Below are 57,671 nucleotides of genomic sequence, written 5' to 3'. Positions count from 1 at the left end.
TACAGGAATCATCACTGCATATACTCTGTCATCCGGTATAGTACCAGATCGCGCCCATTTGTTATAGGCTATCAACTCCGTTTCATCAACCGATACTTCCTTCGCAAGATCTGCCAGTGTCTTTTTACTTTGATTCTGATAGGACAACACCTGTATTTGTCCTTGTCCTTTTATTAATTCCTCGAAGGCCACCTTATGTGCAAGAAATTTCTTAACGTACCAATATGTTTTGCTGGTGATCTCGGTATTCTTCTCACCACTCTTGCTCTCTTTCTCACTGCGCAATACAGCTCCTGCTCCCATCTGATATGCTTGCAATGCAAATAGCCAATTGTTAAAGTAGCCATTGTTTTTCTTGATATAGCGGGCAGCAGCTCGTGATGAAGATACGATGTTCATGCGTTCATCAATCTCTCTATCTACACGAAGTCCCATCTCCAATGCTGTAAAATCTTTGAACTGCCAGAAGCCAACAGCTTTGGACACTGAGACAGCATCTGCAATCAACGCGCTCTCCTGAAGTACGAGATACTTGAAATCATCCGGTACATTTTCTTCTTCAAAAATTTTCTCGATGATCGGGAAGTATGTTTTTGCACGTTCAACTTTTATGTTGTGATGACGTGGTGATGCTGTTAATGCATCTACATCTTTCTGGATTTCCCTGCGGGCATCATCGCGGATCGTAAGCGTCATGTCCGCAAATTGCATCTTGTGCGGAACCTGAGGTGTCTGCGCTGCTACGGTAAACTGTACCGCAAAAAATAGCGCGAAGATTGATCTCATCATTTTAAAAATTTATTAAGAGGGGTTGTAAAAGTTTTACAAAGATACCTTTCTCATCAACATAATACCATCTCTTATCGGCAGAAGTACATTTTCTATCCGCGGATCATCTTGTATTTTTTTATTGAACTCCAGAATGGCACGTGTGTCCTTATCTGGTTTCTTATCCAGCACCTTGCCACTCCACAAAACATTATCTGCAAGAATAAAACCACCAGCGCTCACTTTGCTGATCACCAAATCGAAGTAAAAACTATAGCGCTCTTTATCTGCATCAATAAATACCAGGTCGAATGTCTCATTCAAGGTTGGTATAATCGTAGCAGCATCTCCTATTTTATACTCTATTTTCTTTCCCAGATCTGTCGAATCAAAGTATCCGCGGACGCGTTCTTCCAGTTCTTCATTTATATCCAGCGTGATCAATTTACCATCTTGCGGTAAACCTTCTGCCAGGCACAACGCTGAGTAACCGGTATAAGTACCGATCTCCAATATCGTCTTCGGCTTGATCATATAGCTCAGCATGGACAACACCTTACCCTGCAAATGTCCTGACAACATGCGCGGCATCATTACCTTCGCATGTGTATCACGATCTATCTTTTTTAAAAGCTCGCTTTCGCGGGATGTGTGTAGCTCCGCATACTGCTGGATGGATTCGTTTAGTATATCCATAATGTTTTCGTTGGAAAAGTTGGGAAGTGTGAAAGGCTGAAAAGTCCGGAAGACCGAAAGTCAGAAAGTTGGGAAGTTGGGAAGTCTGAAAGTCCGGAAGGTAAAGAGCCTTCTCTGTCCTCCGTCCTCCAGACTTTCGGTCTTATTAACTTCACTATACTCTTTACGTCTTTCTGACTTTACGGTCTTTCTGACTTTCGGTCTTATTACCTTGCTATATTCTTTACGTCTTTCTGACTTTACCGTCTTCCCGACTTTCGGTCTTATTACTTTACTATATTTATTCTTTACTGTCTTCCTGACTTTACCGTCTTCCCGACTTTATGACTCCCTAACTTTTTATACTTTCTTCTTTCCATTTGCCTTCCCTTTCTCACTCTCAGGAATCATCGTGAGGAAACTTAGTTTCTTTTCATCAAATATATCCTGCGCTACATCTTGAAGTTTCAAGGCGTCTGTGGCATCGATCATATTGAAGATCTCTTCGAGTTTCGGCACTCGATTGTAGAGTAACACGCTTCGTGCCATCATTAACATCAGGCTCAGATTATTTTCTTCTGACATTGCCAGTTGCCCTTTGATCTGCTCCTTCGCGGCTGCAAGTTGCGCTTTCGATAAAGGTTTGTCACAGAACCTGTTCATCTCCTTCTTCACCAAATTTATACACTTGTCCAATTGCTTGGGTTCCGTTCCAAAGAAAACAGCAAACATACCGGTGTCTGAGTACGGAATGTAGTGAGCATCTACAGAGTATACCAATCCATACCGCTCACGAAGTGATAGATTCAATCTTGAGTTCATGCCCGGACCGCCCAGTATATTTACCAGCAAATATAGGGGTACACGGTTACCGTTATGAACCGGATAGGCTTCACTTCCTATAGCACATTTCGCTTGTTTTACGGTTCGCTCCAATACCTGGTATGCAGGTTTATAGGATGAGAACTTTCTGCGTTTACCGTTAAGCTGATGTGTCTTGAAGTTTTCCAAATACTTTTTCGCAAGACGTTCTACATCATCCAGCGCTATATCTCCAACACATGAAAAGACAATCCGCTTTGTATTAATGTGTTCTTTAAAGAATGAAACGAAGTCTTTCTTTTGAAACGTATTGATCGTCTCTGCACGTCCGAGTATATTCATTCCCATCGGATGATTTTTAAACACCACCGATTCAAATTCATCCTGAAGCGATTCATCGGGACTATCCAGGTACATGGCCATCTCTTCCAGAATCACACCGCGTTCTTTTTCAAGTTCCTTCTCGGGAAATATAGAATGGAATGTTATATCGCTTAGCAGATCTATAGCGCGTTCAAAATACTCTTTGCGAACAGAAGCATAGAAAGCTATTTTTTCTTTATCTGTATAGGCGTTCAACTCACCTCCTACAGAATCGAGACTACTTATTATGTCGAGCGTTTTTCTTTTGCGTGTCCCCTTAAAAGCCATATGCTCCCAGAAGTGAGCAATGCCCTGGTTGGTGATTGATTCATCCCTGCTTCCAATATCCAACACCAATCCGCAGTGCACAATGGCCGAAGTTGTTACCCGCTGATGTACCACCCGCAGGCCGTTTGATAAGGTAAAAATTGTACAATCTCTCATAGTTTGTGCGAAGTTAAATCTTTTAGGATCAGGCTAATGTTGTCGATCCTTCCAGTCCGAGATAATAACACAAATTTCACCGCGAAATTTCCCGGTATGTCAACATGACGTAACTTCCTGAAAATAAGGATAATTAAACTTCCACCGCTATCCTTGTTTGCTCAGCGATTTAAGTTTCATGCCACTTTTACCTTTCCTGTCTGATTTTTCGTCCCATCTGCGGACGAATTCGATCGTCTTCGGTCGTGTGTTTTTGAGGTGCCCGTGTTTTTGATAAAATTCATCATAAATTAACTGGCATATTGATTGTAAACTTTTCAGACATTATGGAAACACATAGAGTAAAAACCTGCTTCACCATTACCTTCACGGATGAGCAGTATACCCGTGCCAAGTACTATGTAGAAGATATGAAGCGTCACCCGAACCGGATTTTCTGGAAGGGCAAGGAGGGTAAAACGGATGATGAATTAATCATTGAACAGATTGCACACCGTATTCTATCCGGCTTCTATAACGATGATCCGCTTACAGCAGGAAGACACATTATGCGTATGGACAGTACTGCCACGCGATAGCTATAGCATTAGCCGTTATCTGTTAATCGTAATCTGAACTGGCCATGGGTTAGTGACCTTTTCTGTTTTTGCGATTAACAATAACGATTGGTTTTACCATGTACTGCGGGATACGCTTTGAGGAAGGTTTACTACAAACCTATACCGTCCTAAAGTATATACCTCCGGGATATATACTCCGTAAGAAAACTAAATTCTGTCGAGTATTTTTTTGATCAAGGCATCTATAACCTTGTTAGGGTCTTTGGAGAATTTATTTTTAACGCGGTTTGCTATAATGGCGTTCACACTTAATACTTCATGTCCCAATAAACGAGCCATTCCATAATAGCCGGCAGTTTCCATTTCAAAATTGGTAAGCCAGAAATCGCTGCTCTTGTTGTGATAGTAATTTAGTTCTTCGAGTAAAGCAGGATATTTAATAGAGGTACGCAGGGCACGTCCTTGTGGTGCATAAAACCCCGGAGTCGTAACCGTGTTGCCGACAATCATGCCTTCACCAAACTGTTCGCGCAACATCTCTGAGCCTTTAATAACGTAGGGCACGATTGGCAACTTCGCTTTTTTATAAAGATCGTTTGCTATCTCTTCTTCAAACTCATTCATCTCCAAATTATAGAACGACATCAGGTTATCGAGGCCGACAGCATAATCGGTTACGAGATGAGAATCTAACGGTACATCATCCTGCAATGCCCCTGAAGTGCCAATGCGAATGATTTTTAATTTTTTCTTTTTGCTTTTAAGCTCGCGGGTTTTGAGGTCTATATTTACCAGCGCATCTAATTCAGTAAGCAAGATCTCGATGTTATCGGTACCCATCCCCGTGCTTATCACTGTGATGCGCTTACCCTTATAGGTTCCCACTTGCGTGATATACTCACGCTTGTTCATTTCAAACTCTATATCATCAAAATGTTCGCTTACGCGATAAACGCGGCCGGGATCACCAACCGTGATGATAATATCCGATAAATGTTTTGGTAATAAATTAAGATGGTATACACTACCATCCTTGTTCAGGATCAGATCTGTTTCTGAAATTTTAGGCATAGTGCCAGAAGTGTCGCCACCCGTTAACAAAAGTTATTCAACAAACTAACTATTCACTTTCTGAGCCGGATTGCCAAACACCGTTTCACCAGCCTTTACTGGAGCAATCACTACTGAACCTGCCCCCACCCGCGCGCCTTTGCCAATGGTTATTCCCGATACAACGGTAACACCTGAACCTATAAAAACTTCATCTTCAATTTCCGAGCCTGCGCTGATAATGCTTCCTGCACCGATCTGCACAAAATCTCCAAGCTTGGCTTCCGTGCCAATGATGGCTCCTGCATGAACCAGGCAATGATTACCAATACTTACTCCGGCACCGATTTTCACGCCCTGGTCTATAAAATTTCCATGGCCCAAATCGGAAGAAGAAGCAACGATCGAGGACGGATGCACCGCATTCACCGGCTGAATATGTCTTTCCTCCTGAAGCATTTTAACCAAGTTCTTACGAAGCTTGTTATCATCTTCAGCAACAAACGCCTCACATTTCTTTCCAATGAGTTTCAAAAATCCATCGTCATCAGTACTGCCGAGTACAGTTACATTATCAATCTCTGTATTGTGAAGCTTTTTATCGTCATCCAAAAAACAATACACAACATTTCCGTTGGCATCAAAAATTTCTTTTGCTGCGCGACCAAGATGATTCGCTCCAAAAATGATTACCGGATTTTCCATACACAGTTTAAAACAAGATCAGCAAAGGTAAATTTCAAGTAACTACTGTACAACTATCAGTGTAATCTTTGTATAAACAGTTTTAGTCTGTCGATGATAGGATTGTTGCACGCAATCAGCAAAAAGAAGAATGACTGAAACCCTACCTTGTAGCGCGACAGTGTTCCAAAATTTGGAGTAGACAATGACAGGAATATGCAAAGCAACGCAATGTATACGATGGTCGTAAAAACAAGCAATCGATTTTGCGCGTGGATCAATCTTTTAAATCGCGTAAGCGCAGCTATAGTAAGAACCAGTAAAACTAAATTCTCCAACGCTACAAGCCACTGAGAAGCGGTGTGAGCTTCCCATACAAAGGGTCTGAATAAACCCGATAACAATGCGTTGGGTGAATGGTATAAAATGCTCGAAGCCTCTGGCTGCAAATCGGTATACTCGATTTGATCTTCCGGAGATGAAAGCCGCGAGAGCATCTGATAATTTTCTACAATGACATGCAGGAAACGTTCGGGATAAAAATTAGGATGTACCTGACTCGCTATATATAAAGGTGCTATAAAAATGATACTCCAGGTTAACACTGCTATATACCAACGCTTCATCGCTATGCGCGGAAGTATTACGAGCTTCATTAACAATGTGGTTGCCGCTACAGGGAGTAATACCGCGAGGTAGTAATATTTCAGATTCCACAAAATCCATAATGCCAACGGTATAGTGAGCCATTGTATGATGGATACCTTTTCTTTTTGGAAGATGCGTAGAAATATAGCAGCCAGGAAATATAGCGTTGCCATCGCGAGGCTCTCCTTAATCAACCCTGAACACCAAAAGACAGCCGATGGTAAAAAAAGGAACGCTAAAATTGCGGGTACTACAATGGAAGTATGAAGCTTAACGATTTGCTTTACCAGATACCACGCTGATAAAAAAGCAAGGAACGACAAGTGAAGCGATACTATCCAATAGTTATCACCGCCAAGTAGGCAAAATATACTCGTCACCTTGCTCATATATAGGGCACGTGGTCGTTGAAAATTCAACTCATGCCATATCGGATATTCACGATTTCCTTTCCATAAGAACTCGACATACGACCCAACGTTATCACGCGCCATGGACGAGAGTTTTACTCCATCTTCATAATAGCTGAACGTATCACCCACGGTATAATAGTATTGATACAACAACCCGAGTGCTATACCACACAACAGTTTAAAAACAAAAGCAGGCCAGAAGGCTTTCCTGATGGAAGAATTTTCAGATCGCCATAGCATAAAAGCGATTGTGAATAATACTAAAATATTGGCGACTGCTATAATCGTCATTTACGAATCGGTTTAAGTAATGATGCTCCGATATTGCAATCTAAACATCTGCGCTTAGAACAAAAATTAGTATACAATTCAATTAAACCTTGCGAGTCAAAAGCCATTTTTGATTTTATCCCAACCGTTGCCCACCGCCTGGTTATGAAGTTGAACTCTGATGGAACCTGCTGGAGAATCATGATAGCCCGTTCTAAATACAACGAGTCGTCTTTTAATTTTCCATAGGCAACTAGCAACGGTGCTACTGTATTTACAATGATATTGTCGATGCTCATTTCACCGAGCACCGCTATCGCTTCACGTGAAGTTTTCCCGAGCAGGTAATGATGAAGCCAGTAATCGGATTGCTTTACTGAGAAAAGTAATTTCAATTCTTCATAGGTAACAGCCTCTAATATTTTACTGACTATATTCTTTTGATGCAGCAAAAGTCCTGCAAACTGCGCTAACCGAATGGTGGGAAAATTAGCAGGACGAAGACGAAGAAATTTCCATTGCGCCAAGTTCAATTTCGAGGAACCTAGTGAGTATTTATGACTCAACAACGCATACTCTCTTTTTAACAAGCGGATATACTCGTCATCAACTTTTTTATCGTCCAGGAAACCGGCTTGTCCGAATATCAAGGCCTCCACACATTCACTTTTATCAGCATGCTTCAACACGGTTTTATAGGGCAAGCCTTGTGCGAGCTGCAAAAAGGGATCAGCATTTATTTTGAAACCAAAGTTCTTCGCCAACAATTGATAGCAGGTCTCTTCCCAATTATTATGGTTACGTTTCAACAATGCAAAAACATCTTTTGATTTTCGTTCAAGCCGCTCGGTTAACATTTTATCGAGCGTTGAAAATATAGTTAACTCAGAGACTTTACTAAAAGATGTAGCGCACGGAATTTCTTCCGGATTATTAGCAAGCGTTTTATAGCGTAGCAGCAGATCATCTTCCACTCTGTTTTTTAATTCCAATGTTGGTAAAACAGAACCGTCCTTTCGTGTTACAGGTTTATCGTTATTCCACACCACATGCAAAGCCACGGTGTCATATGCGGCATCGTGATCATGCCGATGATCAATCCAGCCGGAAGCATTGATGTGTATCTCTGCACTGCCGCTCCATTCTACAGCGCCAATTTTAATTCGTATATCCTGAAAATCAGGACCGGCATGTGTATTCCGGTAACCGGCATGAAATATACTCACCGGTTCGCCATCGCTCGTTCGTAAATCTTGCTTATTGAAATATTGAAACTGCCACAGGTAGTGAAGAAAAGATTCAGACATCGGTATAACATTTAGCTAACGAGATGTCGAGTTACAATTTTGCACTATAGCAGTCAATCACCCAATTGGAAGAAAATCCGCTTGATCTAAATGTGTCGTTGTAGTGTAAACTACGTAAATGCATGCAGATAAATCTCCATACTCTGTTGTACTTTCGCTGCTTCTTCACTGGCACGTTTACTGAAATCTTTTTCAGCAGATGCATAGATAATGGCACGGGCAGAATTTACCAGCAAGCCGCAGTGATCGTTCATCCCGAATTTCGAAACCATTTCAAGATCACCACCTTGCGCCCCTATACCGGGTACAAGAAAAAAATGATCAGGCGCTAATGCGCGGATGCTTTGCATCTTCTCCGCTTGCGTTGCTCCAACCACATACATCAGTTGATCGGGTGTTGACCACTGCTGTGATTTGCGGATCACCTCTTCGTATAGTTTTCTACCATTCGATTCAAACAATTGAAAATCGCTGCTTCCGGGATTGGAAGTATGGGCCAGCAGTATTACCCATTTGTTTTTAAAATCAAGAAATGGCTTTACGGAATCTTCTCCCATATAGGGGGCAACAGTAATGGAATCGAAATTCATCTGCTCGAAAAATGCTCTTGCATAGAGCGATGATGTGTTGCCGATATCACCACGCTTGGCATCCGCTATCGTGAAAATATCTTTCGGTATATATTCGAGCGTTTTCTGTAAGCTCTCCCATCCTTTCGGGCCAAGTGCTTCATAGAATGCTATATTGGGTTTATAGGCAACGGTATATTTATGAGTAGCATCGATGATCTGTTTATTAAACTCAAAAACAGGATCGGCTGCTGACAATAAATGCTTGGGAATTTTCTGCAGATCAGTGTCGAGACCAACGCAGAGATACGACTTCTTTTTTTTGATTTGCTCAAAGAGTTGTGATCTATTCATGGAATTCCGTTAAGCGTGTTGTAAATGGTGACGCAAATGTAGCGAGCCTAAAACAAAAGAAGCAACCTATCGGCTGCTTCTCTGCTATATATCTTATTAAATCGTATTAGCGTAAATCTACTACCTCAACGCCCGGGTATTTTTTCAGGTCGAAGGCGAAGAAGCTATCGTCTATTTTCACATTCGGGTTGAACTTGCTGATGGTATACTTGTATTTGTTTCCACCTTTATCAAACATCGTCCAGCTTTGAATGCTTTTATCCTTTTTGTTGATGAACATTTTGATCTTGAAATACTGAGCATCTTTTTTTTCAGGCACCAGGTCGATCTCTTCGCAGAGTACACCACCTTCGGTTTTATCCTGAAGGTATAAATACTTGAATCCTTTTTTATAAATGTCGTAGATCTTGGAAGGATTAACATCTTCAGAACCCGGATCGTAATTATCAATGTTCACCTCTTTAGCTTCGGGTAGATAGGTCCACACCGTTGAACCATTGTTTATAACTTCCTGCTCCGGAAGAGCCAAGCGAAATTTATCACCCTTTACCGTGATCTTGCCTTTAAATTCCTCGTTCACTTTTTCAACATCATTGGTCAGTACATACGAGATGCTTGCTTCAAAAGCGGGTATCGCCTTATATTTTTTGCTCATGGCATCCAGAGACTGAAGAGCTTTTGGATCGTATTGCGCCGATACAGAGATCGCTAAAATCATCGCGCAGAGGGCTAAAATCGAGTTTTTCATTCCTTAATAACTTAAAAATGTCCGCAAAGTTAAAATTGATTGTGTTTTTCTTTCAATGCGGTCAATAATTGTTCCAAACTATACTCGTCTTTAATCAAAACTTCACGAGCCTTACTACCTTCAAAAGAACCTACAATACCGGCAGCTTCCAATTGATCGATCAGTCGTCCTGCCCGGTTATACCCAAGTTTCAGCTTTCGCTGGATCAGAGAAGTACTTCCTTGCTGGTGCATCACAATTAATCGTGCAGCATCTTCGAAGAGCGCATCGCGGTCTGAAAGATCTACATCGCCAGGACCGCCTTCATCATCTCCTTCATATTCCGGAAGCATATAGGCTGAATCATATCCACGTTGTGAACCTATAAATTCTACAACTCTTTCAATCTCTGGAGTATCAACAAAAGGACATTGGATCCGGATAACATCGGAGCCGGTAGACAACAACATGTCACCCTGGCCAACAAGTTGATCAGCACCTCCTGAATCAAGGATCGTGCGCGAGTCAACTTTCGATGTAACTCTGAAAGATAAACGTGCCGGGAAGTTTGCCTTGATTACACCGGTAATAACGTTTACCGAGGGACGCTGCGTGGCTACCACCAAATGTATACCGATAGCACGGGCAAGCTGCGCAAGGCGAGCAATCGGAGTTTCTACTTCTTTGCCGGCCGTCATCATCAAATCGGCCAACTCGTCAATCACCAATACTATATATGGCAGAAAGCGGTGGCCCTCTTTCGGATTAAGTTTACGCGCTACAAATTTAGCGTTGTACTCTTTCAGGTTTCGTGCACCGGCATCTTTCAGGATCTCGTACCGGTTTTCCATTTCTATACATAGCGAGTTCAGCGTATGCACTACCTTCTTGGTATCGGTAATGATAGCCTCTTCGGCATTGGGAAGCTTTGCCAGATAATGTCTTTCAATTTTACTGAAGAGCGACATCTCCACTTTTTTAGGATCGACCAACACAAACTTGAGTTGTGACGGGTGACGCTTATATAATAGAGAAGCGAGAATAACATTCAACCCTACAGATTTACCTTGACCAGTCGCACCGGCAACCAGCAAGTGAGGCATCTTGGCAAGATCGATCACCAATACTTCGTTTGAGATAGTTTTACCCATCGCCACCGGAAGCTCCTTATCAGTTTTAGAAAATGCTGCTGAGGCAAACACGGAACGGATACTTACCATCTCGCGATTCTTGTTAGGTACTTCTATACCGATAGTACCTTTACCAGGAATTGGAGCAATGATACGTATACCCAGTGCTGATAAACTCAGCGCGATATCGTCTTCCAGATTTTTAATACGCGAGATCTTGATACCCGCATCCGGCACAATTTCGTATAGGGTAACCGTGGGACCGATTGTAGCTTTGATACTCTGTATACCAATCTTAAAGTTGACAAGCGTAGCAACGATCTTGTCTTTATTTTGATTGAGTTCTTCCTGGCTCACACCAGCTTTACCGGTATCATATTCGTTCAGTAGCTCAAGCGTTGGAAATTTAAAACTGCCAAGATCAAGTGTAGGATCGTATACACCTTGTTCTGCTACAAGCTTCTCCGCGAGTTCATCTGTCTCAAGCGTTTCCTCAATGATAAATTCAGGCTCTTGCTTTACTTCTTTTACAGGCTCTGTTATTTCTACTTCGAGCTTTAATTCTTTTACAGGCTTCACTGGCTCGACAGGAGGTTTCACCAGTACAACAGGTTCAGCCGCTTTCTCTTTCTTCTTATCCGGCCAATGATCTTTTTCATCTGTATATTCTGAAACCACTGGTTCCTCTGCAACCTTCTCTTCATCATCATCCAAAATTGCATCGTTGCCCATAGGCTTCGGATCCTTCGGCATAAAAAGAGGGATAGCCGTTACGTTGAAATAAAAAATGATGAAGACAAAAAGTGATAAGATTAAAATGAGGAATGTTCCCCACCCAAACATGCTTTCACTTAACTCTGCCAGTTGCAAACCAAAGCCTCCTCCAAGGAAACTCCACTCACTCACACCTTCGTTGATGAAGATCATATAGCCGAGCAACAGACAAAGCCATGCTCCGGCAAAAATGGAGAAGATCGAATATGAGAAAATCCGAAGCAGCTCTTTATTGAATACAATTTTAAAACCTACTATAAAAAGGAATGGAGGAATGAAGAAAGCAGAAATACCAAACCAGCGATTGATAAAATAATCGGAGATGACCGCGCCATAATATCCCAGCCAGTTTCGAATTTCTTTGCCAGATTCAATAATCGATGTACTCTCCTGTGGATGTACTACATCAAAATCTGATTTCCATGTAAAGAGGAATGAAAACAGCGCGAGAAATAAATACACCCCAGCTATCATTAAAAAGAATCCGATAGCAAGTTTAAAGCGCGGATCTTTTAAAAATGAAAGATCAAGTTTTGGTTTAGAGGCAGCCTTACCCTTCTTCTCCTTCTCGGGCTTCTTAAATGTATTTGACTTATATGTGTTCTGTGCCATGCTTGATTCCCGCAAAACTAAAGAAAAACCCTGAAAGTGAGGTATGAATAACGTGTTCAAAAAAACGAAATTGCCTTTGTGTTAAAACCTGACTCGTTCTACCACGTACTTGATCCTGCTAAATTTTATTAACTTTCTAAGTTGTGAGACCCCACGCGACTTTTATTGTCCTATTTTGTTTACTGACTTCGCTAGCGAAAGGTCAGTACTATCATTTTGAAACGATCACCGAGCAACATGGATTGTCTGACAATCGTGTTACTTGTTTTCTGAAAGACCGAACGGGCTTTATGTGGATCGGTACTGCCAACGGGCTAAACCGTTACGATGGCTTTCAGTTTAGAATTTACAGGCCTGGCAATAAACAGTTCAACATCTCGCATGAACACATTAACGATATTGAGCAAGACAAGTCAGGACGACTTTGGATCGCTACCTGGAATGGACTGAATGTATTAGATGTTGAAAAAGATAGCCTCTATATTTTCTCTTCCGATGATAAAGCCAATCGGCAGAAGAACGATAAACTCAGCAGCGCGCTGATCTGGGATATATATGCCGATGTACAAAGCAGGATCTGGATAGCACCCGACTCCCGCGATCTCTGTTACTATGATCTCGTTACGCGCGCCTTCATTTATTTTCCGTGGAGAACGTTTGTACAAAAAACATTGCCGACAAGGCCGACAAGTGCCTATACTGCAATTCAAAAAATTAGTCCGAAGTCTGCTGATGAACTGTGGCTCGGCACAACGGCCGGGCTCTTCAGCTTTAACACGCGGAAATATACTTTCGAATATCATGGTGGTGATGATCCTGCAGACTTTGTCTCCATCCGCACGAGCGCTGACCAGAAAAAGGTTTTCTTTGGACAGGAAAAATTATACGTCTTTCATACCGACAGCAGCGCTTTACATGAAGTTGCACCTCGCAGTATAACTCCGTTTACTTTAAATCATCATGAGATTTTTATTATACCTACACTAAAAGGATTGTGGATACTTGATCCGGAAACAGAACAAGCCGCTCCGCTTCTTGTAGATGATGTAAACCCATTCAGTATACATCACGAAAATGTTACCGATGTATATCAACAAGGAGGCATCACCTGGATTGGCACATCGCGAGGTATACGAATTCATGATCAACACACCAATCTATTTCCATTTACACCGGTGTTTACAGATGCCAGCACATCACTCTCCGGAAACTGTTATCATATTCTTGACAGTGAAAAAGATGGCAAATACTATATCAGCTCCTATACTCTCAACAAGCTTATTGTCATCGATAAAAAAAATGGAAGTATACAGGAGATCACTTCGCTCGATGGAAAACCATTACTGAAATGTGCCTATACCTTTGAAGACTCTCAGCAACGACTGTGGGTATTAACCAGCAGGAATATATTTATCTCCGATACAACGCATCAGCACTTCAAAGCTTTTCCGTATCCGGAACGGGAAGATAATTATCTGTTTAACGAGATGATCGAAGATGAGCTTGGGAATTTCTGGTTTGCTTCTATGCGCTATGGCGTTTTTCATTTCGACTCGGAAACAGAAGTATGGAAACTTTTCACCGAAAGGGAAGATGGATTCTTTGCTTCACGTCCTACGTCATTACTCTCCGATCCGAAGCATCACACGGTGTGGATTGGCGACTACGGCTTCGGTATATTTCAGTATGACCTGAAGCAAAACAAATTCAAATATACCGGTACAGATATGAGTGATCCATATAGTTTGCACTCATCGCTGGTGAATGATCTTACGCTAGATAAAAATGGAGATGTATGGATCGCCACTACTTCCGGCGGTGTGAGTAAATATTCATACAACGCACGTACCGGGAAAAACTTCGCCACCTATTCCATCGAAAACGGATTACCTGAAAGTACTATTCAATCCATCGAAGTAGATGTCCATGGAAATCTCTGGCTTGTGTCGTTCAAAGGACTTACGTGCATCAACCCGAATGGAAAAATTATACATCACTACGACAAGACTTCAGGATTACCTTTTTCAAATTTAAGTACAGCCATTACACGCAACAGTAAAGGCGAGTTAATGACGGGCGCTGGAAATGGTTTTATAAAATTTCATCCGGATAGTCTCGTACATCATTCCGATACATTTCCGGTGGTAATTACCCTTGCGCAAATAAGCGATAGTGTTATCACGTCTTTGAAGGAATCCGTATTCCCCTATCAACAAAATGAGTTGATGATTGAATTCGCTGCGCTGACCTTTACGTTACCCAACCAAGTAAAGTATTTTTACAAGCTCGATGGTTTTGATAACGACTGGATCGATGCTGGCAATAAACATACTGCACACTATATAAACCTAAGCGATGGTCACTATACATTTCAGGTAAGAGCGATCGATCAGACGGGGAAACCATCTTCGAATATTGCATCCATTGAATTTACAATCACACCTCCATTTTGGAAACAGTGGTGGTTCTTAACGATCGTGATTGGTATCGCAGCCTATGCCATGTATTCCGGAATCATTTCGCTTCAACGCACTTTCACAGCTCAAAAAATATTGAATCAATTCGCTACATCTCTCTATAACAAAAACACGGTGAAAGATGTATTCTGGACCGTGGCTTTGAATTGTGTTGACCTGCTCAAGTTTGAAGATTGCGTGGTATACCTCATGATTCCCGAAGCACAAATCCTCGTGCAAAAAGCGGCAGCGGGTCCAAAGAGTCACGAGCCATTTCGCATTATGAACCCGATCGAAATCCCGGTAGGAAAAGGTATAGTAGGTACAGTGGCAAAAACCGGCAAGTCAGAAATCATTCCTGATACTTCGAGGGACAGGAGATATATAATTGACGATCAATCACGCTTGTCAGAACTTACCGTGCCCATTGTAGTAGAAGGAAAAGTGTTTGGTATAATTGATTCAGAACACAGTCAAAAGAATTTTTACAACCGCTGGCATTTACAAATGGTGGAAGAGATTGCCGCTATATGCAGTGCCAAGATCAGCCGGTATTTTGTGGAGGAACAAATTCGCAGTAAAGTAGCGCGCGACTTGCACGATGATATGGGCTCAACATTGTCGAGTATCAAAATCATGAGCAACATTGCTTTGGAGAAACGCGAAACAGAAGCGTCACAAGGATACTTGAAATCAATACGTCAGAATGCAGCCCTCATGCAGGAAAGTATGAGCGACATCGTGTGGGCCATCAATCCTGAAAATGATTCACTTGAAAAAGTAATCATCCGCATGAAAGAGTTTACAGCCGAAATTCTCGAACCGCTGGACATACATTATGAATTTATTGAAGACGGAGATTTTGCAACGGCACGGCTAGACTTGCATGTGCGGAAAGATTTTTACCTGATTTTTAAAGAGGCTATTAACAATACCGCGAAGTATAGCGGTTGCCGGAGATTGATCGTTCACCTGACGCGTTTTACACAAGGAATACGTTTGCGGATTAGTGATGACGGCACTGGCTTTGACATTTCTAAGATTTCATCTGGCAATGGATTAAAAAATATGCGTTACCGCGCAGAATCTATTCATGCTGTATTACAGATAGAATCGGTACCACATGAAGGCACCAGCATTATTTTAAGAATCCCGCTCACATAAACAGGGTATCTGACAAAACAACTCTCGTAGTATATTGCACACCAGTGTCTACCCGACTTCTACTATATGAGGATAATAAGCAGCTTCGCGAAAGTGTTGGCGCACTGATTTCTTTTTCGGAAGATTTTATACTCACCGGAAGTTTTGGCGAAGTACTATCGGTGGAGGAACAAGTAAAAACGCTTCAACCTGAAGTCATTTTAATGGACATTGACTTACCAGGAATGAATGGCATTGAAGCTGTAAAAAAGATCCGGGCTTTCAACTCATCTATATATATATTGATGCTCACGGTGTTTGACGACAACAAACACGTACTCGATGCCATCTGTGCGGGAGCTTCCGGATATTTATTAAAGAAATATCTTCCTGAAAAGTTAATTGAATCTATTCATGAAGTAATGAACGGTGGTGCACCCATGAGCCCCGGCATTGCACGATTGGTTGTGGCACAATTGCAACAACTACCGGCCGACCAGGCTAATAAATATCAACTCACTGCACGTGAGAAGGAAATTCTTGCAAGCCTGTCCAAAGGCAATAGCTACAAACTCATTGCAGCTCATTTTTCGATCAGCATCGATACTGTGCGCACACACATTAAGCACATCTACGAAAAACTCCAGGTGAGAAGTCAGACAGAAGCTGTCTCAAAAGCGATCAACGAAAAATTAGTGTAGAGACCGTGTTAAAGCACGCTTACTAAATTCACATTCCAACACAAGTACTGTAACCCCAAGGCTCACATTTTCGTGTGATGCACTCGATAGGTTCCATACATTACCTTCGTGCATTGGTTTATAAAAGTTATGCGTACTGAAAGACCCTCTCTATATCTTAATTAGTGCAATGCTGAAATATACTTTGCCTAATTAAGACTTCAGTACGTATGCTAAAAGATATATAGTTGTTGCGTTGGCTTTAGCAACAGTTGGTTGGCGTCCTGTTCGGGAAAATATTCCGGACGGTATCTTTAGGATGTGCATCGTGGCCGGTGGTTGGAACCTTGTTAAGGTATATATTTTGATGGCGTTGAAAATTACACCATCGATCAGCGTCAATAGTAGTTTGACCTGATAAGAAACCTCTCCAACCACCGACACCACATCAACATTCTATCGCAATTGCATTAGTTCTATAAAGACAAAAGAAAAAGTAGGCTTTAATCAATTTCTGTTTATAGTTTTCAAGGTGAATAAAAGCGACAGTAGTGTGTCGCTTTTTTACTATGCGGCATTTCGGACTTTAGAGTACCTTCCCGCAAACCACCTTGCTCACATGAAAAATAACGTTGACCTGCTAAAGAATAGAAGTTCCAACAACCGGCAGCATTGCATTGAATTTCTGGAGGCATTTGAAGCGCATGATATAGATGCCATGCTTGATCGTTGTACACACGATGCAACCGTTCAGTTTATTCCTTTAGGGAAATCATTTGCTGGCAATGTCCATTCCCTTGGGCGTATATTCTGGAGTGCATTCCTTGAAAGCTTCTCCAACCTGAAGATCATCTTTCATCACACCAATTGGGTAGAAGAAGATGCAGACCGAATCACTATGCTTATCACCCTTCATGCGTTACATACCTATACCTTTGCAGGAATTAAAAGTGAAGGACGTGAGTTAAACTGCAAACACCTGGTGATCTTTCAACTGAATGAAAACAGTAAGATTACAAATATAGAGGTGAGCTGGAATCACCGTGAAATGAAAGCACAGCTTACCGATCGTCATTAAAGACCGTTCATAAGATTTATTTTAAAAGCATCCATTCGATACGTGATTCTCCTGATATTGCAAGTTGAATCAACTCACGTTTATGAAAAGTCTATACTATTGGATGGCATTTTTCTGTGCGCTCAGCATAGCAGGCTGCAACCATGAAAAAGAAACCAGTCACTATCCAAACGTTCAACCTCAAAAAGCAGAAAAAAAAACTTTTGAAATAGTATCCCGTCACGGCCACAAACGTGTTGACGATTACTATTGGATGAAGAACCGTGAAGACTCTGCTGTGATACAATATCTAAAAGCTGAGAATGCATATGTCGACACGATGCTTAGCCATACAAAACCATTGCAGGAAAAACTTTTCAATGAGATGAAAGGGCGCATCAAAGAAAAAGATGAGTCAGTTCCCTACAAACTTGATGACTACTATTACTATACCCGCTATGAAGAAGGATACGAGTATCCTGTATTTTGTCGTAAAAAAAGTTCGCTCGATGCAGCCGAAGAAATCATCGCCAATGGTAATGAACTAAGCAAAGGCCATAACTTTTTTGATATTGATATAGAAGTTAGTCCCGATCACAATCTTACCAGCATTATTGTAGATACAGTAGGGCGCAGATTTTATACCATTACCATCAAGGATCTTAAAACAGATAAAGTATATACTGACAAGATCGGAGGGACGGAAGGAGAGGCAGTGTGGTTTAACGACAATAAAACCATCCTATACGTAAAGGCGGATCCAAAAACGCTTATCGGCAACAAAGTATATAGACATACCCTGGGAACAAATCCTTCCAGTGATGAACTGATCTACACCGAAAAGGATTCTACATTAGAATGCTTTATCTATAAATCAAAATCTGAGAAGTATATATTTATTACCAGTGGGAGAACGGATGCCCAGGCCGTTCAGTTTATACCTGCTGATCAACCAAAGTCCAAACCCGGAATTATAGAACCACTACAAGCTAATATAAAGTATTCTGTAGACCATGCCGGTGATAGATTCTATATACTTACAAACCTGGATGCACCGAATTACCGGATTGTTGAAACACCAGTAACAAAACCTGGTAAAGCGAATTGGAAAGATCTCATCCCTCACAATGAAAAAGCATTCATTGAGGACATGGAATTGTTCAAAGACAATCTTTTGCTGCAGGAAACTGTAGAGGGGCTGACTAAAATTCGGATCATTCGCTGGAGCGACAAATCAGAACAAAGTATTGAATTTGAAGAAGCCGCATACGATGCCTCACTCTCGGCTAACCCCGAATTCAATACGAGCATCATTCGCTATAATTACCAGTCGCTTACAACTCCCAGCTCCGTGTATGACTATGATGCGAACACGCGTGAGAAAAAACTTTTAAAGCAACAGGAGGTATTGGGAGGTTTCGATCGGAATAACTACCAGGCAGAACGGGTTATGGCAAAAGCCAGTGATGGTGCGTTGGTCCCTATATCTATAGTATATAGAAAAGATTTATTCAAGAAAGATGGAACAAATCCGGGACTCCAATATGCCTATGGATCGTATGGTTATTCTACGGTGCCGTTTTTCAGCTCTTCGCGCTTAAGCCTCCTCGACCGTGGATTTGTATATACCATCGCGCACATTCGTGGCGGACAGGAAATGGGAGGTAAATGGTACGAAGACGGCAAGATGCTGAAAAAGAAAAATACATTTACCGATTTTATAGATTGCTCTGAATACCTGGTACAGAATAAATATATAGCGAAAGATAAACTCTTTGCGAACGGAGGAAGTGCAGGTGGGTTACTGATGGGAGCCATTACAAACATACGCCCTGATCTATATAAAGGTGTAATCGCAGAAGTGCCGTTTGTAGATGTGATCACCACCATGATGGATGAAACTATACCATTAACAACCTTCGAGTGGAAAGAGTGGGGCAACCCAAATGTAAAAGAGGAGTATGATTATATGCTCTCCTACTCTCCATACGATAACGTTGAGAAAAAGAATTATCCGAATCTTTTAGTTACCACGGGTCTGCACGATAGTCAGGTGCAATATTGGGAGCCAGCGAAGTGGGTAGCTAAACTTCGCGAATTTAAAACCGATAAGAACCTGCTCCTTTTCAAAACGAATATGAGTGCTGGTCATGGCGGCTCGTACGGGAGATTTCAGGCGTTGAAAGATGAAGCACTGGTAGATGCTTTCATGCTCGACCTCGCAGGCATTCAAGAGTAGAGTAAACCTACTATAATTACCATCAGCCAAAATAAGGCGCAAAGATTCACATCGTAACTGTGATGTCTTTGCGCCTTTACTTTTTAAGTATAAATCATTCGGCTAGGCCGTCATAGAGCAAAGCGATTGTATTGTTCAGATAGCCTTACAATCCATACTATATACTATTCAATACCGGGAAGCATTCACCACTATATCTGCATTCTTCCATGCTTTAGAGAATCGCTTGGCGGTAGCGATTACTTCGGCTTTCTTGCCAAGCTTTTGCTGACTCATTTGTAAGCCTATAAGCGACCATCCATTCTCGCGATTGCTCTTCAAATCAATCAGATATACTTGTTCTGCTTCTGCAAATTGACCGGCATCAAACAATGCCGCCCCTAAAAAATGACGTGCAGGAATTTTCCAGTCAGGTGGCTCCATATACCGGAGATCGTCTTCTGCTTTCACAGCTTCGCGTAATGCATCCAACCCTGCTTCCAATTTATTTTGTTTCAGGAAAATTTCACCACGTAAAATATGTAGCGGTACTTTCACTATTGCAGATACCGGATTAAAAGAAAAGTATACGGATTGCAGCGTGTCCATTTTCGTCAAAGAATCAAGCTTCGATAATTCTACTGTTGCCTGATTCGTATTTCCTGCACGAACAAAGGCTATACCTCTGGAAAATCGCCAGATGAGCTGCGTATAGATTTGATTTTTATCCGGAGCCGGTAACGAAAGTATATCCGTCCATTTTCCGAATCGTACATAAGCAAGCATCGGCTCAACGCCAAAGTACTGACCAAAAACAGGGTTTGTGGCCACGACTATATTTCCTTTATAGGCAAGCTTCAGTGCATTTTGAATAGCTAGGTTACTGCGGCCTTCCATATAGGAGCTAAACGTTATAAAGTCTATATTATGAGGATAGTAGCCCATACGATACATCCCTTGATTCGCGGACGCGGAAAGATATTCCTCATCAACTTTAACGGCCTTTACGTTCATCTCGATCGAGCGCGCGTATTGACCAGTGCGGATATAAATATGCGAAGGCATGTGTAACAAATGACCGGCTCCCGGCATCGCTGTCTCTAAGAACTGCGCACTCGGCAAAGCGATCTCCGGAGTGGGAGATGCTTCTACAAGATGTATATATAGGTGATGAGCTCCCGGGTGTTTGGGAAACTTACGCATTACATTTTCTAATATACCTTTCGCTTCTGCTATAGAAGGCTTCGATGAACCATCTTTATTCCAGTAATCCCACGGCATTGTGTTCATAATAGCATCTGCACAAAGCGTTTGTGCCTCCGCATCGTCCGGATACTTTTTAGACAAGCGAAGCATGGCATCTGCATAGGCCCTGTTCAAGGAATCGCGATTATCATAAGCCTTACCGTTATAGCGTGCTGCTATAGCATCAATAAAATCTTTTTCAACCTGAGATATAGGCGTTGTACGCGCCTTTGCTTTTTGCACTGCTTCAAATGCGATCCGCTCACGGTCTTTCGGATTTACATCGTTCAGATTAGGACCGTACGCTAATGCAAGACCCCAATATGCCATCGCGAAATCAGGATCAAGTCGTATTGCTTCGCGAAAAGAGTGAATCGCTTCCCAGTGATTGAAACCGTATATCAGCCGCAGGCCCTGTTCAAAAAACTCTTGTGCCTGAAGTGATTTTGTGGTGACCGGATAATGGAGATCTCCAAGTCCCGGTAGCAATGTCGCCTTGGTATATATAGTATCGAGACCGTCAAATGAAAAAGAACCGCACATGGTTATTCTTGTCTCAGCGGGCCGGGTATACATAATCTTATCAGGTCCTTCTGATTCTTTCCATGACCACAAAATGGTTACGGCGAGAAGCAGTATAACAATTACTTTTCGGGAAAGGGTATTTTTCATGACGGGGGTTTTACAGGATTTGATTTACTTATCACGCTTACGATAAAAGTTACGAAATGTTGAGACATGAACCTTAATGGAGACAACTTATTCTAAAGAGAATTAAAGCGGCAGGTTACAGAATTCATTTATACTGTCGAAATTCATATCTCCAGGCATAATAATTTAACGTATTTGTTTCCAGGATTTCTCCATCAACATAAAAACAAAAAAGTATGAAACGAAAATTTAGTACCTACCTGTTTCTTGGCATGTTGCTTTCTGCAGTATGTGCCTGTGATGACGATGATGAGGAAACACGCTCCGTGCAAGGTCGCTGGCAGGGAACACTACTGGAAGTAAAACTGGAAGCGTTTGGCGTTACGGTAAGAAGTGAAGAAGATGATACATTCGATGCTGTTATTGAATTTAAGAGCGGAGGCGAGGTGACTATCGAGGACGAAGGACAATCTGCTACAGGCACCTGGAAACAGAGTGGTAACACCATAACCATTACCGCAGACTTTTCCATTGAAGGTATTGATCTTTCAGGTGATTACACTATAGAAGAAATATCCGAAACTAAACTCGAACTATATACCGAGCGCAACGGAACGTATGAAGATCCTGACAGTGGCACGGAAATAGAAGGTACTATAAAGGCTACACTATATTTCAACGCTTTGCCCTGATCTTCGCCTGCTCATATTGCAGCACTTCCTTATTGATTTGCTTGGCCAGCGAAGGCCCTTCATATATAAAGCCGGTATATACCTGAACAAGGTCTGCACCGGCTTTTAATTTATCTATAGCATCTTCTGCAGACATTATTCCGCCAACTCCTATAATCGGAAAATTCTTTCCGAGTTTATCGCGCAGGTATGCAATTACCTGGGTAGATCGTTGTGTAAGAGGCTTACCGCTCAAGCCACCATTTCCTATAGCTGCAATATCTTCCTGGCTTGTAATCAAGTCGCTTCTGTCTATCGTTGTATTGGTAGCAATCACGCCATCGGTTTTTGTTTCCTTTAGTATAGCAACAATATCATCCAGCTGTGAAGGCGAAAGATCAGGAGCTATCTTTAATAAAACCGGTTTATACTTTTCTTTTTGCTTGCTGAGTTCAATTACATGGCTCAACAATTTTAGCAATGGCTCTTTCTCCTGCAATTCACGCAGGCTAGGTGTATTGGGAGAACTTACGTTGATCACAAAATAATCTACATACGGATATAGCGCTTCAAAGCAAGAAGCGTAATCTTCCAAAGCTTGTTCGTTGGGCGTTACCTTATTTTTACCAATGTTACCGCCTACCAGTATAGATGATTTTCTGGACTGTAGACGATTAACAGCATTGAGTGCTCCCTGGTTATTAAAACCCATTCTGTTAATAAGCGCCTGATCTTGTGGAAGGCGAAATAGCCTGGGTTTATCATTTCCCGGCTGAGGTTTGGGGGTTAACGTACCGATCTCGGTAAATCCAAACCCCAGGCAACTCATTTCATCAATAAGTCTGGCGTCCTTATCAAAACCGGCAGCAAGGCCTACAGGATTTTTAAATCTTAATCCAAAAATTACACGTTCCAGTTGCGGATCTTCAAAACCAAACAAAGCATGGAGCAAAGCCTTACCCCCTGGTATTCTTCCTATTATGCGGAGAGTTGTAAAAACGAGGTGGTGAATTTTTTCCGGATCGACGAGAAAAAGTAGCGGGCGGACAAACAATTTGTACATAAAGACAAAGATATACAGTTAGGCAAGGATAATAACTACTGGCGGAATTCACCTATTGTTAATGTTAAAAAATAGTATGTTCGCGGCCTAAATAAACTTTTAGCTTATCTATGAAAAAACTTTTAGTTATTGCGTCAATCACATTCTTTGCCCTTACGTTCGCAAACAATGTGCAGGCACAGGAAGCCGTTAAGAACCGTTTAGGTTTCTTTTTGGCAGCAGCATCAGGCGACATTGATGAAGTAGGAATTGGCGGAATCGGTGAATTTAAAGTAGCAAAGAAAGTAACGATTTCTCCTCAGTTCATCCTTTATTTCCCTGAAGATCGCGGACCATACGATGTTAACTTCCTTGAAGTAAACGTGAATGCTAACTATTATTTTTACAACAAAGACATCTTTGAGTTCTATGGCTTTGGTGGATTAAACTTTACGCGTTGGCATACTGATTGGGATGACAACAGAGTCAATGACAACAGCGATGTTGAAATCGGTTTAAACGTTGGTGGTGGTATCAACTTTGAAGTAAACAAAAGTTTCGTACCCTTTTCTGAAATTCGTGCAACCATTGGTGACTTTGACCAAATCGTAATCTCTGCTGGTTTAAAATTCAACCTGCGCTAATACGCTATATACTTATACTAAAAATGCCTGGCTTCGCAGTCAGGCATTTTTTATGGTTCGTTATTAACTTTCTTCTTACGCTTCGGAAATTTCTTAAGCGCTTTATATACCGAGCTATCAATCAGTTTGGTGTCACTGGAATCAATCAAAATGGTGCCACTGGTTTTCCAAAGCTCTTTGCTTGAACGCAGATCACTTACTTGAATTTCAAGTAAGCTCTCTCTAAAATCACGTGACCACGAGCGCGATTGATCAACATCCGCTGCAGTAGATGCAGGAGTCTCGCCTAACGGACCCAGATTTTCAGAATTGGTAAGTTTGAATGATCCCGTAACATAACTTACAATAAGCTGTGCTGACGAGTCATCCACAAAACGATATCCCTTTGCTTCAAACTCTGTAACAATAGCAGTCTTCATTTTTTTAAAGAGTTCATCTTCGCTTATCTTCCGCTCGTCTTTCGGTGTTATTAACTCACCTCTTGCGACCGTAAAAGTCTCGAACACGGAAACGTCAACATTCGGGGCCTTCACAATCTTGAAAGATTGCGCCATGATTGAAAGGCTACAGAATAATAAAACAGTGGATATAGTATATTTTTTCATTTGTATATAATTACGAGCATTCAACAACACATTGCCAGTCTAACGTTACGAATACTCAGGCGTGAAGGTAACACCAAACCTTGTTACCTACTAACGCTCTACTGTAATTTACAAAATTCATGAACGTGGATGAAACTCCTGGATCACCTGACGTAAATAGTCTCTATCAAGGTGAGTATATATTTCAGTGGTGGTAATCGATTCATGGCCCAACATTTCCTGAACGGCACGCAGATCTGCACCACCTTCTATCAGGTGTGTTGCAAATGAATGTCGGAACGTATGAGGGCTGATTGTTTTGTTTAGCGCAATACTGGATGCCAGGCGCTTGATGATGGTGAAGATCATCACGCGGGTGAGCTTTTTACCATTACGATTCAGAAACACAAAAATCTCTGAATCTTTCTGCGGCGGCTTATGCGGATGTTTACCGCGAATTTCATCAATATAAATTTTAAGGAACTTCATGGCATCACGTCCAATGGGCACCAGACGTTCCTTATTTCCTTTACCCACTATGCGGAGAAAACCTATATCAAAATAAACATTGTTCATTTTAAGATCCGTGAGTTCACTCACGCGCAAACCGGAACTGTACAACACCTCCAGCATAGCACGGTTGCGTCCTCCCTCTGCAGAAGACATATCAATGGCATTGAAAAGTTTTTCAATCTCCGGATAACTCAACGTATCCGGTAACTTACGTCCTAATTTAGGTCCTTCAATTAATGCTGTAGGATCTTTATCGATCAACTCTTCAAACAACATATACTTATAGAATGCTTTAATACCGGAAAGTATTCGCGCCTGGCTATAGGCACTCATTCCTAGTTCGTTGATATACTCCAGAAATCCCTGCAACACTTTGGTCGTAACCTGGAGTGGTGAGCGCTGCGGATCTTTCATGGCAATGAATTGCTGCAGCATCTGTACATCATGAATGTAAGCTTCCACCGAGTTAGCAGCCAGCGAGCGTTCTATCTTCAGGTAATTACTAAAATGACGAACCTGCATTTCCCAATTCATACTCAATATTAAGAGAAAGAAGTTTTTATTTTTCAATCATGCCTTTAACTTTCGCTAATATCACAACTGAAATGAAATTACAGATCATCAATGGCCCGAATTTAAATTTGCTCGGCAAGCGTGAACCTACTGTCTATGGCAATATCTCTTTCGATGATTTTTTTGAAACATTGAAGAAGCGCTTTCCCGCTTGCGAACTTCATTACTATCAATCGAACGTAGAAGGCGAGATCATTAACAAGCTGCACGAGACCGGTTTTAATTTCGATGGAATCATCATCAATGCAGGAGCGTATACACATACTTCTATAGCGATTCACGATGCTATTGGTGCGATTAAAACTCCGACTGTAGAAGTTCATATTTCGAATGTATATGCGCGCGAAGAATTCCGCCACAAAAGTCTCATCACTTCTAAATGTGTAGGCATGATGACGGGCTTTGGTATGGAGGGATATGCGCTCGCAATTGAGTATTTCAAATCAGTACATGCGAAAAGTTAATTTGCGTTAGAGCAATATATACTTGTAATTACACGCGTGTAAAACGAATTATTTCAGAACCAGGAAACATAAGCTGATCTGAACCAGCCATAGGTTCTAGGAAATATACTTTAGTTGAAGGACGTTGCCCATGTTGCAGCAAACTTGCATGGCATAATTTATTAGCTTTGATCCATTAAGCATAAACAAAAAACACCATGATCTCTTTTTATCCAGGCCCCTCCCGTGTGTATGATGAGATACCAAAATATGTAAAAGATGCTTTTGCATTGGGCATCATGAGCATCAATCATCGCAGTGATGATTTCGTAAAGATGTCTGAACAGACTATAAAATTGCTAAAGCAAAAACTAAACATCCCTAAGAATTATACTGTATTCTTTACTTCGTCAGCTACGGAGTGCTGGGAGATCATTGCTCAATCTATAGTAACGGATAAGAGTTATCATTTATATAATGGTTCGTTTGGGCAAAAATGGTTTGACTATACCAAAAGAATCCGACCGTTTGCAGAACCGTTACCTTTTAATGTGAATGAAAAGCTGGATGCCAAGAAACTGATCTTTGATCTGAAAGAAGGTATTATCTGCATCACTCAAAATGAAACATCAAACGGCACGCAGGTAACGAACGCCACTATAAGGGCAATCAAAAAAAACAATCCCTCCTACCTGGTAGCAATTGACGCTACATCATCTATGGCAGGAATTGATCTTGACTTCAAGGCTGCGGACATATGGCTGGCATCGGTGCAAAAATGTTTTGGACTTCCTGCCGGTTTAGGAATCATGGTTTGTTCACCACAAACTATAGAGCGCGTAAAAACTGTAAACGAAAAAAATCACTACAACAGTCTTCCGTTCATGATAGAGATGATGGACAAATGGCAGACTCCTTTTACGCCAAACGTGCTCGGTATTTATTTACTGATGCGCGTGCTCGAGAATATGGACTCCATAAAAACCACACATGACATAACCTTAAATCGGTACACTAACTGGGTCAATTTTTTAAAACAACGAAAAACCATACAACACTTTGTTACTGAAGAAGGGGTTCAATCGCATACTGTTATCCCGGTAACGGCCGATGAAAATACAGTGAGTGCTATTAAGAAGAGCGCGAAGAAAGAAGGTATTTTATTGGGAGAAGGATATGGCACCTTTAAGCCCGTAACCTTCCGGATTGCTAATTTTCCGGCATTAAAAGACAAAGAGATCAAGACGTTAATGAAGTTCCTAGAGAAGTATTAGATGTATGGCGCAAACGTTAGTTGGAAACATAACAAAACAGATATATGTCTTACATTAAAAAAAATAATATATTCACTGCATAATATTTGTTGAAAAACTATTGACCTTTGCAATCACGATACGTTAACATGGCCGGAATCTCACGACAACTTATGCGAATAGTGCTTATAGCGTTGCTATTCCAATTTCTGTCACCGGCCTTTTTTACAGTGGTGACGCAAAATGGAAGTATGAATGAAGACAACCACGGTGTTGTAGTTCATGCACATCACAGCTCTATCGTAATTCCACAGTTATTAAAAGAAAAGGACGAAACAGAAGAGTATAAAGCTGATGTCCTTGACCTCGTTGACTTTTTCCCGCTCATTGATTTTACAGATCACTCTTTCGTTCTTACTCAACTGCACGAAAGCAAACTCACACCATTCTCGTTTGGTGATCGAATAGACCACCAGCCTCCGCTGTTTACGCTCTACAGCGTTTTCCTGATTTGATTTTTTTCCACTACAGGCCGACATTCTTGTCCCTGCAACGCTCATGCTATACGGCATCGCTGCGTAATTCCATTTAGTTTATTTTCTGATACAGCCGACCTGATCAATTCTCCCCAACTATAGTTTGGCCGGGTCGGTTTCGTCAGAGATCTCAACTCTCTCAATTAGTATTTCTTTTTATGAACAGAACAATAGGCTCGCCCCATTATCTGACCGTGAAGAATCCTGAAACAGTTTCATTAATTGAAATTCCGGTTTTATTCTATAGCCACTTCTACATGATCGTATCAGAGCTTCTCGAAGAGAAGAGTAATCAATGTTCGAAGTATATAGCTTATCCGGATGGGGATGGATTAAAATTCATCTGCTATATAAACGATATCAATACTGGTGAAATAAAGATCCTGAGTCATGAACTCATGGATGGAGATAAAAAGCAACTGCTATCGCTCTCTAAAGATTTTCACTCGATGTATTCATTCGAATCTGAGATCGCTAAAAACTTTGGAATTGACTTTTTATATCTGACATCCCTTCCTACCCAACGCTTATAATTTAAAACATGAAAACCTTAAATATTCCAAAAGATGGCCTCGCTGGCTTAAAAGAAAACTGGAAAGCTGACACGCTCTCCGGGTTTCTGGTATTTTTATTAGCACTTCCTTTAAGTCTTGGTATAGCCAAGGCCAGCGGCTTCGATGCTGCCATGGGTGTGCTCACCGCGATGATTGGCGGTTTAGTAGTAAGTATATTTCAAGGTGGCAGGCTCACCATTAAAGGCCCTGCTGCCGGCTTGATCACCGTATGTGCTGGAGCTGTTGCCGATTTAGGCGGACTGGGTATACCTGGCGTATCTGCAACACAACTGGCGTGTGGTGCTGTCGTTGTAATGTCGTTGATACAGGTACTATTCGGATTTTTGAAATTCGGATCCCTCAGCGATTTCTTTCCACACTCCGCTGTACACGGTATGCTGGCTGCTATTGGCGTTCTTATTTTCGCGAAACAGTTTCCCGTGTTACTGGGTGTTGACTCTGCACTTACCAAAGGCTTGAGCCCTATACAATTATATACTCACATACCGGTATTCATTGCGAATGCAAATTGGCATATAGCACTGGTAGGTCTGTTAAGTTTAGTGATCATCTTCGGATTGCCTGCGCTTGGTGGTGTATTCAAGAAAGTACCTGCTCCGATGCTGGTGTTATTGATCATGATCCCTACAGCTTTAGTCTTGAACTTCAAAGGCCTGTATAAAGGTTCACTCGTTTCAGTTGGTGACTTCTGGAAGAACGTAACATTCAGCGCAAGTTTTGCAGCCATCAACACATTCATTTTTTGGAAATATGTGTTCATGTTCTTGTTTGTGAACAGCCTTGAGTCTTTGTTAACGGTTAAAGCTATAGATGGTCTTGATCCATGGAAACGTAAATCAGACTATAATAAAGACCTGAAAGCTTTAGCACTTGGAAATGGAATCGCTGGTTTATTAGGAGGACTTCCGATGATCTCTGAAGTTGCGCGCAGTTCAGCGAACGTTAACAACGGTGGGCGTACACGCTGGTCGAACTTCTTCCACGGATTGTTCTTGTTCGTATCGATGCTGCTGCTTATACCAGTAATAGAAATGATTCCGAATGCGGCACTGGCTGCTATGCTGATTGCCGTTGCTTATCGTCTTGCATCACCCAAAGAATTTATAGGTACCTATAAAATCGGTCCTGAGCAGTTTGTGATCTTCGTGGTTACCATTATCGTAACGGTATCAGAAGATTTGTTACTTGGTGTTGCTGCCGGTATACTTACTAAATTTATCTTCCACATTATTAACGGTGCACCGATTTCAAGTTTGTTCAAAGCCGATTATGTGCTTCATGAAACAAATGATGAATATACTATAAACGTAAAGGGCGCTGCTACATTTTCAAATTTCCTAGGATATAAAAAACTCTTCGGACATTTTAAACCAGGAAAACTCATCACGTTTAATTTTTCAAATGCAAAACTGGTGGATCACTCTTTCATGGAGCAGCTGCACCATTTCGAAGAAGACTACCATCAGAGTGGTGGCAAAGTTGTGTGGACCGGTCTTGAGCAATTCAGTCCGTTCTCGAATCACCCGCTGGCGGGCCGCAAAATGTCAAAAGATTCTGCTACTAAAATTGAGATCAGACTTACACCGCGTCAAATTTCTCTTCGTGAGCTGGCCGATAAAAATGATTTGAACTTCTATCCTCAGAAAGTTCGCAATGCTGCGAAGTATAAAGATTTTCCAATTCAAAAAGGCAACCGTATTGTATACGAAGAAAACGTATTGGTAAAATATAGCGACCATGCAAAAATCGAAATCGCTGATATTATACTTAGCGAAGGTGCACGTCAGGAACAAAGCGATATACACATCAGCGTACTGCATGTATCTGACCTGGAGTTTACTATTCCTGATTTTGCATTAGAGCCAGAAGGGCTTTGGACTAAATTATCTGAACTGACATTCGGAAAAGATATAGACTTCAAGGATCACCCACTCTTCTCAAAGAAGTATTACCTGCGTGGCAATAACGAATCGGCAGTACGTGAATTCTTTAGTGAAAGTACGCTGGCTTATCTGGAGAACCAGGAAGAGATCCACATTGAATCACATCGTAATAAATTGTTGGTATATAAAAAACGCGAAGAACTCACTCCGGAAGAAGTGAAAGGTGCCATCGAATTTGTAGAAGGCTTCGTAGATATACTCAATAAACATCAGGTGCAACACGCATCTATATGAAGAGCCTAATGTCTTACAGATCGTTACTTTGGGAAGAGAAGACACTAATCATGGCATGCCATGAGAATGTAGAGGGTGCAAAGAGGAAATGGAATAATAATGTTTTTTTGATCAGCTCTCCCGGTAACGTTCTGCAAGGGCATAGCGACCTGCAGCTTCGAAGCTTAAAGCACTACCTGGAAGAGAAAGGCTGTAAACAAATTGTGATCGTTGGAAGCAATCATCCGGATGCGATCAAAAAGATACAGGAAGAAACTTCAGCCCCACCGTTGGCTGAAGATCTTTCCTTCAATTTGCGCCGTTTCTCTATAAACAACTTTGAAGTGAACAGAGCATTCTTTGAAAAAGCATTGCTTGAACTCAACGTAATTCAACAGTGTAATTTGTTGCTTGCATATGATTTCATTCGTGAGCGTGTATACCGAAAACAACTCCGGGTTGTCGGTATATTAAAGGCAGCAAAAGGAACAGAAGCTTTACAGGTATTTTACAATGGAGTTTCGTATAACCACATTGTTTCATTTAATTAATCCACGAGCGGGACATATACCTGCTAAAATAAAAATAATTTTGAGCGTGACTTCAGTATCTGTTTGCATCTAAATACAGCGGCAATACGTGGATAAAAAAAGCTCATGATAAACCCTAAAATCCCAGCATGAAAAAAATAGTATTTGCTATCCTGACAGGGATGGCCTTACCGGTTTTTGTTGTCTCGGCACAAACACAGACGCAGCCTGAGATTCAGGCTACGACAGAAGCGCAGCCTAAACCAAAGTCCAATACAATTGAGGAATTGAAATTAAAGTTGAACGAAGACGGAAGTCATTATTTAAAGTGGACTTTTCTAAATCAAGTGTGGCTTCGTTACAACGATAGCAACCCGGGTACAACCGTATTAGGAGATGCTGCCAAGCAGACCTTTGATATTGGATTGAGAAGAACGCGTATACAATTTTATGGTCAGTTAACGGATCACGTTTTCTTCTATACTCAATTCGGACAAAACAATTTCAACTTCCTTTCCGGACAAAATGCTACGAATAGTGGCAACCGTAAATTCCAGGTATTTTTTCACGATGCTTTAGGAGAATATAAAGTATGGAAAGATAACGACAAGCTAAAATTAGGTGGAGGTTTAACAATCGCCAACGGACTTTCAAGATTCAGTCAGCCAAGTATAGGAAGTATCATGACGTTGGACGTTCCTGTATTTGCTCAGGCCACTGTAGACCAAACGGATGAATTTTCACGCAAGCTAAGTGTATATGCACGTGGTCAGGTTGGCAAATTTGATTACCGTGTTGTGTTGAGTGATCCATTTCCTGTAACCAGCAATGGAGCTGCAGCACCTGCTATAGGTCCTAATGCAACCTTTGCTCAAACCGGACATCACAAGCAATATCAAGGTTTCTTCATGTGGAATTTCTTTGATAAAGAAACCAACACTACGCCTTACATGACGGGTACATATTTAGGCAAGAAGAAAATTTTCAACCTGGAAGCAGGCTTCATAACACAGAAGAATGCGATGTGGACTTCGAATGATGGAGGTATCACTACCGATTATCAGAATATGAAATTGTGGTCTGCAGCATTGTTCTATGATGCTCCGCTCAATACGGAAAAAGGAACTGCACTTTCTGCTTATGCTGGATACTATAACCTCGATTATGGCACCAACTATCTTCGCTTCAATGGTATAATGAACCCAGCCAACGGTGTCACCGGGTCACAGTATATATCCGGAACTCAAGGTAACGCATTCCCGATGTTTGGTACTGGCCAGGTATTATATACACAAATTGGATACTTACTGAAGAAAGATCTTTTAGGGGAAGGCAACGGAACGTTGATGCCCTACGCTTCTTTGATGAGTGCTGACTTCGATCGACTTGATGATAACATGAATGTATGGGACGTGGGGGTTAACTGGTTTATCAAAGGTCACTCAAGCAAAATCACGCTTGATTATCAGAACAGACCAACGTATGAAAACCAGAGCGGTGATTATGTAAAAACCGGAAACAAAGGACAGGTGTTACTTCAATACCAGATATTTTTCTAATAGATTTTTAATTAAAAACACTTGGGTAATACTACCGTTACCCGGTTCTTCCAATAGGTTTAGATTAGGTTAGGTAGGTAAATGCCGGGCGAACGTCCGGCATTTTGTTTTTATACCGCTACATAATGATGTGTTTTTGCAACCAGCCCTACCGTTGCATCCGTATGCATGCAAAAATCAAAATTCTAACCATGTCTAAAAAAGCTTTAATCTTACTTTTATTATGTACCTGTATAACGCTGGCGCATGCCCAGACATTTATACCCAAGGCAGGACTTACCATTACCACATTGGATGCCGATGACTTTGTGAAGGAAATGGATAACAACGTTAAATCACAAACCGGGTTCGTCATTGGTGTAGCATATACTATACCGGTGGGAACCGTTGGAAAAGGAATTTTCTCTGTGCAACCAGAGCTGTCGTTTATTCAAAAAGGATTTAAGGTAGATGCTACCGGAGATTTTTCAGGCAGCGAATCAGAGTACTATATCTCCACGAAACAAGAGTATAAAATCAACTACCTGGAAATACCTGTATTGGCTAAATACGAATTCGGATCAGACCTATTGCGGTTTGCTATACATGCCGGACCTTCACTGGCATTCGGACTTGATGGCAGCTATAAAAGCAAGATGCATATAATGGATGATTTTGAATACGATGAAACCACCGACACAAAAGGCGACATCCGTTTTTATGATAGTGATGAAACTAACACAACTAACTTCGATCATAATATAGACTTCGGATTACAAGGTGGTGCCGGTATAACAATCGCCAAGCGTATAGCATTTGATGTGCGTTATGGCATGAGCCTCACTAACCTTAATCATCAGGAAAAAAGCAAGAACCGAGTATTACAATTTACAGTGGGCGTGCCCATCCTTTTCAACTAGTGTGCTATAGCAAAGTCCCTCTCAAAAGCCAGATTCTCATCTGGCTTTTTTCGTTAATTTTGTGGCATGTTTAATTTCAAGGAAATATTTTCGGTCACACTTATTCTGTTTTCGGTCATTGATATTCTGGGATCAATCCCTTTCATTATAACAATCCGGAAACGTGAAGGAAGAATTCAGGCTGAGAAAGCCACTATAATATCGGCTGCCTTGATGGTGGGCTTTTTATTCTTAGGACAATCCATCTTAAAATTATTTGGATTAGATGTTGCGTCCTTTGCGTTGGCAGGTGCCATTGTAATTTTCATCGTTGCCATGGAAATGATATTGGGCATTACATTGATTAAAGACGATCCGGATGCGAAAGGATCTGGCTCAATTGTACCACTTGCTTTTCCATTAATCGCAGGAGCAGGAACATTAACCACTATACTTTCTTTACGTGCCGTTTACCAGGAAGCGAATATTCTTGTCGGCATTTTATTTAACCTGATCTTTGTATACCTCGTGCTTCGCTCTTCGGTATGGCTGGAACGCGTGATTGGCAAATCAGGATTTGCTGTATTGCGCAGAGTATTCGGAGTGATACTGCTCGCCATTGCCGTAAAGATCTTTAAAACACATGCACTCGCTTTATGATAAGAATATATACCGATGGCGCAGCACAAGGCAACCCTGGTCCGGGAGGATACGGTGCAATCTTGAAATTCAAAGATGCTGCGAAAGAACTATCCGAAGGTTTCAGACTTACAACCAACAACCGGATGGAGTTGCTTGCAGTGATCAAAGCATTGCAGGCTATAAAAAAGGAAGGCATTCCCATCATGGTGTATTCTGATTCCGAGTATGTGATCAATGCCATCGAGAAGGGCTGGCTTTGGAATTGGCAGAAAAAGAATTTCAAAGACAAGGCGAATGCCGACCTGTGGCAACAATATATACCGCTTCATCAAAAATTTCAGCCCCGTTTTACCTGGGTGAAAGGCCATGCAGGCCACCCGGAAAATGAACGATGCGATCAATTGGCTGTGCAAGCTGCGCGCGGGGCCAGGCTTCTTATTGATGAAGCCTACGAACGAAAATAATATCGCAGCCTCCTCAACACCTGTTCACCATTTCAATCCTGCTAAATCGTTTTAAAAACACCTGCATACACTACATGCATTTGTTTTGTTGTTTATCTGTTACTAAGTATTGGGCACAACGTATATAAACATGGTGTAAATTTTTTACATTTGTTAACAATGAAAACTATCAAAAATATCAGGCCATCACGCACGCTGGTAGTTTTCTTTTTGTTAGCCTCAATCGTTTGCAGTTCTGTAACAGCTTTTGCTGCTATTCCCAAAGCGAAAGAACTTGTCTTCACCAAAAAGACAAAAGCTCATTCTAAATCAGTTGCTCAGTTTCCCTATGAGGAGAAAGAGAAAGAAGAAGAAAAAGGACTTGACAGAACACAAGATCATTTCTCCTTTCTATCACTGGTTGATGAAGCCACTCTCTTCTCTTTTGTTGAATCACACAATCACAGTTTTCTACACGCACCACATCCTTGTGAACTTATAGCACAGGTGCCTTTGTATCTCGTCAAGAGATCACTTCTTATTTAATTTATACTCCGTTCGCGCCAGCCTCCTGGCATTTGATGATACATTCTATTCAAATACATTTCGAATGAAGTTGCTATACTAAAGCATTTCATACAACACGAAGCATCATCAGGTACGCATTGCCTTATCCTCTTTCTGTTATACTATATTTTTTAAATCATTTTAATGAAAACGCAAAATTCCACTTTCGTTGAACTGGATACACCGCATGAGGTGAAGTCCAAAAGCTCTGCTTTCAACGAACATGAAGTAATACACGAGCTGAAGCACTATTTACCTGCGCAGGCTCCGCTTAAAGATTTCGTACATCACAATACACTCCATGCATTTCAAAAATTAAAGTTCCTGGATGCACTTGGAGAAGCGTCAGAATTATTCGGGTATAAAGTCCTGTTGTCATTGGACGAATATAGGACGCTATATAAATCACAACGCATTCGCGAAGAAGTAATCACGAAGGTTATCACAGAACAAAAGGGAGCGGCAGCAAAAACCGAATGGACTGAAAAGCTTCTTACAAAAGTATACGAGAACGCTGCATCGCCACGCATCGGATCATTGCGTTCCAACTGGAAGAGACATTACCAGGTAGATCTTGATTCTCTTGTACATCCTATTCTGTTCAGAATACTTTGCAGCTATCTCGATCAAGGAATTTCAATGTGGAATTTCCCTGTGTGGCATAAAGGTTTTCTTCCTTCTGTAAAAGAAATGGAACGTAACAGTTTCACCAGTTTCTTCAGAACCAAGCGCGCCAAGAATTTATTACTGAATGGTAATTATGCTATTAGTGACCTTCTGAAAATTCTTGTTGGAGACGAGTCGCTATATGAGCAATATCTTTTCGATCAGCAGTTTGCACATCCGGGTTGGTCTGGTATGGTATCTACTATTGAGAATCAACCGGAGACATTGTTGGATCAAAAGAAAATCTCTCTTCATGATTTAATCACTTTTGAACTCCTGCTGGAAATCGATGCGCTCGATTATCAATTCGGTAAGAACTGGTGTCCCTTAAATCTAAAATTAAAGGATAAACCTGTAGAGCTTTTTTCAAAAGTTCATAAGTCAGAATTACATGAAGTACTTTCTCTCTGGCAGCAGGCTTTTGAGTGGAGTTACTATGATGAAGTATTGGCAGGTATTCAAGCTCCAACGAAAAAAGAAAAAGAGCTTGACGCAAAAAGTTTTCAGGCAATGTTTTGCATCGATGATCGTGAATGCTCTTTGAGACGGTACCTCGAAAAGTTTGATCCTACTTGTGAAACATTCGGTACACCCGGGTTCTTTGGTGTTGAATTTTTCTTCCGTCCTGAACACGGAAAATTTCATACTAAACTTTGTCCTGCACCGGTTACACCTAAATTCCTCATCAAAGAAGTAGGTACGCGTAACAAAAGAAAGAAAGATATACACTTTACAAAACCAACACATTCACTGTTCCGCGGTTGGTTGATTACCCATACACTTGGCTTTTGGTCTGCTCTGAAGCTTTTCATAAATATATTCAAACCATCGATGAGCCCTGCGGCCGCGTCATCTTTCCGTCACATGGACAAGTATGCACAGCTTACCATCGAAAATAAAAATCCAGGTCATCGTGAACATGACTTACAGGTAGGATTCACAATCGATGAAATGGCTATACGTGTAGAAGGGCTTTTAAAAAGCATTGGCCTTGTAAAAGATTTCGCTCCTATAGTATATGTGGTAGGTCATGGTTCGAGCAGTGTAAACAATCCGCATTATGCAGCGTACGATTGTGGTGCTTGTTCCGGTAGAGCTGGTTCTGTAAATGCACGTGTCATCTGCTTTATGGCTAACCATCCAAAGGTTCGCGAAATACTGGCGGGTAAAGGAATTGTGATTCCGGAAGACACACAATTTGTTGGTGGCCTTCACGACACTACTCGCGATGAGATACTTTTCTTTGACGAAGATTTTCTTTCAGATAAGAATAAGAACAGCCATGTGAAGCATGAAGAATTATTCGCAAAAGTATTAGACTATAATTCTAAAGAGAGATCAAGAAGATTTGAGTCTATCGACACAAAATTGAGTCCTGCAAAAATTCATGATAAGATCAGAAGACGCTCAGTTTCTCTATTCGAACCGCGTCCCGAACTCAACCACGCCACCAATGCACTTTGCGTTGTAGGGAGAAGAGAACTTTCAAAAGGTTTATTCCTGGACAGACGTTCTTTCATGAACTCGTTTAACTATAAAGTTGACCCGGAAGGACAGTACTTATTTAATATACTCAAGGCAGCGGCTCCTGTATGCGGTGGTATAAATCTTGAATACTTCTTTTCGAGAGTTGATAATCAAAAACTTGGTGCGGGCACCAAACTTCCGCACAACGTAATGGGGCTTTTTGGAGTTGCCAATGGTATAGATGGCGATCTCCGTCCCGGGCTTCCAAGTCAGATGATTGAAGTGCATGATCCAGTGCGCCTGCTCATTATTGTTGAGCATTTCCCGGATATAGTATTACGAACGATACAGAAGGCACCGGAAACCTACGAGTGGTTCATTAACGAATGGGTAAATCTCGTAGCGGTTAACCCCGAGACAAGAGAGCTTTCCGTTTTCAAAGAAGGTGCATTCCATCCCTATGAGACTTTACAAAAGTCGGTGAAGGCTATAGCGGATGTAGCACCGCTGATCGAATCCCATCAGGAAAATATTCCGGTTCACGTACTCTCTTAAGTTTTAACGAACATGACATCGATTCTTAATTTCTTTATACTACTTCCTTTTATAGGATATATAGTAAGCTTGCTGATTCCTGCGAAGCAGGAGACATTTATTTCAAGAGTAGCCTTTTTCACAACGGGCTTACACCTCGCCGTAGCGATAGGTTTCCTGGGCTGGTGGTTGTTTAGCGGCCATCCCACGCTTAACATCAAAGACATTGCGCTCTTCCAAAGTCCGGGGTATGAATTCTTTGTAGACTTCTATTTCGACAAGATCACGGCTATGTATCTTTTTGTTGGTTCGTTCCTTACGTTCCTCGTCACGATATATAGCCGCGCATACCTGCATCGCGAAGCCGGCTACAAGCGGTTCTTCAACACGGTGCTTTTCTTTTACCTCGGGTATAACATTGTAATCTTCTCCGGAAATCTTGAAACACTATTTATAGGTTGGGAGATCCTCGGCATTGCATCCTTTCTGTTGATTGCGTTTTACAGGGATCGTTATCTGCCTGTAAAAAATGCAGTAAAGATATTTTCAATTTATCGCATAGCAGATATAGGTATAATTCTGGCCATGTGGCTAAGCCATCATTTGTGGCACGAGAACATTACATACCTGAAATTAAATAATTATACGTTGGTAGATGCACAACTTCAGACGCATAGCCTCGTTGGTGTATTTATATCCTTAATGATCCTGATCTCGGCTGCAGCCAAGTCAGCACAGTTTCCTTTTTCATCGTGGCTGCCACGCGCCATGGAAGGCCCCACACCCTCAAGCGCTATATTTTACGGATCACTCTCGGTTCACCTGGGCGTATTTCTTTTACTAAGAACATTTCCCTTTTGGGAGCATCAGCTTTCGGTAAGAATTCTTATTGGTGTGGTTGGTTTGATTACGAGTATTATTGCTACCGGCATAGCCCGCGTTCAATCGTCAGTAAAAAGTCAGATCGCCTATGCATCTATAGCACAGATCGGCTTGATCTTTATTGAAGTAGCTGCCGGCCTGGAGACACTCGCGCTATTTCACTTTGCAGGAAACGCTTTCCTGAGAACCTATCAGCTCCTGGTTTCTCCATCTGTAGTAAGCTACCTGATCCGCGAACAGTTTTATAACTTCATTCCGCGTGAACATACATTTGAAGATTCTCTTCCTAAAAAGATAGAGTATACTTTTTACATGCTTTGCCTGAAAGAATGGAATCTCGATTCGTTCATGTATCGTTACTTGTGGAATCCATTAAAATGGGCTGGTAAAAAATTAGGGTTTCTGACACTGCAACGTGCTCTGTTCTTTTTTATACCAGCATATCTCCTCGGTGTATTTTTCCTATACAATGAAGAAGTTCTGCCAGCCAGCATTCACGAACAATTACCTATAGTATTTGCGCTTGTCGGTTTGATTATGGTGCTTAAATCCTTCACCGAAAGAAAGAGAGCACGTTTAAGCTGGTCGTTGGTGATCATGAATCACTTTTGGGTAGCACTGGCCGTTTCATTCAACGAGCACTTCAGTTATGATCATACGGTGTTATACCTGAGTGGTATCACGATAGCCGGTGTGGTAGGATTTATATGTCTTCGTACACTAAAGACACTTGAAGGAAGTATAGGGCTCGATCAGTTTCATGGTCACTCGTATAAACACCGGGGTATAGCATTGATATTTTTGCTGGCATGTTTGGGACTATCCGGCTTTCCGATCACGCCTACTTTCATTGGTGAAGATTTGATCTTTAGCCATATACATGAAGATCAGGCATTGCTCGCACTGTTCATTTCATTGAGTTTCATTATCGATGGATTGGCGATCATCCGGATCTATGCGCGTGTTTTCCTGGGGCCGCATGTAAAATCAATCTACGAGATGGCATATCGCTCCTCGTAAGTATACTTTCTATATTGAAAATAAAAATCAGGATGCAAGTACATCGACCACGGTTGGTGTACTTGTTTCTCTTTAGTTCATTTCTGATTCAGTCAGCTCTACACCCAATGTTTTCAATTCCTGCAAAATCGGTGTATAGAATTCGGAGAAAACCGGTATCACCACTCCCCTGCTTTGAATCTTGCCTTGCAGTAAAAGCTTGGCTGCTATACCCAACGGCAAGCCTACTGTTTTTGCCATTGCCGTATTGATAACATCTTCACCTCTTGCAATAAGGGATGCTTGTATTTCATGCTGATGGTTTCCTTTGTCATACAAAAAGCGATGCCACATTACAATAAAATCATTGTCGCCTGCTTTAAGCTTCCACTTCTTATTTAATATATACTCCAGGATCTGAGCGGGTGTACCACTGTTCAATCCAACAAGCTCGTCATCAAACAAACCTGACCAACGTAACCGCTCCATTTCCGGCCCATCGGATTTCAACGAAAAACTTTTTATCAACTTCTCTTCGAGAGATATACGTCTATCACCGTCTACAAATGAGTTTATAAAACTCCGGTGCGTCATGGTGTTGACACCTTCCATCAAATATGTATCATCACAACAACCTAATTGCACAAATATATCCCAGGCTGCACAAAACCCTTTATTACGAAGTGTACCGCGCAGCATCGTTTTGATGCCTGTTAATTTATAGGTATCTATATATTTCAATGAGTCCCGGTTGGCATATCCTTCATACTCGCCATAACCTGGCACATTTACGGGCGTGATGCGTTTAAAAAGCTGCTGATAGGGTATATATTTATACTCACCTTCCTGGATATACTTTGCAGTACTTTGTCCCGCCATTACAACATTGCGTGAGTTCCAGGTGAATTTATACCTCCACGGATTGCCGGGATCAGTCTCTGGAGCGATCAGTCCGCCAGTAAACGATTCGAATGAAGTAAGCTTTCCGCCATCCTGCTTGATCTTGTCTATAACCTGCATGGCGCTCATGTGATCTATACCCGGATCAAGTCCACACTCATTCAAAAAAAGCAAACCCTTCGCCCGGGCATCTTCATGAAGAGCATTCATCTCTTCCGAAACATAACTGGCTGTTAATAAATGCTTGCCCAGTGCAAGGCAATACTTTGCAACCATGGGATGAAAGTGTGCGGGTAATAATGAGATAACAACATCTGCCAGCGCTATAGATTTTATACTCTCTTCTTCATGGTTCACATCAAACCGGATGGCCTCTCCTGCAGGTGAACTTCCAACACGTTCACGTGCTGCATCGACAGAAAGATCACCCACTAAAATCTTCCAGCCATTCTCTTTCGCTTGCTGAAGTAAATATGAAATTAAAACGGCCGATGATCGCCCGGCACCTAATGATAGAATTGTCTTCATGAAATCAAATCTAAAAATTTAAATGTAGCCATACTGCAACGTGTAAAACTACAGGAGAAAACATAAAGCCGAAAGTAGGAACGATATGCTTTGTGCGTGATGCATTTTGCTATCGCTTTTTCACTAACTTTTGATTTTTTTAAAGACGCTCACTATGAAAGAATTTATAATTGTTAATCAACTCAGTGACCTGGACGATCATTCAAAAGAACTTGTCTTAAAGGCGAAGGAAGCGCTCGCACATGCCTATGCACCGTACTCTAACTTTATGGTTGGTGCTGCTGCGCTACTGGACGATGGTTCCATCATCACAGGCATGAATCAGGAGAATGCTGCTTATCCTTCCGGGTTGTGTGCGGAGCGAGTAGCATTATTTTCAGCGTACTCACTTTATCCAAATGTTACGATTCTTAAAGTTGCCGTGACAGCGCAAAGGCGTGGCGAGAGTGAATTAACTCCCGCTACCTGCTGTGGCGAATGCCGTCAGGTGTTGTTGGAGTTTGAAAACCGCCAGAAAACACCCATTGAGATCATTATGCAGAGCCAGCAGCATCAATGGATCAAAGCGCCTTCTGCTTTATCATTGCTTCCCTTTGGCTTCACAAGTGCCAGTTTATGATCTGATTTGAAATACTGTTTTGATCAGGAAACCACTTCTTCAATTTTTCACTTTCACCCTTTTTCATACAGCCGTTTTGGCGTTTAGGGTATTTTAGTTTACTTGGGGATTATGAAATTTCTGCGCAATACTTCTCTGCGACTGATCGGTATCTATCTCCTCGTTGTAATGTTTTTGATATACTTCGCAGAATACTATATTATTCAACATCGCATTGACGTGCTCGATGAGGTGGAGCAGAAGTTGGATTTTACCCGCAGTGCAGAACTTTCAAGTCAGCAAATTTCTTTGCTGGTGCAACGCCACCTGGCCCATAATGAAGATCTTACCGTAGAGATTGAAGCTAAAATTGTTCACCAGGAACACCTGTTGGAGATTTTAGGAAAAGGCGGACGCGTAGATAGAACCGATGTGATTCTTAAACCACTTTCACGTCTTCCTAAAATTTCATACGACAATTTAAAAGAGTATTGGGAAGAGTATAAAGCTTCAGTGCGCGATATTCTTGCGCTTCAACATAAGACTCCATCAACAACGGACCAAGCTCAGGTTCCGGTACAAAGTACTACGGACTCTACCACAAGCACACCTGCTGTTGCAACTCCTACAGAAGTTAAACCGGTTGTGTCAGCCAAAATGTTGGCGGCTGCCGCCTTGAAGGAAGAAAGTTTATCGCTTACGCTTTCTCAATGGTACGACAATCTCTTTGACGACCTGGAGACAGAAGTATGGAGAGAAAAATCTTCTGTACACGGCTGGGTAATTGCAATCATCATTTTTGATGTTGCCTTGCTTACGCTGATCTTCTTTGCATTCAACAAATATGTCCTTGAGCCTATCAACAAACTTCGCTTAAGTACAGCGAATCACCAGCAGGTTACAAACACGGCTCCCAATGAAATTGGTAAACTCTCCGAGCAGATCAATGAGACACTTGAAAATTTAAAAGATGCCACAGACTTTGTAACTGCCATTGGACAGGGCAATCTGGATATGGATTACAAGGCATCGCTCGACAGCCGCTATAATCATGGTAAGAATAAACTTGCTGATTCTTTAATAGACATGCAAGGCAAATTAAAATCATTGAACGAAGAAGAACGCAAGCGTCAATGGGCCAATGAAGGCTTGGCTAAGTTTGTTGACATTCTTCGCTCTTCGAATGACAACATTGTTGCTTTAAGTGATAAGGTTATTGCCGCACTCGCGCAGTATACCAAATCAAATCAGGGTGCGCTCTATATTTACAATGATGATGACGAGTATAATAAGCACCTCGAACTGGTATCGTTGTTTGCATTTGATATCAAGAAATATGAAACACGAAAGATCAAATTAGGTGAAGGGCTTCTTGGACAGACTTTTCTTGAAGGAGAAACAAATTATTACACGAACTTTCCGGATGAGTATATTCGTATCACTTCCGGTTTAGGAGACGCCAACCCTAGGTCTATCCTCATTGTCCCACTTAAAGTCGACACTCAGATTTATGGTATTGTTGAGCTTGCTTCTTTTAACGAATATGCGCCACACGAAATAGCATTCGTAGAAAAACTTGGAGAGACCATTGCCTCCACAATTGGATCGGTTAAAGCTGCTGAGAAGAATAAAGATTTGATTGAACAGTTTCAGACGCAGACGGAACAAATGCGCGCGCAGGAAGAAGAGATGCGTCAGAACATGGAGGAACTACAAGCCACACAAGAAGAAGTTGCTCGTAAAGAACGTGGCTACATTGAACGTATACAGGAGTTAGAACAACAATCTGTTAACTCATCTGTTACTACAGATAAATTAGAAGAGGTAACATCAGACTTTATTCGCAAAGAACGCGATCATCTGGAGAAGATTAACGCCCTTGAAAAACAACTTTCTCAAAAACCTGAGAAAGCCGATGACTGGCAAATTGCAGAAGAGGTTGTCCAAACGCTGAAAATAAATTTGAAAGCACTGGAGATTACACAAGAAGAACTTAATCGTAAATTAAAGTAATAAATGGCCCGAAAGACGGGAAGTAAAGGTGTCTTGAAGTAGATGGATATACATTACTCACTAGCCTTTGCATTGCGTAACTTCGAATTCCAGTGTTTGACCTGCCATTCGTTTTTTCAAAGTTTTTAGTCCCCTTTTATCAACTAATTAGGACGATTTAGTTAATTTGATTTACTTAGAAAATTGTGTGCTACAGATGCTTTTGAACATATGTAAGATTTAATGATCAAATCCATCCGGTAGTTTACCAGAGAAATTAATTTTGGGTTCCTTTTTATAAAGACCTGTTCATGCTCGATATCGACATTGCTGACCTTAAAAGAATCTCGGAGCTAATCTACCAGAAGTATAATTACGACTTCAGGAATTATGCGATGTCTTCTTTTAAAAGGCGCGTACTCCGCATCATGGAATTGAAGAAACTTTCCGTTGATGCACTTTTAAAAAAATTGGTGGATCAACCTTCGTTCATCAATGAGTTTCTGGATGAGCTTACGGTAAACGTAACAGAGATGTTCCGTGACCCGAGCTTCTGGCGCATTATGCGCGAAGAGATCATCCCGGCCATCATGCTTAACCATAAGCAATTTAAAATATGGCATGCAGGCTGCTCCTCCGGAGAAGAGGTTGTCTCGATGTGTATCATGTTGAAGGAGATGGGTATACTTCATGACGTTACCCTTATTGCTACCGACCTTGATGTAAACATCCTTGATAAAGCGAAGCTGGCTACATATCCAATAAAGAATATGGAGCTCAACGAAAAGAACTATATCCGCTTTCAGGGTACACGAAGTTTCAAAGACTACTACCGCGAAGAAAACGGCAACGCTGTTTTCAATAAAGATCTTCTGATGAATGTTTCGTTCCGCAGGCATGACCTGGTAACTGGAGACATCTTTAACAAATTCGACCTTGTGCTATGCCGTAACGTGATGATCTATTTCAATCAGGCTTTGCAGAACGAGGTATTAAAAAAATTCCATGAGAGCTTATTCAAGTACGGGTACCTGGCTATTGGTTCGAAAGAATCGCTGATCTGGTGCGACTATGCGAACCGCTTCATCGTGGTGAACAACGAAGAGAAGATTTATAAGAAAATAAAAGATTAAGTGAAGTTTGCCTTTTACGAATGAGTAAGTACAACCTAAATAACAGCTATAAAGCCGTTGTTATCGGTGGGTCAGCAGGCAGCTTCCAGGGTGTAGTAAAAATCCTGTCACAGTTGCCTAAAGGTTTCCCGTTACCTATAATCATGTGCTTGCACAGGCTGAAGCATGTGCGCAATGGTTTTGTGGAAGCCCTTTCAATTAAAAGCGTTGTGCAGGTTACGGAACCCCATGATAAAGAGAATATAAAAAAAGGCAGTGTATACCTGGCTCCGGCCAATTATCATATGTCAGTGGAACTTGGACTTTACTTCGCCCTTTCAACAGAAGAGATGATCAACAATTCCAGACCAGCAATTGATATAACATTAGGCACAAGCGCCTTTGTGTATAAAGAGAAACTGATCGGAATTCTTCTCTCAGGTGCAAATAAAGACGGTGCGCTGGGAATGAAAAATATACACGACCGAGGTGGATTAACTATAGTACAGGAACCTTCCGAGTGTATGATCGATACCATGCCGCGTGCGGCTCTGGCAGCAACTAAAATTGATCATGTGCTAAAGGTTGACCAAATTGTAGAGTTTTTAAAAGAACTAGATAAACAATATCGATGACAGGTCTATTTAACGATCGCTATTACCTGAACCTGATCTTGGCAGTGCTCTTCACTGCAGGCATTGGTGTTTCCCTATATCTGATCTATTCGCTTCCGGCTAATTTACGCCTGACGGATGGTTATCAGTCTGATTTTATCAGCATATATAGTATACTCATTCTCACATTCATATTGGGAGCAGTTACACTACTCTCTGCATTGCGCTATAAAAAAGAAATTATAGTAATGCGCGACAGAATTGTGGATGCTGCGTCTGCAGAGCGTGAAGCGGCAGAACAAGCAGGAAAAACTTCTATTAGCCTGGATACGGTTAAAAGCAATCTGAGTCAAGCCAGCACTGAAAAGGAAATTTTTCAGGCAGGTTTACAAGCAGTATGCAAGCAACTCGAAGCTGGCCAGGGTGCTATCTATATAGTGAAAGAAGAAGATGGCAAACGCAAAGTAGAATTGAAAAACGGATATGCACTTACCATTGGTGAGAGCACCGTAATCAGTTACGAATTTGGAGAAGGGCTTATCGGACAAGCAGCAGCCGGTGCGCGCACGCTATACGTTGATGATGTACCGCAAGGATATGTAAAGATCATCTCAGGATTAGGAAGTGCCTCTCCTAAATATCTTTTGATTGTACCCATAAAGAAAGACCGCGTGCTGGGCATCGTGGAGATTGCATCGTTCACTGCACTGACAGAAGACCAGCGGAAGTTTGTAGAAGAATCAGCAGAGTTAATAGCGGATAAAATTTCAACAAGAGCCTAAACAGAAGCGTCCAACGCGTATTATGAAAAGCATAAACGTCAGCACCAAGATTACAATTTTAATACTCGCGGTGTCGCTCGTGGCCGTAGCCGCGATCAGTTTTTTTAGTTACGATTACAACCTGAAGACTAATCGGGAGAAATTTTCTGCTACACTCAATGCCCTGGCCGATAATCGTGCAGCCTATCTCAATACTTACTTTGACAAGGCAGCAAATACTATAGAAGTATTAAAAAACTCAGAGACCTTAAAGAAAGGTGAAAGCGCACCTGCTTCCGGTGGCATGGACATGATGTCAATGATGGGAGGCCCTCCTGCAGAGGAAGATACCACCACAGCTTCAGTAGGTGAATCTTCCGCGACTGATGGCAGTCTCGCTGGCTTTCTGGAAGAACAGAAATTTATCTTTGATGTAGATGCAATTATAATCACGTCTCCTACAGGTGCTGTTGTAGCTTCAACAGATACTGAAGTAAAAGGAAATTTTATCGATCCCGATGGGATCACATTTGACCGCGCCAAGAACGGAGTACACTTTACATCCATCTTTCGCGACAAGTCTAAAAAGAATTATATATCCTATGCAGCTGGTTCTTTTAACACAAGCAGTGGAAACCAGCAATTTATCATTGTAAAACTGAATCTGAATTCTGCGTATAAAATTCTTAAGAATTACCATGGGCTTGGACAAACTGGAGAATCATTATTGGGACGTGTTGATCCTGCTTCTAAAAAAGTAGCCATTGTTAGTCCCTTACGCGGAGATACATCATCTGCTATTATACTATATAATCCGAATGAGCCATTCATAAGCTCCTTTGTCGATGCAGTAGAAGGAAAGAAAGTCGCTTCCATAGGCAAAGACCTTGACGGTAAACCGATCCTGCAAACAGCACGCAAGGTTGGCAACAACATGGCCCTTATCGCCAAGATGGATCTTGACGAAGCCAATGGAGACGCAAAGGGATTAATGGGTACATTTCTATATGCCGGACTTTGCATCGTAGCACTAGCCGTATTTCTTTCAATGCTTTTTTCACGCTCGCTTACACGGCCTCTATATGCCATGCGAAATACCGTGAGTCTTGTTGCACAAGGTGTGTTACCGGAAAGCACAGATCAAACAAGCAACGATGAATTCGGGCAGATGGGTGCTAAAGTAAATGAGCTTGTACAAACCCTTCGTGGCAATGCAGAGTTTGCAAAACGTATTGGAGAAGGTAAATATGATACCGAGTTCAAGCCTGCAAGTGAAAATGATATACTCGGTCTTTCGCTTATCGACATGCGTAACAACCTGATTGAAAATGAAAGAAGAGATAAGGAACGTAACTGGATTGTACGCGGTGTTGCTGAGATCAGTGAGATTCTGCGTATGCACGACTCGATCGATGCACTCGGTGAAGATGTTATCAAATTTATACTTGAAAAGATCGGTGCTATACAAGGAGCTTTCTATGTGGTGAACGATGAAGATTCTCCTCCTGTAATAGAAATGCGTGCAAGCTATGCATACAACCGTAAGAAGTATTTAAAAGCAAAGTTCAAGTTCGCAGAAGGTCTTATCGGACAAGCAGCAGCAGAAAAAGATGCTGTAATGCGAACTGAAATTCCAGAGGATTATGTAACTATAACTTCGGGTATACTTGGCGATCAACGCCCTACATGCGTATTGATTGTTCCACTCATTACCAACGAAGAAGTATACGGTGTACTTGAATTTGCAGGCTTCCGGAAATTTGATCCATCACAGGTAAAATTCGTGCAGGAGCTTTCACTTATACTGGCCCGTACCATCTTTAACATTAAGGTAAACGAACGCACACGTATACTCCTTGCCGAATCGCAGGAGATGAGTAATGAGTTGAAGGAAAAGCAGGAAGTACTTCGTCAGAATGCAGAAGAAATGCAGGCTACGCAAGAGGAACTGCAACGTTCAAATCAAAAACTCGAAGAGCAGATCGAAGAAGTAAATCGCACACAAAAGCGGATGCAGCTTCTGCTTGAGAATGCGTCAGAGGTAATTACGATCTACGAAGAAGATGAAAGTATACGCTATATATCTCCTTCTGTAGAAACCATTCTTGGGTATGGACAGAAAGAGATGATCGGCAAAAGCGATATCGATAAGGTACATCCTGATTATCGCGAAAACTTCAAAGATCTCTTCCGGAAACTTACCGAGAGCCCGGATGAAAAAGTTACTACACAATACGAGTATCGCACAAAAGATGGAAGCTTCATTTGGATAGAATCCACAGGAACAAACTTTATGTCCAATGCCGCGATCCACGGATATATACTTAACTCTCGCGACATCACAGAGAAGAGAAGAGCTGAGCTTGAACAACGGATGCGCAGTAAGATGCAGGCGCTCTCCGAAAACTCGCTTGACCTTATCACACGTCTGGAAGGTGAATCGATCTCCTATATTAACCCGGTGATTGAAGAATATACCGGCAAGCAACCTGCATTCTTCCTCAATAAGAAAGTGAAGGATGTCGAACTCGATGGATCGGTATTGGAAGGATGGTTAAAGGTAGTGGAGCAGGTAAATGCTACCAATCAGAAAGCAGATACTGAAATGGACTTCCCTTCAGAGATGGGCAAGCGTATCATGCAGGTAAACGCTATTCCTGAATTTGATGAGTCTAACAAACTGGAATCAGTACTGGTAGTTTCTCACGACATCACCGAAAGGAAGATGATCGAACTTGAAATCCAGAATAAGAATAAGAAGATCACAGAAAGTATAAACTATGCGAAACGTATCCAGACAGCGATACTTCCGAATAGCAAAGTGATCAACCGTGCTTTACCTGATTCATTTATACTTTACAAACCACGTGACGTTGTATCCGGAGATTTTCCTTGGTTTGTACAGATCAAAGAAGAAATCTTTATTGCTGCTGTTGACTGCACTGGTCACGGTGTTCCAGGAGCTTTGTTATCATTGATCGGATACTTCCTGTTAAATGACATCGTTAGAAGTCGTAAGATTACAGAACCCGGAAAAATTCTCGACTTACTCGATGAAGGTGTTACGACAACATTGCGTCAGGATGAAGATTCCACCACAAAAGATGGTATGGACATCGCGCTTTGTAAGATTAACATGGCTACCCGCGAAGTAGAGTATGCCGGTGCTCACCGCCCGCTATATATTATGAAGGGTGGTAACATGGAGGAAGTGAAAGGTAATAAATTCCCGATAGGAGGTGGTATATTTAAGAACCAAACTAACTTTACCAACACCTACGTTAAGCTGGATGAAGGTGACTCTATCTACTTTAGTTCAGATGGTTTCCCTGATCAGTTTGGTGGACCGGAAGGACGCAAGTTCGGGCCGAAGCGTGTACGGGAAATAATCGAACGAGTTCATACATCGTCTATGAACGATGCAGTAACTATCTTTGATGAAGAGTGGGAAGGCTGGAGAGGCGATCATAAACAAACCGATGACGTGTTGTTGATCGGGATAAAATTTTAAAACTGTAAAAGAATTAACCTTTCGCTTTTTGGTGTAAAGGGTGAATAATAAAATAAATTATAACTTAGTGAATCTCAATCAATTTTAATCTAATCTTCTGACGCATGAATTTTATTTATGACCTGCACCGCACCATGATGTCGCAGAAACTGATTCTGGTGTTTCAGGGTGATTTTACCCAGGAGAGCACCAAATCTATACTGTCCATGGCCGAGCGAAACCTTGATTCTTCCGGAGAGGAGTCCAGCATCAAGCGCAAGGTATTCAATGTGATGGTTGAGGCGCTCCAGAATATTGTGAAGCATAGCGATGAATTGGTAGACGGACAGATAAGAAGCCATGCAGCGATCTTTCTGATCGGCAAGGAATCCAATCGTTACTGTATCATGACCGGCAACCCGATCCGTAAGGAGAATGTTAGCAAGTTGAAGGACGCATTGGACCGTATCAATAGCCTTGACAAAGATGGTTTGAAGGATCTTTACAAAGAGATCATTAAGAATACAACAATCTCTGATAAAGGTGGTGCGGGACTAGGCTTTGTTGATATGGCCAGAAAATCAGGCGAAAAATTGGAATTTGAATTCCCTGAGATGAACACTGAGTACTGCTTCTTTTGCTTGAAAGTGAATGTGCCTAGAGATAACGAATAATTGATTTAGAATAATATAAATAGCTTTATACCATGGAAATTTTGAATCTGGAAGGAACAGAAGACACCCCGAAAATAATCCTCGATAAGAAAAACGGAATCTTTGAAATCTCCGGTCGCTCATTGCCTGAAGACTCTGCTGAGTTTTACCGCCCAGTATTAGAATGGATTGAGAAGTATAGTGCCGATGCCAATCCTTCAACGGAGTTTGTTTTCAAACTCGAGTATTTTAACACAGCATCATCCAAGCTTATCCTGGATGTATTGTCTGCGCTCGAAGACATTAAGAGCATGAAAATCCTGTGGTATTTCCACGAGGATGATGAAGATATGGAAGAGGCCGGGCAAGAGTTTTCAGAACTGGTAGAGATACCGTTTGAGTTTAAGACGTACTGATTACATTAAGGGGATAACCTCCTAATAACTAATCGGTTATCAGTCACTAAAAGGACCCGGCAAGTGGTGTTCAGAATGACTGGTAACCGATATTTTTTTATACCTTTATAAAATTGCTATATCTAACCTATGAGTGAAGAAATACTCAAAGCCCTCACACAACTTTTTGCAATTATCACGAAACAGGATGGCGGAGTTACTGAACGCGAACGACAGTACGTCATTAACTTTTTTCAAACAGAACTTGACCAAGATTCCGTCAAGGAATATTTGGATCTGTATGATCAATTCTCCGGCTACGGAAAAGCAGATGACGAGGAGGATGGCAAAAAGAAACTTACCTCTGTAAAAGACTCCGTTAAGACACTCGGTATCTGTAAGAAGATCAACAAAACGCTTACACAAAAACAAAAAGTTGTTGTATTAATAAAGCTGCTCGAACTGGTAAGTACAGATAAAAACTTCAGTCCGCAGCGTATGGAGATCATCAACACGGTCTCTACCGTTTTTAATATTATCCAGGACGAATATAATCTCATTGAGAGCTTCGTTCGCTCCAACGACACTTTATCATTAGACTTCGCGGATATTCTTCTGCTCAACTCAAATCAAAAAGCGGAAGAAGGCAAACTATATAAACATGTACACGGCCATATACAGGGTAACCTGGCTTTTATGCGTGTACGCAGTGTTGAAATGTACTTCACCAAATATAACGGTGATGAGCTCAATATACTGAACGGCTTTACCATGCAACCCAACAGAGTATATCTCTTCTCGCATGGAAGCACGATCAAAACACAAGCCGGTGATGCGCTATACTATAGCGATCTGGTTGCCAACTACAATGAAGAGTTAAAAACAACTAAACTCTCATTCAATGCTATCATCGATGAACTGAAGTTTCCAAATGGCGCTATAGGTTTACGAAATGTATTAATTGCAGAAGGCCCCGGAAAACTTATCGGTATAATGGGTGCGAGTGGTGCCGGTAAAACTACACTACTAAATGTTATGGCCGGATTAGTAGAGCCTACCAAAGGCCAGATACTAATCAATGGCTTTGATATCAACACAGAAAAAGACAGAATACACGGAGTTATAGGGTATGTATCTCAGGATGATCTTCTGATCGAGGAACTCACCGTATATGAAAACTTATACTATAACGCGAAGCTTTGCTTTGCTCACTTTACCGAAGACCAGCTACACAAGCGTGTAATGGAAGTGCTGGAAAACCTCGGCCTTGATCAGCGCAAAGATCTTCGTGTAGGCAATCCGTTAGATAAAACCATCAGTGGTGGTCAGCGTAAGCGTCTGAATATAGCGTTGGAGTTAATTCGTGAACCCGCCATTCTCTTCCTTGATGAACCTACTTCCGGTCTTTCCTCACGTGACTCCGAAAACGTAATTGACTTATTGAAAGAATTGTCACTAAAGGGTAAGCTGATCTTTGTGGTTATTCACCAGCCATCATCGGATATATACAAGATGTTCGACAAAATGGTGATCATGGACACCGGTGGATATCCTGCTTATTATGGCCCTCCGGTTGAAGCCGTAACATACTTCAAGAAATCCACGCACCAGGTAGATAGTAGCCGTGGTCAGTGTGAAACGTGTGGTAATGTTAATCCCGAACAGATCTTCAACATCATTGAAGCCAAGGTGGTGGATGAATACGGACAGCCAACGAACAAGCGAAAGATATCACCACCACAATGGTACGATCTATATACGGAGCGTTTCAAAATAACAAAGGTTGAGGATATAAAAGAGGAACCTCCTCACTCCCTCACACTTCCCAGCAAGATCAAACAAACGGTGATCTTCGCTACGCGCGATACATTGGCTAAACTCAGCAATAAACAATACTTGCTGATCAACCTGTTAGAGGCTCCGTTACTGGCGCTTATCCTGGCATTCATCATTAAGTATAAAAGCGCTCCGGGCGGCAAAGAGTATATTTTCCGCTTCAACGAAAATATACCGGCCTTTATGCTCATGAGCATTATTGTAGCCTTATTCATGGGGCTAACAGTTAGTGCGGAAGAGATCATTCGCGACCGTAAAATACTTCGGAGGGAATCATTCCTGAATTTGAGTTGGAGTAGTTACCTGATGTCTAAACTCACTATACTTTTTACACTCTCTGCTATACAGACGTTTACATTTGTATTGATTGGCAATCTGATCCTGGAGATTGAATGGAGTATGCTACTTCCCTTCTGGCTTGTGTTATTTACAACATCTTGCTTTGCCAGTGTATTGGGACTAAACATTTCATCTGCGTTCAATTCAGCTGTAACGGTATATGTAATGATTCCACTGTTGCTGATTCCACAAATGATCTTAAGCGGATTACTCTTTAACTTCGATAAGCTTAACGATCTTATCAGTACCAAAGGTAAAGTTCCGGTGGTAGCCGACATGATGGCATCGCGCTGGGCGTATGAGGCGATGGCAGTATATCAGTTTAAGAACAATTCATACGAAGAGCCTTTCTATAATTTCGACAGACTTGAAGCGCAGTCTGATTTTCACTCTTCATTCCTCGTAGATGAGATGGAGAAGAAACGCCGATTTATAGCAGATAATATCAATGAGAAAAGTGATTCTATAAAACAGATTCTGCAGAAAGATCTGTATGTCATTCAGTCTACACTCCAAGACGACTTCTTTAAAAAAGGAATTGAAAAAGAACTTGCAACTCCGTGGACACTGAAAGATTTCACACCAACCTTTAATAAAAAGCTCGAAGACTTTTTTGCGGCGTATAAGAAATTCTATCAGGGCACCTATAATAAAGCAGTGGCCTTGCGTGAGGCTTCCTTCGCTAAAATTGAGAAAGAAGGTAACAACCTGAATACGCTAAAGGATAATTACTACAACGAGAGTCTGGCCGACCTTGTGAAGAATGTGAACGAAAAAGAGCGCATCATTGAATATAATGGTGAGTTGATCCAACAAATTAATCCGGTTTTTATTGAACCAAAAGCAGAAGGAATACTCAATTATCGTACTCCATTTTTTGCTCCCGTAAAGAAGGTATTCGGATTATCAATTGGTACCTATACATTCGATATACTGGTGATCTGGTTTATGACGATAGGCCTGTACATCACTTTATACTTCGAATTATTACGCAAGCTGATCAATTCATTTGACGGGATCCCTGGGAAATCTAAAGGATCTGCCAAGAAAAAGAATTAAAGCAACAACGTAACTTTTTGGCAGGGAATGCTTAATTTTTAACTTTGTAACTGTATAATTTTATATCTATGAGAATACTAATTATCGGGCTGATCCTGGCACTTTTTACCGCCTGCGGATCCGGTAAAAAAACGGACGACCCTATTTTTGCTGATACATTGGATACTGCTGCTACTGATGGACCGACCATCTCTTCTGAGGTTATTGGTGACATCCTCCAGCAAATACCAAGTCCATTGGAAATTTCAGTTTTACTGAAAGAGTCTGGCAAGAAATACAATGCGAGCTTTCTTAACTCAGCGGACAATACATCCAAGTATAACAGCAACTATAAAAAGGCGTTGAACCTTGGAATTTATGGTACTGATCTTGGCTACACGAATATATACGAGCAGAATCAAGACGGTGTTAAATACATGGCCTCTATTAAAGAGTTGGCAAATGGATTAAGCATCGGTCAGTTCTTCGATATTGAAACGATCGGACGGTTAGCTACGAATAGTAAAAATCTCGATTCACTTTTATTGATCACTACACAGAACTTCAACACAATCAATCACTACCTGCAAACTCAGGATCGTGCAAATTTAAGTGTGTTGTTCCTGACTGGTGGATGGTTGGAAGCTCTTCACATTACGTGTGGTGTAGCTGCTGCTAATCCTGATAACGCTCAATTAAAAGAAACTATAGGCGAGCAAAAAATCATTCTTGAAAACATCATGCTGCTTCTTTCTTTCTATAAAGAATCAGATCAGAATATGGCATCATTGTTGAAAGACATGGAAGAGTTGAAGAAGATATATGATAAAGTAAAGATTACATATACCTATAAAGAATCTACTTTCGAAGTTGTTGACGGTGTAATGGTAATTAAGGATAACAGTACCAGTACCATTGAAATTACACCCGAGGATATCGCCAATATCAGCGCAGCAACGTCTTCTATCAGAAACAAAATAATAGCATAAGCCAAGTATAATTTATTTTGCCCTATGAAAAAATTAATATTAATTGTTCTTACCGTTTGCGTTCTAAGCACATTAGAGGTTATCGGTCAGTGCAACTCTGAAGCCATGAGCAACCTCTGCATTCCTAAATTAGCAACTGGCTTCAATTTCTTAAAGAGCTATAAAATTGAAAAAGGAGGAAAAGACTTTGTTGAGTATTCTTATGTGTTCACCAAAGGAACTCAATACATGATCAACATCTGTGCTGCGAAAGAACCTACGGATGGTATCGTGGTAAGCCTCTTTGATTCTAACCGTAATAAAGTTGCTACCAGCAAAGTAAACGGACAGTTTATCTCTGCTATAGCATACCCTTGCAACACAACGGGTATCTATTACATCCAATATACCTTTGATGGTTCTACTGCCTATTGTGGTGGTAGTGCTCTTGGATTCAAGCGCTAATCAGATCTCTGTATAACATACCAAAGCCTTCCTACCCCGGAAGGCTTTTTTTATTTTATACCTTTCCTGTATGGAACAACAAGAACTGTCTTTCAATTGCCGTGCACGCTACTATAAAATCGGAAGCATCACTCCTGATACACAACAAATCTGGATCGTACTTCATGGATATGGACAGCTTGCCCAATACTTTATTCAAAAGTTTAAAATACTGGAAGAGCATCAGATCTGTATCATTGCTCCCGAGGGACTTTCACGTTTTTACCTTGAAGACGTAACATCGCGAATGCAGTCTGGCAATAATCGTGTTGGTGCTACATGGATGACGAAAGAGAATCGGATAATGGACATTGAAAATTATGTGGAGTATCTGAATATACTATATCATCGCGAGATTGGTAATACTAATACTATACCCGTTACTATACTCGGTTTCTCTCAAGGATGCGCAACTGCATCACGCTGGGTTACGGATGGAAAAATAAATTTTCAGCGTTTGATACTTTGGGCCGGAGTTTTCCCTCCGGATACGAACTTCGAGAAGGGACACAGTACGCTAAAAGGTAAAGATACTTTCCTGGTATATGGTAAATCTGACCCATTTATAAACGATAGCCGTTTCGCTGAAATGAAATCTGTATCTTCTACACTGGGTATCGAGCCTACTCTGGTTGAATTCGAAGGTAAGCACGATATAGATTCAAAAACACTTTTGAAGTTTACCTAGCTTCTCTTCACAACCGTACTGCTTGCTTGCGCGGAAGGCAACACGGTGATGTCCGCAAGCTGAACATGAGCTGGTGCTTGCAATACATATAGAATTATATCGGCAATGTCTTTACCCGAGAGCGGCGTCATACCTTTGTAAGTCAAATCAGCCCGTTCCTTGTCACCTTTAAATCGTACAAGTGAAAATTCGGTTTCAACTAATCCAGGATTAATTGACGTTACTTTTATATCGAAGGGATTCAGATCGATCCGCATGCCGCGTGTTAGTGCATCAACAGCAAATTTACTGGCACAGTATACATTTCCGTTCGGGTATACTTCTTTACCGGCAATCGATCCCAGGTTTATAATGTGTCCTGATTTTCGCTCTGTCATCACCGGAATCACCGCCTTGGATACATATAAAAGTCCCTTCACATTTATATCAATCATGGCATCCCAATCATCAACACTTCCGTTTTGAATCGGATCTAAACCATGGGCGTTACCAGCATTGTTTACAAGTATATCAATTGCTTTCCAGGCTGCAGGTAATGATGCTACTGCTGTTGCTATAGCTTGCTGATCACGAACATCAAAGGATAGAGTCGTTACTTCTGTTGATGCTTCAAGCTCACGCTTTAGGCTTTGCAGCCGGTCTTCTCTTCTGCCACAGAGTATAAGTTTAAAGTTATTACCTGCCAGTAGCCGTGCCGTAGCCTCACCGATCCCAGAGGTTGCACCGGTAATCAAAGCAATTCGTTTCGTCATCATTATTGAAAAAGGAAATACAGTGTAATGGTGTTCGTATTAATCCGCTTTAATGGAGCTCCATATTTATCGGTAGTGCCATTATCGTTTAAAAGATTTACGAGCCCACGGGAAAATCGTATTTCAGGAGAGAATTTAAAAAGCGGATAGTAAAGATCGAACCCAAAACCAGCATCGATACTAAGGTTGCTACTGTTGATGCCGATCTGACGCTCTTCTGTTTTCTTTTTACCTGATGCTTCAATTGACGGCACTACACCACCAATCATATACATCCGGATGTTACCTCTTCGCTGCGATTTATACTTTAACAGGATCGGCAATTCCACCATCGTGCTTTCTACCAAAATATCTTCCCGGGGTGTATCATCTGTATAGATATAGCTTAATCTGTGCTCATAGAAACCAACCTTGGGTGTCAGGCGGATGTCGAGTTGATCATCCAGTCTATAATTCACAATAAAACCCAATGAGAATCCTGCTGACCAAGCCGGAACAACTGAATGCACCGTATCGAAATCAGGTGTCACAAAACTATCCGAATACTTTAATTGATAGGTGGATGAGTGGAGTCCGATGAGGAAACCATAGGTTAACTTCTTGTCATCGTAGTTGGGGTTATTCTTTTGAACCCAACGGGTTTTCTGTCCATAGCCAGTTGTAGCACATATCAGTAAACTTAGTACAAAGATTACTTTGTACCGGTGTATATAGAGCTTATTCCAA

General features: G+C 41.4%; 50 protein-coding genes (3 of these 50 cut by a window edge). 32 read left to right on the top strand and 18 right to left on the bottom strand.

Annotated elements, in window-relative coordinates; all coding sequences use genetic code 11:
- From B5Y40_RS30055 to B5Y40_RS03280, 3 genes are all read right to left on the bottom strand, one after another.
- Positions 1-789 carry the 5' portion of a LysM peptidoglycan-binding domain-containing protein gene (locus tag B5Y40_RS30055; RefSeq protein WP_079685275.1) on the bottom strand. Its footprint begins 1,056 nt before the window's first position, so the window shows 789 of its 1,845 coding nt (coding positions 1-789); its start codon is at positions 787-789; its stop codon lies off the left edge, out of view.
- A 33-nt stretch (positions 790-822) separates the two neighbouring features.
- Positions 823-1,464 carry an O-methyltransferase gene (locus B5Y40_RS03285; RefSeq protein ID WP_079685274.1) on the bottom strand — a complete coding sequence of 214 codons (642 nt, stop codon included), beginning with the start codon at positions 1,462-1,464 and terminating at the stop codon, positions 823-825.
- A gap of 339 nt (positions 1,465-1,803) precedes the next feature.
- Complete coding sequence (locus B5Y40_RS03280) at positions 1,804-3,072, bottom strand: M16 family metallopeptidase (RefSeq protein ID WP_079685273.1); 1,269 nt, start codon at positions 3,070-3,072, stop codon at positions 1,804-1,806.
- A 326-nt stretch (positions 3,073-3,398) separates the two neighbouring features.
- On the opposite strand from B5Y40_RS03280, the gene B5Y40_RS03275 reads away from it, so the two are divergent.
- Entirely contained in the window at positions 3,399-3,650 is a 252-nt protein-coding gene (locus B5Y40_RS03275; protein ID WP_079685272.1) for a hypothetical protein, read from the top strand.
- Between the two features lie 189 nt (positions 3,651-3,839).
- Here B5Y40_RS03275 and B5Y40_RS03270 read toward each other — a convergent pair whose 3' ends face one another.
- The 7 genes from B5Y40_RS03270 to B5Y40_RS03240 all read right to left on the bottom strand — a co-directional run bounded on the left by B5Y40_RS03270 (position 3,840) and on the right by B5Y40_RS03240 (position 12,170).
- Entirely contained in the window at positions 3,840-4,703 is an 864-nt protein-coding gene (locus B5Y40_RS03270; RefSeq protein ID WP_079685271.1) for a nucleoside phosphorylase, read from the bottom strand.
- A gap of 45 nt (positions 4,704-4,748) precedes the next feature.
- A complete protein-coding gene (locus B5Y40_RS03265; RefSeq protein WP_079685270.1) occupies positions 4,749-5,387 on the bottom strand; it encodes an acetyltransferase in 639 nt (212 codons plus the stop codon).
- Positions 5,388-5,443: 56 nt separating this feature from the next.
- Positions 5,444-6,718, bottom strand: coding sequence for a hypothetical protein (locus B5Y40_RS03260; RefSeq protein WP_079685269.1), 1,275 nt, complete (start codon positions 6,716-6,718; stop codon positions 5,444-5,446).
- Positions 6,715-8,004, bottom strand: a complete 1,290-nt coding sequence (locus tag B5Y40_RS03255) for a DUF2851 family protein (protein WP_079685268.1) — start codon at positions 8,002-8,004, stop codon at positions 6,715-6,717. Before B5Y40_RS03255 ends, B5Y40_RS03260 begins: the two co-directional genes overlap by 4 nt.
- Positions 8,005-8,114: 110 nt before the next feature.
- Positions 8,115-8,927, bottom strand: a complete 813-nt coding sequence (gene pyrF / locus B5Y40_RS03250; RefSeq protein WP_079685267.1) for an orotidine-5'-phosphate decarboxylase — start codon at positions 8,925-8,927, stop codon at positions 8,115-8,117.
- 106 nt (positions 8,928-9,033) lie between these two features.
- Entirely contained in the window at positions 9,034-9,675 is a 642-nt protein-coding gene (locus B5Y40_RS03245) for an outer membrane lipoprotein periplasmic chaperone LolA1 (protein WP_079685266.1), read from the bottom strand.
- A gap of 29 nt (positions 9,676-9,704) precedes the next feature.
- A complete protein-coding gene (locus B5Y40_RS03240) occupies positions 9,705-12,170 on the bottom strand; it encodes an FtsK/SpoIIIE family DNA translocase (protein WP_079685265.1) in 2,466 nt (821 codons plus the stop codon).
- Positions 12,171-12,313: 143 nt separating this feature from the next.
- Between B5Y40_RS03240 and B5Y40_RS03235 the strand changes: the two genes are divergently transcribed.
- The 4 genes from B5Y40_RS03235 (at position 12,314) to B5Y40_RS03220 (ending at position 19,745) form a co-directional block, all read left to right on the top strand.
- Positions 12,314-15,790 carry a sensor histidine kinase gene (locus B5Y40_RS03235; RefSeq protein ID WP_079685264.1) on the top strand — a complete coding sequence of 1,159 codons (3,477 nt, stop codon included), beginning with the start codon at positions 12,314-12,316 and terminating at the stop codon, positions 15,788-15,790.
- Positions 15,791-15,834: 44 nt separating this feature from the next.
- Positions 15,835-16,470, top strand: coding sequence for a response regulator (locus tag B5Y40_RS03230; RefSeq protein WP_079685263.1), 636 nt, complete (start codon positions 15,835-15,837; stop codon positions 16,468-16,470).
- Between the two features lie 598 nt (positions 16,471-17,068).
- Positions 17,069-17,527, top strand: coding sequence for a nuclear transport factor 2 family protein (locus B5Y40_RS03225; protein WP_079685262.1), 459 nt, complete (start codon positions 17,069-17,071; stop codon positions 17,525-17,527).
- An 82-nt stretch (positions 17,528-17,609) separates the two neighbouring features.
- Positions 17,610-19,745 (top strand): S9 family peptidase, encoded by a 2,136-nt coding sequence (locus B5Y40_RS03220; RefSeq protein WP_079685261.1) that lies wholly within the window; start codon positions 17,610-17,612, stop codon positions 19,743-19,745.
- A 168-nt stretch (positions 19,746-19,913) separates the two neighbouring features.
- Here the strand turns inward: B5Y40_RS03220 and B5Y40_RS03215 are convergent, their stop codons facing one another.
- Complete coding sequence (locus tag B5Y40_RS03215) at positions 19,914-21,641, bottom strand: hypothetical protein (protein ID WP_079685260.1); 1,728 nt, start codon at positions 21,639-21,641, stop codon at positions 19,914-19,916.
- Positions 21,642-21,856: 215 nt separating this feature from the next.
- Between B5Y40_RS03215 and B5Y40_RS03210 the strand changes: the two genes are divergently transcribed.
- Positions 21,857-22,312: a lipocalin family protein gene (locus B5Y40_RS03210; RefSeq protein ID WP_143785584.1), complete on the top strand. Its 456-nt coding sequence runs from the start codon at positions 21,857-21,859 to the stop codon at positions 22,310-22,312.
- On the opposite strand, the gene B5Y40_RS03205 is transcribed toward B5Y40_RS03210, so the two are convergent.
- A complete protein-coding gene (locus tag B5Y40_RS03205; RefSeq protein ID WP_079685258.1) occupies positions 22,296-23,354 on the bottom strand; it encodes a quinone-dependent dihydroorotate dehydrogenase in 1,059 nt (352 codons plus the stop codon). The two genes, B5Y40_RS03210 and B5Y40_RS03205, sit on opposite strands and share 17 nt — an antisense overlap.
- A 110-nt stretch (positions 23,355-23,464) precedes the next feature.
- Here B5Y40_RS03205 and B5Y40_RS03200 point away from each other — a divergent pair, with 110 nt between their 5' ends.
- Complete coding sequence (locus tag B5Y40_RS03200; RefSeq protein WP_079685257.1) at positions 23,465-23,977, top strand: porin family protein; 513 nt, start codon at positions 23,465-23,467, stop codon at positions 23,975-23,977.
- 50 nt (positions 23,978-24,027) lie between these two features.
- Here B5Y40_RS03200 and B5Y40_RS03195 read toward each other — a convergent pair whose 3' ends face one another.
- A complete protein-coding gene (locus B5Y40_RS03195) occupies positions 24,028-24,582 on the bottom strand; it encodes a DUF4136 domain-containing protein (protein ID WP_079685256.1) in 555 nt (184 codons plus the stop codon).
- A gap of 117 nt (positions 24,583-24,699) precedes the next feature.
- Positions 24,700-25,608, bottom strand: coding sequence for a site-specific tyrosine recombinase XerD (gene xerD / locus B5Y40_RS03190; RefSeq protein WP_079685255.1), 909 nt, complete (start codon positions 25,606-25,608; stop codon positions 24,700-24,702).
- Positions 25,609-25,679: 71 nt separating this feature from the next.
- Here xerD and aroQ point away from each other — a divergent pair, with 71 nt between their 5' ends.
- The 13 genes from aroQ (at position 25,680) to B5Y40_RS03125 (ending at position 39,798) form a co-directional block, all read left to right on the top strand.
- A complete protein-coding gene (aroQ, locus tag B5Y40_RS03185) occupies positions 25,680-26,111 on the top strand; it encodes a type II 3-dehydroquinate dehydratase (RefSeq protein WP_079685254.1) in 432 nt (143 codons plus the stop codon).
- A gap of 197 nt (positions 26,112-26,308) precedes the next feature.
- Positions 26,309-27,364, top strand: a complete 1,056-nt coding sequence (locus B5Y40_RS03180; protein WP_079685253.1) for an aminotransferase class V-fold PLP-dependent enzyme — start codon at positions 26,309-26,311, stop codon at positions 27,362-27,364.
- Positions 27,365-27,516: 152 nt separating this feature from the next.
- Positions 27,517-27,858 (top strand): hypothetical protein, encoded by a 342-nt coding sequence (locus B5Y40_RS03175; RefSeq protein ID WP_143785583.1) that lies wholly within the window; start codon positions 27,517-27,519, stop codon positions 27,856-27,858.
- 179 nt (positions 27,859-28,037) lie between these two features.
- Positions 28,038-28,412, top strand: a complete 375-nt coding sequence (locus B5Y40_RS03170) for a hypothetical protein (RefSeq protein WP_143785582.1) — start codon at positions 28,038-28,040, stop codon at positions 28,410-28,412.
- Between the two features lie 8 nt (positions 28,413-28,420).
- Entirely contained in the window at positions 28,421-30,631 is a 2,211-nt protein-coding gene (locus B5Y40_RS03165; RefSeq protein WP_079685250.1) for a SulP family inorganic anion transporter, read from the top strand.
- Positions 30,628-31,161, top strand: coding sequence for a carbonic anhydrase (locus B5Y40_RS03160; protein ID WP_079685249.1), 534 nt, complete (start codon positions 30,628-30,630; stop codon positions 31,159-31,161). Before B5Y40_RS03165 ends, B5Y40_RS03160 begins: the two co-directional genes overlap by 4 nt.
- Positions 31,162-31,289: 128 nt before the next feature.
- Complete coding sequence (locus B5Y40_RS03155) at positions 31,290-32,699, top strand: hypothetical protein (protein ID WP_079685248.1); 1,410 nt, start codon at positions 31,290-31,292, stop codon at positions 32,697-32,699.
- Positions 32,700-32,890: 191 nt separating this feature from the next.
- Complete coding sequence (locus B5Y40_RS03150) at positions 32,891-33,598, top strand: porin family protein (protein ID WP_159453588.1); 708 nt, start codon at positions 32,891-32,893, stop codon at positions 33,596-33,598.
- 66 nt (positions 33,599-33,664) lie between these two features.
- The gene (locus B5Y40_RS03145) at positions 33,665-34,237 is read left to right on the top strand and encodes a MarC family protein (RefSeq protein ID WP_079685246.1); all 573 of its coding nucleotides are present in this window, start codon (positions 33,665-33,667) and stop codon (positions 34,235-34,237) included.
- The gene (rnhA, locus tag B5Y40_RS03140) at positions 34,234-34,683 is read left to right on the top strand and encodes a ribonuclease HI (protein ID WP_079685245.1); all 450 of its coding nucleotides are present in this window, start codon (positions 34,234-34,236) and stop codon (positions 34,681-34,683) included. The genes B5Y40_RS03145 and rnhA overlap by 4 nt, the downstream gene beginning before the upstream one ends.
- Before the next feature lie 159 nt (positions 34,684-34,842).
- Positions 34,843-35,208 carry a hypothetical protein gene (locus B5Y40_RS03135; protein WP_079685244.1) on the top strand — a complete coding sequence of 122 codons (366 nt, stop codon included), beginning with the start codon at positions 34,843-34,845 and terminating at the stop codon, positions 35,206-35,208.
- Between the two features lie 165 nt (positions 35,209-35,373).
- Entirely contained in the window at positions 35,374-37,917 is a 2,544-nt protein-coding gene (locus B5Y40_RS03130; RefSeq protein ID WP_079685243.1) for a YbcC family protein, read from the top strand.
- Between the two features lie 12 nt (positions 37,918-37,929).
- Positions 37,930-39,798, top strand: coding sequence for a proton-conducting transporter transmembrane domain-containing protein (locus B5Y40_RS03125; protein ID WP_079685242.1), 1,869 nt, complete (start codon positions 37,930-37,932; stop codon positions 39,796-39,798).
- Positions 39,799-39,870: 72 nt separating this feature from the next.
- Here the strand turns inward: B5Y40_RS03125 and B5Y40_RS03120 are convergent, their stop codons facing one another.
- Positions 39,871-41,205 (bottom strand): saccharopine dehydrogenase family protein, encoded by a 1,335-nt coding sequence (locus B5Y40_RS03120; RefSeq protein WP_079685241.1) that lies wholly within the window; start codon positions 41,203-41,205, stop codon positions 39,871-39,873.
- A 154-nt stretch (positions 41,206-41,359) separates the two neighbouring features.
- On the opposite strand from B5Y40_RS03120, the gene B5Y40_RS03115 reads away from it, so the two are divergent.
- The 12 genes from B5Y40_RS03115 to B5Y40_RS03060 all read left to right on the top strand — a co-directional run bounded on the left by B5Y40_RS03115 (position 41,360) and on the right by B5Y40_RS03060 (position 56,193).
- The gene (locus tag B5Y40_RS03115; protein WP_079685240.1) at positions 41,360-41,824 is read left to right on the top strand and encodes a cytidine deaminase; all 465 of its coding nucleotides are present in this window, start codon (positions 41,360-41,362) and stop codon (positions 41,822-41,824) included.
- Positions 41,825-41,935: 111 nt separating this feature from the next.
- Positions 41,936-43,816 (top strand): GAF domain-containing protein, encoded by a 1,881-nt coding sequence (locus B5Y40_RS03110; RefSeq protein WP_079685239.1) that lies wholly within the window; start codon positions 41,936-41,938, stop codon positions 43,814-43,816.
- 290 nt (positions 43,817-44,106) lie between these two features.
- Positions 44,107-44,928: a CheR family methyltransferase gene (locus tag B5Y40_RS03105; protein WP_079685238.1), complete on the top strand. Its 822-nt coding sequence runs from the start codon at positions 44,107-44,109 to the stop codon at positions 44,926-44,928.
- Positions 44,929-44,948: 20 nt separating this feature from the next.
- A complete protein-coding gene (locus B5Y40_RS03100; RefSeq protein ID WP_079685237.1) occupies positions 44,949-45,542 on the top strand; it encodes a chemotaxis protein CheB in 594 nt (197 codons plus the stop codon).
- Positions 45,539-46,303, top strand: coding sequence for a GAF domain-containing protein (locus B5Y40_RS03095; RefSeq protein ID WP_079685236.1), 765 nt, complete (start codon positions 45,539-45,541; stop codon positions 46,301-46,303). Before B5Y40_RS03100 ends, B5Y40_RS03095 begins: the two co-directional genes overlap by 4 nt.
- Before the next feature lie 22 nt (positions 46,304-46,325).
- A complete protein-coding gene (locus B5Y40_RS03090; RefSeq protein WP_079685235.1) occupies positions 46,326-49,793 on the top strand; it encodes a PAS domain S-box protein in 3,468 nt (1,155 codons plus the stop codon).
- A 104-nt stretch (positions 49,794-49,897) separates the two neighbouring features.
- Positions 49,898-50,446: a SiaB family protein kinase gene (locus B5Y40_RS03085; protein ID WP_079685234.1), complete on the top strand. Its 549-nt coding sequence runs from the start codon at positions 49,898-49,900 to the stop codon at positions 50,444-50,446.
- Between the two features lie 32 nt (positions 50,447-50,478).
- On the top strand, positions 50,479-50,841 hold the full coding sequence (locus B5Y40_RS03080; RefSeq protein WP_079685233.1) for a DUF1987 domain-containing protein: 363 nt from the start codon (positions 50,479-50,481) through the stop codon (positions 50,839-50,841).
- A 129-nt stretch (positions 50,842-50,970) separates the two neighbouring features.
- Positions 50,971-54,054, top strand: coding sequence for an ATP-binding cassette domain-containing protein (locus B5Y40_RS03075; protein WP_079685232.1), 3,084 nt, complete (start codon positions 50,971-50,973; stop codon positions 54,052-54,054).
- 68 nt (positions 54,055-54,122) lie between these two features.
- Positions 54,123-55,022 (top strand): hypothetical protein, encoded by a 900-nt coding sequence (locus B5Y40_RS03070; protein ID WP_079685231.1) that lies wholly within the window; start codon positions 54,123-54,125, stop codon positions 55,020-55,022.
- 24 nt (positions 55,023-55,046) lie between these two features.
- Positions 55,047-55,466, top strand: a complete 420-nt coding sequence (locus tag B5Y40_RS03065) for a hypothetical protein (protein ID WP_079685230.1) — start codon at positions 55,047-55,049, stop codon at positions 55,464-55,466.
- Between the two features lie 70 nt (positions 55,467-55,536).
- On the top strand, positions 55,537-56,193 hold the full coding sequence (locus B5Y40_RS03060) for an alpha/beta hydrolase (RefSeq protein ID WP_079685229.1): 657 nt from the start codon (positions 55,537-55,539) through the stop codon (positions 56,191-56,193).
- On the opposite strand, the gene B5Y40_RS03055 is transcribed toward B5Y40_RS03060, so the two are convergent.
- The gene (locus B5Y40_RS03055; protein ID WP_079687065.1) at positions 56,190-56,945 is read right to left on the bottom strand and encodes an SDR family NAD(P)-dependent oxidoreductase; all 756 of its coding nucleotides are present in this window, start codon (positions 56,943-56,945) and stop codon (positions 56,190-56,192) included. The two genes, B5Y40_RS03060 and B5Y40_RS03055, sit on opposite strands and share 4 nt — an antisense overlap.
- A gap of 2 nt (positions 56,946-56,947) precedes the next feature.
- Positions 56,948-57,671: the 3' portion of a type IX secretion/gliding motility protein PorT/SprT gene (gene porT / locus B5Y40_RS03050; protein ID WP_079685228.1), read on the bottom strand. It continues 17 nt past the right edge of the window; 724 of the gene's 741 nt are visible here — the last part of the coding sequence; its start codon lies beyond the right edge, outside the window — the gene reads right to left on this strand; it ends in the stop codon at positions 56,948-56,950.
- Positions 57,637-57,671 carry the 3' end of a bifunctional demethylmenaquinone methyltransferase/2-methoxy-6-polyprenyl-1,4-benzoquinol methylase UbiE gene (gene ubiE / locus B5Y40_RS03045; RefSeq protein ID WP_079685227.1) on the bottom strand. The gene runs 685 nt beyond the window's last position, so 35 of the gene's 720 nt are visible here — the last part of the coding sequence; its start codon lies beyond the right edge, outside the window; its stop codon occupies positions 57,637-57,639. Before ubiE ends, porT begins: the two co-directional genes overlap by 52 nt.

The sequence above is a fragment of the Ohtaekwangia koreensis genome (assembly GCF_900167975.1).
Classification (GTDB): domain Bacteria; phylum Bacteroidota; class Bacteroidia; order Cytophagales; family Cyclobacteriaceae; genus Ohtaekwangia; species Ohtaekwangia koreensis.
Note: the sequence above shows the minus strand (reverse complement) of the source record. Positions and strands in the feature narration are given on the sequence as shown.

What these genes read in the sequence shown, in the direction of transcription:
- B5Y40_RS03285 (WP_079685274.1), bottom strand. Translation starts at nt 1,464, where the DNA reads ATGGATATACTAAACGAATCCATCCAGCAGTATGCGGAGCTACACACA.
- B5Y40_RS03280 (WP_079685273.1), bottom strand. Translation starts at nt 3,072, where the DNA reads ATGAGAGATTGTACAATTTTTACCTTATCAAACGGCCTGCGGGTGGTA.
- B5Y40_RS03275 (WP_079685272.1), top strand. Translation starts at nt 3,399, where the DNA reads ATGGAAACACATAGAGTAAAAACCTGCTTCACCATTACCTTCACGGAT.
- B5Y40_RS03270 (WP_079685271.1), bottom strand. Translation starts at nt 4,703, where the DNA reads ATGCCTAAAATTTCAGAAACAGATCTGATCCTGAACAAGGATGGTAGT.
- B5Y40_RS03265 (WP_079685270.1), bottom strand. Translation starts at nt 5,387, where the DNA reads ATGGAAAATCCGGTAATCATTTTTGGAGCGAATCATCTTGGTCGCGCA.
- B5Y40_RS03260 (WP_079685269.1), bottom strand. Translation starts at nt 6,718, where the DNA reads ATGACGATTATAGCAGTCGCCAATATTTTAGTATTATTCACAATCGCT.
- B5Y40_RS03255 (WP_079685268.1), bottom strand. Translation starts at nt 8,004, where the DNA reads ATGTCTGAATCTTTTCTTCACTACCTGTGGCAGTTTCAATATTTCAAT.
- pyrF (WP_079685267.1), bottom strand. Translation starts at nt 8,927, where the DNA reads ATGAATAGATCACAACTCTTTGAGCAAATCAAAAAAAAGAAGTCGTAT.
- B5Y40_RS03245 (WP_079685266.1), bottom strand. Translation starts at nt 9,675, where the DNA reads ATGAAAAACTCGATTTTAGCCCTCTGCGCGATGATTTTAGCGATCTCT.
- B5Y40_RS03240 (WP_079685265.1), bottom strand. Translation starts at nt 12,170, where the DNA reads ATGGCACAGAACACATATAAGTCAAATACATTTAAGAAGCCCGAGAAG.
- B5Y40_RS03225 (WP_079685262.1), top strand. Translation starts at nt 17,069, where the DNA reads ATGAAAAATAACGTTGACCTGCTAAAGAATAGAAGTTCCAACAACCGG.
- B5Y40_RS03220 (WP_079685261.1), top strand. Translation starts at nt 17,610, where the DNA reads ATGAAAAGTCTATACTATTGGATGGCATTTTTCTGTGCGCTCAGCATA.
- B5Y40_RS03215 (WP_079685260.1), bottom strand. Translation starts at nt 21,641, where the DNA reads ATGAAAAATACCCTTTCCCGAAAAGTAATTGTTATACTGCTTCTCGCC.
- B5Y40_RS03210 (WP_143785584.1), top strand. Translation starts at nt 21,857, where the DNA reads ATGAAACGAAAATTTAGTACCTACCTGTTTCTTGGCATGTTGCTTTCT.
- B5Y40_RS03205 (WP_079685258.1), bottom strand. Translation starts at nt 23,354, where the DNA reads ATGTACAAATTGTTTGTCCGCCCGCTACTTTTTCTCGTCGATCCGGAA.
- B5Y40_RS03200 (WP_079685257.1), top strand. Translation starts at nt 23,465, where the DNA reads ATGAAAAAACTTTTAGTTATTGCGTCAATCACATTCTTTGCCCTTACG.
- B5Y40_RS03195 (WP_079685256.1), bottom strand. Translation starts at nt 24,582, where the DNA reads ATGAAAAAATATACTATATCCACTGTTTTATTATTCTGTAGCCTTTCA.
- xerD (WP_079685255.1), bottom strand. Translation starts at nt 25,608, where the DNA reads ATGAATTGGGAAATGCAGGTTCGTCATTTTAGTAATTACCTGAAGATA.
- aroQ (WP_079685254.1), top strand. Translation starts at nt 25,680, where the DNA reads ATGAAATTACAGATCATCAATGGCCCGAATTTAAATTTGCTCGGCAAG.
- B5Y40_RS03180 (WP_079685253.1), top strand. Translation starts at nt 26,309, where the DNA reads ATGATCTCTTTTTATCCAGGCCCCTCCCGTGTGTATGATGAGATACCA.
- B5Y40_RS03175 (WP_143785583.1), top strand. Translation starts at nt 27,517, where the DNA reads ATGCGAATAGTGCTTATAGCGTTGCTATTCCAATTTCTGTCACCGGCC.
- B5Y40_RS03170 (WP_143785582.1), top strand. Translation starts at nt 28,038, where the DNA reads ATGAACAGAACAATAGGCTCGCCCCATTATCTGACCGTGAAGAATCCT.
- B5Y40_RS03165 (WP_079685250.1), top strand. Translation starts at nt 28,421, where the DNA reads ATGAAAACCTTAAATATTCCAAAAGATGGCCTCGCTGGCTTAAAAGAA.
- B5Y40_RS03160 (WP_079685249.1), top strand. Translation starts at nt 30,628, where the DNA reads ATGAAGAGCCTAATGTCTTACAGATCGTTACTTTGGGAAGAGAAGACA.
- B5Y40_RS03155 (WP_079685248.1), top strand. Translation starts at nt 31,290, where the DNA reads ATGAAAAAAATAGTATTTGCTATCCTGACAGGGATGGCCTTACCGGTT.
- B5Y40_RS03150 (WP_159453588.1), top strand. Translation starts at nt 32,891, where the DNA reads ATGTCTAAAAAAGCTTTAATCTTACTTTTATTATGTACCTGTATAACG.
- B5Y40_RS03145 (WP_079685246.1), top strand. Translation starts at nt 33,665, where the DNA reads ATGTTTAATTTCAAGGAAATATTTTCGGTCACACTTATTCTGTTTTCG.
- rnhA (WP_079685245.1), top strand. Translation starts at nt 34,234, where the DNA reads ATGATAAGAATATATACCGATGGCGCAGCACAAGGCAACCCTGGTCCG.
- B5Y40_RS03135 (WP_079685244.1), top strand. Translation starts at nt 34,843, where the DNA reads ATGAAAACTATCAAAAATATCAGGCCATCACGCACGCTGGTAGTTTTC.
- B5Y40_RS03130 (WP_079685243.1), top strand. Translation starts at nt 35,374, where the DNA reads ATGAAAACGCAAAATTCCACTTTCGTTGAACTGGATACACCGCATGAG.
- B5Y40_RS03125 (WP_079685242.1), top strand. Translation starts at nt 37,930, where the DNA reads ATGACATCGATTCTTAATTTCTTTATACTACTTCCTTTTATAGGATAT.
- B5Y40_RS03120 (WP_079685241.1), bottom strand. Translation starts at nt 41,205, where the DNA reads ATGAAGACAATTCTATCATTAGGTGCCGGGCGATCATCGGCCGTTTTA.
- B5Y40_RS03115 (WP_079685240.1), top strand. Translation starts at nt 41,360, where the DNA reads ATGAAAGAATTTATAATTGTTAATCAACTCAGTGACCTGGACGATCAT.
- B5Y40_RS03110 (WP_079685239.1), top strand. Translation starts at nt 41,936, where the DNA reads ATGAAATTTCTGCGCAATACTTCTCTGCGACTGATCGGTATCTATCTC.
- B5Y40_RS03105 (WP_079685238.1), top strand. Translation starts at nt 44,107, where the DNA reads ATGCTCGATATCGACATTGCTGACCTTAAAAGAATCTCGGAGCTAATC.
- B5Y40_RS03100 (WP_079685237.1), top strand. Translation starts at nt 44,949, where the DNA reads ATGAGTAAGTACAACCTAAATAACAGCTATAAAGCCGTTGTTATCGGT.
- B5Y40_RS03095 (WP_079685236.1), top strand. Translation starts at nt 45,539, where the DNA reads ATGACAGGTCTATTTAACGATCGCTATTACCTGAACCTGATCTTGGCA.
- B5Y40_RS03090 (WP_079685235.1), top strand. Translation starts at nt 46,326, where the DNA reads ATGAAAAGCATAAACGTCAGCACCAAGATTACAATTTTAATACTCGCG.
- B5Y40_RS03085 (WP_079685234.1), top strand. Translation starts at nt 49,898, where the DNA reads ATGAATTTTATTTATGACCTGCACCGCACCATGATGTCGCAGAAACTG.
- B5Y40_RS03080 (WP_079685233.1), top strand. Translation starts at nt 50,479, where the DNA reads ATGGAAATTTTGAATCTGGAAGGAACAGAAGACACCCCGAAAATAATC.
- B5Y40_RS03075 (WP_079685232.1), top strand. Translation starts at nt 50,971, where the DNA reads ATGAGTGAAGAAATACTCAAAGCCCTCACACAACTTTTTGCAATTATC.
- B5Y40_RS03070 (WP_079685231.1), top strand. Translation starts at nt 54,123, where the DNA reads ATGAGAATACTAATTATCGGGCTGATCCTGGCACTTTTTACCGCCTGC.
- B5Y40_RS03065 (WP_079685230.1), top strand. Translation starts at nt 55,047, where the DNA reads ATGAAAAAATTAATATTAATTGTTCTTACCGTTTGCGTTCTAAGCACA.
- B5Y40_RS03060 (WP_079685229.1), top strand. Translation starts at nt 55,537, where the DNA reads ATGGAACAACAAGAACTGTCTTTCAATTGCCGTGCACGCTACTATAAA.
- B5Y40_RS03055 (WP_079687065.1), bottom strand. Translation starts at nt 56,945, where the DNA reads ATGACGAAACGAATTGCTTTGATTACCGGTGCAACCTCTGGGATCGGT.